The sequence below is a fragment of the Pseudoalteromonas umbrosa genome (assembly GCF_030125375.1).
In the GTDB taxonomy this organism is placed as follows: Bacteria; Pseudomonadota; Gammaproteobacteria; order Enterobacterales; family Alteromonadaceae; genus Pseudoalteromonas; species Pseudoalteromonas umbrosa.
Genome location: NZ_JASJUU010000024.1, coordinates 1 through 57671, shown reverse-complemented (window position 1 = coordinate 57671; position 57671 = coordinate 1). Strand labels below are relative to the sequence as shown.

General features: G+C 43.3%; 54 protein-coding genes and 3 tRNA genes (1 of these 57 running past the window's edge). 16 read left to right on the top strand and 41 right to left on the bottom strand.

The features are described from left to right. Positions 1–2672, bottom strand: partial view of an efflux RND transporter permease subunit gene (locus QNM16_RS26120; RefSeq protein WP_284023127.1) — the 5' portion only. Its footprint begins 622 nt before the window's first position; only the first 2672 of its 3294 coding nucleotides appear in the window; it begins with the start codon at positions 2670–2672; the stop codon falls past the left edge of the window. Beyond that, entirely contained in the window at positions 2672–3001 is a 330-nt protein-coding gene (locus tag QNM16_RS26115) for an ArsR/SmtB family transcription factor (protein WP_284023126.1), read from the bottom strand. The genes QNM16_RS26120 and QNM16_RS26115 overlap by 1 nt, the downstream gene beginning before the upstream one ends. Positions 3002–3084: 83 nt before the next feature. On the opposite strand from QNM16_RS26115, the gene QNM16_RS26110 reads away from it, so the two are divergent. Beyond that, a complete protein-coding gene (locus QNM16_RS26110; protein WP_284023125.1) occupies positions 3085–3435 on the top strand; it encodes a rhodanese-like domain-containing protein in 351 nt (116 codons plus the stop codon). Here the strand turns inward: QNM16_RS26110 and QNM16_RS26105 are convergent. Then, a complete protein-coding gene (locus QNM16_RS26105) occupies positions 3428–3919 on the bottom strand; it encodes a DUF6653 family protein (RefSeq protein WP_284023124.1) in 492 nt (163 codons plus the stop codon). The two genes, QNM16_RS26110 and QNM16_RS26105, sit on opposite strands and share 8 nt — an antisense overlap. Positions 3920–4107: 188 nt before the next feature. On the opposite strand from QNM16_RS26105, the gene QNM16_RS26100 reads away from it, so the two are divergent. Then, positions 4108–6477 carry a S41 family peptidase gene (locus QNM16_RS26100; RefSeq protein ID WP_284023123.1) on the top strand — a complete coding sequence of 790 codons (2370 nt, stop codon included), beginning with the start codon at positions 4108–4110 and terminating at the stop codon, positions 6475–6477. A gap of 5 nt (positions 6478–6482) precedes the next feature. Here QNM16_RS26100 and QNM16_RS26095 read toward each other — a convergent pair whose 3' ends face one another. From QNM16_RS26095 to speA, 5 genes are all read right to left on the bottom strand, one after another. Further along, positions 6483–7295, bottom strand: a complete 813-nt coding sequence (locus QNM16_RS26095; protein WP_284023122.1) for a substrate-binding periplasmic protein — start codon at positions 7293–7295, stop codon at positions 6483–6485. Positions 7296–7512: 217 nt separating this feature from the next. Beyond that, entirely contained in the window at positions 7513–8673 is a 1161-nt protein-coding gene (locus QNM16_RS26090; protein WP_284023121.1) for a mechanosensitive ion channel family protein, read from the bottom strand. Further along, positions 8670–9587: an acetyltransferase gene (locus QNM16_RS26085; protein WP_063361935.1), complete on the bottom strand. Its 918-nt coding sequence runs from the start codon at positions 9585–9587 to the stop codon at positions 8670–8672. The genes QNM16_RS26090 and QNM16_RS26085 overlap by 4 nt, the downstream gene beginning before the upstream one ends. 46 nt (positions 9588–9633) lie before the next feature. After that, positions 9634–10512, bottom strand: coding sequence for an acyltransferase (locus QNM16_RS26080; protein ID WP_284023120.1), 879 nt, complete (start codon positions 10510–10512; stop codon positions 9634–9636). Positions 10513–10625: 113 nt separating this feature from the next. Then, entirely contained in the window at positions 10626–12506 is a 1881-nt protein-coding gene (speA, locus tag QNM16_RS26075; RefSeq protein ID WP_284023119.1) for a biosynthetic arginine decarboxylase, read from the bottom strand. A gap of 207 nt (positions 12507–12713) precedes the next feature. Here speA and speE point away from each other — a divergent pair, with 207 nt between their 5' ends. After that, positions 12714–13574: a polyamine aminopropyltransferase gene (speE, locus tag QNM16_RS26070; protein ID WP_284023118.1), complete on the top strand. Its 861-nt coding sequence runs from the start codon at positions 12714–12716 to the stop codon at positions 13572–13574. Between the two features lie 61 nt (positions 13575–13635). On the opposite strand, the gene hemE is transcribed toward speE, so the two are convergent. Further along, positions 13636–14703, bottom strand: coding sequence for a uroporphyrinogen decarboxylase (hemE, locus tag QNM16_RS26065; RefSeq protein ID WP_284023117.1), 1068 nt, complete (start codon positions 14701–14703; stop codon positions 13636–13638). Between the two features lie 655 nt (positions 14704–15358). Between hemE and rsd the strand changes: the two genes are divergently transcribed. Further along, a complete protein-coding gene (gene rsd, locus QNM16_RS26060; protein ID WP_284023116.1) occupies positions 15359–15829 on the top strand; it encodes a sigma D regulator in 471 nt (156 codons plus the stop codon). A gap of 62 nt (positions 15830–15891) precedes the next feature. On the opposite strand, the gene fkpA is transcribed toward rsd, so the two are convergent. Then, positions 15892–16647, bottom strand: a complete 756-nt coding sequence (fkpA, locus tag QNM16_RS26055; RefSeq protein ID WP_063361941.1) for an FKBP-type peptidyl-prolyl cis-trans isomerase — start codon at positions 16645–16647, stop codon at positions 15892–15894. Between the two features lie 274 nt (positions 16648–16921). Between fkpA and QNM16_RS26050 the strand changes: the two genes are divergently transcribed. Together QNM16_RS26050 and QNM16_RS26045 are read left to right on the top strand one after the other, a co-directional pair. Continuing rightward, positions 16922–17920, top strand: a complete 999-nt coding sequence (locus QNM16_RS26050) for a WD40 repeat domain-containing protein (protein WP_417710722.1) — start codon at positions 16922–16924, stop codon at positions 17918–17920. Then, positions 17920–18132, top strand: a complete 213-nt coding sequence (locus QNM16_RS26045) for a SlyX family protein (protein ID WP_063361943.1) — start codon at positions 17920–17922, stop codon at positions 18130–18132. The genes QNM16_RS26050 and QNM16_RS26045 overlap by 1 nt, the downstream gene beginning before the upstream one ends. Positions 18133–18165: 33 nt before the next feature. Here the strand turns inward: QNM16_RS26045 and QNM16_RS26040 are convergent, their stop codons facing one another. After that, positions 18166–18366, bottom strand: coding sequence for a YheV family putative zinc ribbon protein (locus tag QNM16_RS26040; RefSeq protein ID WP_023401300.1), 201 nt, complete (start codon positions 18364–18366; stop codon positions 18166–18168). Positions 18367–18488: 122 nt separating this feature from the next. Between QNM16_RS26040 and QNM16_RS26035 the strand changes: the two genes are divergently transcribed. The 6 genes from QNM16_RS26035 (at position 18489) to QNM16_RS26010 (ending at position 23818) form a co-directional block, all read left to right on the top strand. Then, positions 18489–20411 (top strand): ATP-binding cassette domain-containing protein, encoded by a 1923-nt coding sequence (locus tag QNM16_RS26035; protein ID WP_284023115.1) that lies wholly within the window; start codon positions 18489–18491, stop codon positions 20409–20411. Continuing rightward, a complete protein-coding gene (locus QNM16_RS26030; protein WP_284023114.1) occupies positions 20405–20854 on the top strand; it encodes a TIGR02444 family protein in 450 nt (149 codons plus the stop codon). Before QNM16_RS26035 ends, QNM16_RS26030 begins: the two co-directional genes overlap by 7 nt. A 119-nt stretch (positions 20855–20973) precedes the next feature. Then, a complete protein-coding gene (locus QNM16_RS26025; protein WP_196760586.1) occupies positions 20974–21114 on the top strand; it encodes a hypothetical protein in 141 nt (46 codons plus the stop codon). Positions 21115–21299: 185 nt separating this feature from the next. Continuing rightward, positions 21300–22280 carry a hydrolase gene (locus tag QNM16_RS26020; protein WP_284023113.1) on the top strand — a complete coding sequence of 327 codons (981 nt, stop codon included), beginning with the start codon at positions 21300–21302 and terminating at the stop codon, positions 22278–22280. Between the two features lie 10 nt (positions 22281–22290). After that, on the top strand, positions 22291–22545 hold the full coding sequence (locus QNM16_RS26015; RefSeq protein WP_063361947.1) for a YheU family protein: 255 nt from the start codon (positions 22291–22293) through the stop codon (positions 22543–22545). 88 nt (positions 22546–22633) lie between these two features. Beyond that, positions 22634–23818, top strand: a complete 1185-nt coding sequence (locus tag QNM16_RS26010; protein WP_284023112.1) for a dipeptidase — start codon at positions 22634–22636, stop codon at positions 23816–23818. 256 nt (positions 23819–24074) lie between these two features. Here QNM16_RS26010 and QNM16_RS26005 read toward each other — a convergent pair whose 3' ends face one another. The 6 genes from QNM16_RS26005 to nudE form a co-directional block, all read right to left on the bottom strand. Next, positions 24075–24299, bottom strand: coding sequence for a hypothetical protein (locus QNM16_RS26005; RefSeq protein ID WP_284023111.1), 225 nt, complete (start codon positions 24297–24299; stop codon positions 24075–24077). 500 nt (positions 24300–24799) lie between these two features. Further along, positions 24800–24876 (bottom strand) — tRNA-Met (locus QNM16_RS26000). Between the two features lie 45 nt (positions 24877–24921). Then, positions 24922–24998 (bottom strand) — tRNA-Met (locus QNM16_RS25995). Positions 24999–25042: 44 nt separating this feature from the next. Beyond that, positions 25043–25119, bottom strand: a tRNA-Met gene (locus QNM16_RS25990). A gap of 251 nt (positions 25120–25370) precedes the next feature. After that, positions 25371–26162 (bottom strand): 3'(2'),5'-bisphosphate nucleotidase CysQ, encoded by a 792-nt coding sequence (gene cysQ / locus QNM16_RS25985; RefSeq protein ID WP_284023110.1) that lies wholly within the window; start codon positions 26160–26162, stop codon positions 25371–25373. Between the two features lies 1 nt (position 26163). Next, positions 26164–26727 (bottom strand): ADP compounds hydrolase NudE, encoded by a 564-nt coding sequence (nudE, locus tag QNM16_RS25980; protein WP_063361951.1) that lies wholly within the window; start codon positions 26725–26727, stop codon positions 26164–26166. Between the two features lie 60 nt (positions 26728–26787). Here nudE and yrfG point away from each other — a divergent pair, with 60 nt between their 5' ends. Then, positions 26788–27459, top strand: coding sequence for a GMP/IMP nucleotidase (yrfG, locus tag QNM16_RS25975; RefSeq protein WP_284023109.1), 672 nt, complete (start codon positions 26788–26790; stop codon positions 27457–27459). 138 nt (positions 27460–27597) lie between these two features. Here the strand turns inward: yrfG and QNM16_RS25970 are convergent, their stop codons facing one another. The 15 genes from QNM16_RS25970 to QNM16_RS25900 are packed head-to-tail and all read right to left on the bottom strand — an operon-like array spanning position 27598 to position 43693. Further along, positions 27598–28812 carry an MFS transporter gene (locus QNM16_RS25970; RefSeq protein WP_284023108.1) on the bottom strand — a complete coding sequence of 405 codons (1215 nt, stop codon included), beginning with the start codon at positions 28810–28812 and terminating at the stop codon, positions 27598–27600. Next, positions 28809–29525 (bottom strand): alpha/beta fold hydrolase, encoded by a 717-nt coding sequence (locus tag QNM16_RS25965; RefSeq protein ID WP_284023107.1) that lies wholly within the window; start codon positions 29523–29525, stop codon positions 28809–28811. The genes QNM16_RS25970 and QNM16_RS25965 overlap by 4 nt, the downstream gene beginning before the upstream one ends. Then, positions 29525–30421 (bottom strand): PhzF family phenazine biosynthesis protein, encoded by an 897-nt coding sequence (locus tag QNM16_RS25960; RefSeq protein ID WP_284023106.1) that lies wholly within the window; start codon positions 30419–30421, stop codon positions 29525–29527. Before QNM16_RS25960 ends, QNM16_RS25965 begins: the two co-directional genes overlap by 1 nt. 19 nt (positions 30422–30440) lie before the next feature. Next, on the bottom strand, positions 30441–31460 hold the full coding sequence (locus tag QNM16_RS25955) for an efflux RND transporter periplasmic adaptor subunit (RefSeq protein ID WP_284023105.1): 1020 nt from the start codon (positions 31458–31460) through the stop codon (positions 30441–30443). Beyond that, a complete protein-coding gene (locus tag QNM16_RS25950; protein WP_284023104.1) occupies positions 31453–34524 on the bottom strand; it encodes an efflux RND transporter permease subunit in 3072 nt (1023 codons plus the stop codon). The genes QNM16_RS25955 and QNM16_RS25950 overlap by 8 nt, the downstream gene beginning before the upstream one ends. Before the next feature lie 8 nt (positions 34525–34532). Next, positions 34533–34814, bottom strand: a complete 282-nt coding sequence (locus tag QNM16_RS25945; protein ID WP_284023103.1) for a 2Fe-2S iron-sulfur cluster-binding protein — start codon at positions 34812–34814, stop codon at positions 34533–34535. Between the two features lie 53 nt (positions 34815–34867). Next, the gene (locus QNM16_RS25940; protein WP_284023102.1) at positions 34868–35611 is read right to left on the bottom strand and encodes an iron-containing redox enzyme family protein; all 744 of its coding nucleotides are present in this window, start codon (positions 35609–35611) and stop codon (positions 34868–34870) included. A gap of 42 nt (positions 35612–35653) precedes the next feature. Next, a complete protein-coding gene (locus QNM16_RS25935; protein ID WP_284023101.1) occupies positions 35654–36967 on the bottom strand; it encodes an ATP-grasp domain-containing protein in 1314 nt (437 codons plus the stop codon). Next, positions 36964–38226 carry an ATP-grasp domain-containing protein gene (locus tag QNM16_RS25930; protein WP_284023100.1) on the bottom strand — a complete coding sequence of 421 codons (1263 nt, stop codon included), beginning with the start codon at positions 38224–38226 and terminating at the stop codon, positions 36964–36966. Before QNM16_RS25930 ends, QNM16_RS25935 begins: the two co-directional genes overlap by 4 nt. Continuing rightward, positions 38223–39332 (bottom strand): histidinol-phosphate transaminase, encoded by a 1110-nt coding sequence (gene hisC / locus QNM16_RS25925; protein ID WP_284023099.1) that lies wholly within the window; start codon positions 39330–39332, stop codon positions 38223–38225. Before hisC ends, QNM16_RS25930 begins: the two co-directional genes overlap by 4 nt. 12 nt (positions 39333–39344) lie before the next feature. Further along, a complete protein-coding gene (locus QNM16_RS25920; RefSeq protein ID WP_284023098.1) occupies positions 39345–40205 on the bottom strand; it encodes a phytanoyl-CoA dioxygenase family protein in 861 nt (286 codons plus the stop codon). A 15-nt stretch (positions 40206–40220) separates the two neighbouring features. After that, positions 40221–41012: an SDR family oxidoreductase gene (locus tag QNM16_RS25915; protein WP_284023097.1), complete on the bottom strand. Its 792-nt coding sequence runs from the start codon at positions 41010–41012 to the stop codon at positions 40221–40223. 10 nt (positions 41013–41022) lie between these two features. Further along, positions 41023–42369: a 3-phosphoshikimate 1-carboxyvinyltransferase gene (gene aroA / locus QNM16_RS25910; protein ID WP_284023096.1), complete on the bottom strand. Its 1347-nt coding sequence runs from the start codon at positions 42367–42369 to the stop codon at positions 41023–41025. A gap of 45 nt (positions 42370–42414) precedes the next feature. After that, positions 42415–43467, bottom strand: a complete 1053-nt coding sequence (locus tag QNM16_RS25905) for a DUF1611 domain-containing protein (RefSeq protein ID WP_284023149.1) — start codon at positions 43465–43467, stop codon at positions 42415–42417. Between the two features lie 16 nt (positions 43468–43483). Next, entirely contained in the window at positions 43484–43693 is a 210-nt protein-coding gene (locus QNM16_RS25900; protein ID WP_284023095.1) for a hypothetical protein, read from the bottom strand. Between the two features lie 515 nt (positions 43694–44208). On the opposite strand from QNM16_RS25900, the gene QNM16_RS25895 reads away from it, so the two are divergent. Further along, the gene (locus QNM16_RS25895) at positions 44209–46125 is read left to right on the top strand and encodes a winged helix-turn-helix domain-containing protein (RefSeq protein ID WP_284023094.1); all 1917 of its coding nucleotides are present in this window, start codon (positions 44209–44211) and stop codon (positions 46123–46125) included. A 276-nt stretch (positions 46126–46401) separates the two neighbouring features. Here QNM16_RS25895 and QNM16_RS25890 read toward each other — a convergent pair whose 3' ends face one another. Beyond that, the gene (locus tag QNM16_RS25890; RefSeq protein ID WP_284023093.1) at positions 46402–47022 is read right to left on the bottom strand and encodes a dUTP diphosphatase; all 621 of its coding nucleotides are present in this window, start codon (positions 47020–47022) and stop codon (positions 46402–46404) included. A 119-nt stretch (positions 47023–47141) separates the two neighbouring features. Between QNM16_RS25890 and QNM16_RS25885 the strand changes: the two genes are divergently transcribed. Beyond that, entirely contained in the window at positions 47142–47768 is a 627-nt protein-coding gene (locus QNM16_RS25885; RefSeq protein ID WP_284023092.1) for a peroxiredoxin-like family protein, read from the top strand. Between the two features lie 48 nt (positions 47769–47816). On the opposite strand, the gene QNM16_RS25880 is transcribed toward QNM16_RS25885, so the two are convergent. From QNM16_RS25880 to QNM16_RS25870, 3 genes are all read right to left on the bottom strand, one after another. Then, positions 47817–50153 carry a fatty acid cis/trans isomerase gene (locus QNM16_RS25880; RefSeq protein ID WP_284023091.1) on the bottom strand — a complete coding sequence of 779 codons (2337 nt, stop codon included), beginning with the start codon at positions 50151–50153 and terminating at the stop codon, positions 47817–47819. Between the two features lie 16 nt (positions 50154–50169). After that, positions 50170–50568, bottom strand: a complete 399-nt coding sequence (locus QNM16_RS25875) for a hypothetical protein (RefSeq protein ID WP_284023090.1) — start codon at positions 50566–50568, stop codon at positions 50170–50172. A 104-nt stretch (positions 50569–50672) separates the two neighbouring features. Then, entirely contained in the window at positions 50673–51338 is a 666-nt protein-coding gene (locus tag QNM16_RS25870; RefSeq protein WP_284023089.1) for an SDR family oxidoreductase, read from the bottom strand. Between the two features lie 142 nt (positions 51339–51480). Here QNM16_RS25870 and QNM16_RS25865 point away from each other — a divergent pair, with 142 nt between their 5' ends. Then, positions 51481–52227, top strand: a complete 747-nt coding sequence (locus tag QNM16_RS25865; RefSeq protein WP_284023088.1) for a hypothetical protein — start codon at positions 51481–51483, stop codon at positions 52225–52227. Here QNM16_RS25865 and QNM16_RS25860 read toward each other — a convergent pair. The 5 genes from QNM16_RS25860 to QNM16_RS25840 form a co-directional block, all read right to left on the bottom strand. Continuing rightward, positions 52217–53014 carry a VOC family protein gene (locus QNM16_RS25860; protein ID WP_284023087.1) on the bottom strand — a complete coding sequence of 266 codons (798 nt, stop codon included), beginning with the start codon at positions 53012–53014 and terminating at the stop codon, positions 52217–52219. The two genes, QNM16_RS25865 and QNM16_RS25860, sit on opposite strands and share 11 nt — an antisense overlap. 174 nt (positions 53015–53188) lie before the next feature. Next, on the bottom strand, positions 53189–54394 hold the full coding sequence (locus tag QNM16_RS25855) for a beta-ketoacyl-ACP synthase (RefSeq protein WP_284023086.1): 1206 nt from the start codon (positions 54392–54394) through the stop codon (positions 53189–53191). 168 nt (positions 54395–54562) lie between these two features. Beyond that, entirely contained in the window at positions 54563–55003 is a 441-nt protein-coding gene (locus tag QNM16_RS25850) for an acyl-CoA thioesterase (protein ID WP_284023085.1), read from the bottom strand. 744 nt (positions 55004–55747) lie between these two features. Then, the gene (locus tag QNM16_RS25845) at positions 55748–56026 is read right to left on the bottom strand and encodes a phosphopantetheine-binding protein (protein ID WP_284023084.1); all 279 of its coding nucleotides are present in this window, start codon (positions 56024–56026) and stop codon (positions 55748–55750) included. Between the two features lie 218 nt (positions 56027–56244). Continuing rightward, positions 56245–56958: a beta-ketoacyl synthase chain length factor gene (locus tag QNM16_RS25840; protein ID WP_284023083.1), complete on the bottom strand. Its 714-nt coding sequence runs from the start codon at positions 56956–56958 to the stop codon at positions 56245–56247. Positions 56959–57671: the final 713 nt, after the last annotated feature.

The following is a 57671-nucleotide window of genomic DNA, read 5'->3' as shown; positions in this document are numbered from 1 at the left end:
AGCCCTGCACCACTGGATAAAAATGTTCGTGACTGCCAAGGCCACTGAATGTGCTGTGTTGTTTTACCCTCATCGCTGACAATATCTGCAATGACCGCTGCTGGCGTTCTTCCATTAAGCTCAGCCGTCACATAAATCACCTCTTTGAGATCTTTGCGATAGATAGGCTGCTCCACTAAACTTTGCTGCCACTGTCCAAGCTCCCCCAAAGGCACCAGAGGTGAAGTGGCACTTTCAAGTGCGTTCCCCGCCGTAATTTTTGCCAATGTATGCGTACCTCTTAACTGCAGTGCATTAATCACAGGCCATTGGTTACGCTCTGCAAAGGGCAACTGTAATTCAATATCAAGCGGGGTGACTTCATGGGGTACTTGCAACACACCTGCAACGAAACCACCACTAGCAATCTGCAATGTCTGGTTCACATCCTGAGTGACAATGCCTGATAAGGCGGCTTTGCGTTTATCCAAAATGAAACGTTGGCGCACCGCTTGAGGGACCAATGACATATCAACTTCTGTTACATGTGCTTCTTGCTCAAGTCGTGCTTTAAGCACATAGGCGGCTGCCACATGCGTGGCTTTCGCTGTAAATAAATCACTGGCATACACTTCAGCGACTAATGTCGACATCACAGGGGGTCCAGGCGGCACCTCAACCACTTTGATACGAACTCCATTTTTTATCAGCGGCGCCAATGCTTCACGCATTCTCAGCACCACAGCATGGGACTGATGAACGCGGTGCTGCTTATCAACTAATAAGACTCTTAATTCTGAGAAGTGACTGCTATGGCGTTGATAATACCCGCGTACCATGCCATTAAAATCAACACTGGATGGCCGACCAACATAGGCAGCCATTGCCGTCACTTCCTGTAATTGCCAAACAACCTCTTGTACTCGCTGCGTCATTGCTGCCGTGGCCTCTAAACTCGTACCTCGTGGCATATCAATCAGCACTTGCACTTCATTTTTATTATCAAATGGTAGGAGTTTGAGTGGCACTGCTCGCAGTAATGGCAAGCTTGCACTGACAATAAATAAACCAAGTACAGACCAAAGCAGCCATTTTGCTCTGATTGGGTTAGCGAGCAACGAACTCAGCCACCCTCTGTACCATTGATTATGTTGCGCAGTCTTTGTGGCTGTCGTGCTGCCCAGTAGTTTACTGCCCAACCAAGGTGTGACAAACAAAGCAACTAAGGTTGATACAATCACCGCCACTGGAATATTAAACGCCATGGGTGCCATATAAGGGCCCATCATGCCAGTAATAAATGCCAATGGAATGAATGCCACGATGATAGTCAATGTGGATGTTAATAACGGCACTTTTACTTCAAGCATCGCATCCACAATGGTATTAGCACGTTTTGATGGGCTCAACCTATCTGTGTAACGACGTAAAAAACGCGTCATGTTGTCGACCCCTGTAATGGGGTCATCCACCAATAACCCCAAGGCAAGGATCAATGCAAACAAGGTTACCCGGTTAATGGTGTAACCAAATAGATAGCCCAAACTGAGTGTGATCCCATAACACACAGGAATAGCCAAGCCAATGATCAGTGCCTGCCGCCAACCTAAAAAGAGACCAATAAAAACCACAACTGTCACAATAGCAAAAGCCAGACTCGCAGTGAGATTGTTTACCTTCTCATTCGCTGTTTGCCCATAATTTCGCAATACCTGATATCGTACACCGGCTGGCAATAATTCAGACTCCAGCTTATCCATCATGGCCAGACTTTGCTCAGCGACCTGAACGGCATTGCTGCCGCGCTGCTTAGCAACGCTCAAGGTCACCATAGGTAAATTGCGTCGCTGATCATCCAGTGTGATCCACTGATAGTGATGTGGCTCACTGGGTCCATCATGCAAGGTGGCAATATCCGAGAGATAAATCTGTCTGCCATTAACGACATTCACAACCAATTGGTTTAATTGTTCGGTCGTACGCAGCACATCTCCAGCTTGCAACTGCCAGTGCTTATCGCCAACAACAAAGTCCCCCACCGTATCTAGTTGGTTGGCATATTCAATTGCCTTTAATACATCCAGTGGCGTGGTGTGATACGCAGCCAATGCACTGGCGTTGAGTGCGACCTGAATTTGCCGTGTACGCCCCGATAGCACCGACACTTCACTGGTGTCATTAATGGTTTGCAATTGTGCCGAGACTTCTTGCGCAATGCGCGTTAACTCAAAGTCGCTATAGCGTTCAGGGTCTTCACTGTATAAGCCCAGCATTAGTATCGCTACATCATCTACTTCAACCGGTTTTATTTGCCAGTGTTTTACCACGCTCGGCATCGTATCTTCATTGGCATATAACTTGGTATAAGTATTGAGGATAGCGCGCTCTCGGTCCTGTCCGACCTCAAAGCGCAGTGTCACCGACACACTGCCAGATGCACTGGTTGAATAGACATGCTCGACACCCGGAATTTGTCTGAGTATTTTTTCAAGGGGTTCAGTCACCAAACGCGCCACTTCAGAGGCCGAAATATTTGGCACCTCAACATAGATATCCAAAATTGGCACCACAATTTGCGGCTCTTCTTCACGTGCAGTCTGATGCAGCGCCAGTATCCCAAATAGGATACTGATCAGTAAGATAAAGAGAGGAATGCGACTATGCAGTAGTTGCCTCATCACGCTTGTGAACATTAACTGTCGCCCTCGTCGGTAGTTGGCTGACAAAATAGTTGATACAACTGAGCCAAAATCGCCGTGACCTTATCGTCAATGATCCGATAGTAAATTGTCTGTCCATCACGACGCGTTGCCACCACATTGGCTTTACGCAGCCCAGCCAGATGCTGCGACAATGCAGACTGTGCCAATGGTATCTGCGCATTTAACTCACTGACACTCATTTCTTGCTGTAGCAAACTACATAAAATCATTAAGCGGTTTTTATTTGCCATCAGTTTAAGTAGCGCCTCTGCGTGCCCTGCACTTTGCGCCATATCTTGTGCTTTCAATATTATGTCCATGTCACCTGTCTTTGACAGCATTATAGACAAGTACATTAGAAAGATCTAATATTAGAAAATACTAATATAATGAATTCACGATTATGCTCAAATCTGTGCAAACGCGACTTACCATCCTCAAAGACCAACAAAGATGTATTGATGGTATGCAAGCAAAACGAGAAATACAGTCCGATCACGGTTTATTGATTGACGTGCGGGAAGTGTCGGAGCACCAAACCGGTGCTCCCATGGGCGCAGTCAATATCCCAAGAGGTTTACTCGAGTTTAAACTGCCTACATTAGAGCCGGATCAAAATCGCGCCATCTATCTGCATTGTGCGGCGGGCAGTCGCGCTTTATTTGCCGCCGAGCAACTTAAACGTATAGGCTATCAGCGGGTGACTGTCGTGACGTGTCACGCAGACAAGTTGTGTACGATTTTCTCTAATTAATGACCTCATCACGACCATGAACCTCATGATAGAGCCACACCATGCGATCAAGAAACCATGTTTTTGCGAGGATTAGGCCAACTGTACCTGTGCACGTACTGATCGGCTCATGAAAAAACAGCCCCGCGACAGACATCGCGGTAAATACACATAATAACGCTGAAATCACATCGAGTGTTTTGAAGTGGTGCGAGGGTACTTGCGCACGTTGGTAAATTAAGATGCGTTCTCCAAGCACACTTTGTGACGCCCAGTTGTCTGTATGGGCAGGCTTTTTAAAGCACCTAGGGTTTACCCAAATCCACACACTCAGTGCAGCTAATATTGGCCAAAACCATACTCCAAATAGGTCTCGCCACCAAATACACGCAATCAACAGTGGTAAACAGCTATAACGTGTCCAAACACTCCAAGGGTTTGTGTGTCTTTGCCACACTTCCTCACTCATAGAAAAGTACTTTGCTGCCAAGTCTTCAAACCGCATCTATTTATCCTTAAACACACTTTGTTCAACAGACTAACCGCAAACACAGCAGTGAACTGTTTAAAAATGTAGCACTGATTACACATTTACTGACGTTTTTAGTCAACTAGCTTACAGCACATCCACTTACTGACTTGTAGACTCGATGTCACTTTATTTAGACACCAACATACAAAGGATTGCTGATTATGACACTGGCTTTGAAATACACTTCCTGTTTAATGGCCACTTGTTTAATGCTCACTGGTTGTCAGGATAATCAAGATCATCGCACTGATTTACAGCGCTCAGCGGGAAATTGGCAAAAGACAGGCTACGGACAGGTCCTTCATATCACCATGAATCGCATACTCAGCTATCAGTACAACAGCTATGGCTGCATTCAAGTGTCAGCGCAACCTCACCATGCAGCAAACGCATCGTTGTCATCCGTTGACATACTCGGCTCAAATCGATTGCGAATACAACGTCAAGGGGATGTGTACCCAAGCCAATATACACACAGTGATGCATTGCCAAGCCAGTGTATAACCCCCATAAAAATATCAAAGAGCGCCTCATCTCATGCCGTCTTTGACTACTTCTGGCATACTTTTAACGACTACTATGCGTTTTTTTCAGTCAAAGAGCTTGATTGGCAGGCACAATATCAGCAGTACCGTGCCCAAGTGACTGATACAATGACTGATGAAGCTCTTTTTACACTGCTTTCAGACATGGTTGCCCCCCTACAAGATATGCATGTCACCATCTCCTCAGCACAACAGGAGTATTTTTCTCATAAACCAACGCCTATCCTAAGCGCCATACAGCAAGATGCAGCCTTACAGCGCTTACAAGGCAAGCCCGGTGATGTAAATGCACTCTTCGAAGATTATCAAATTCAATCACAGCAAGTGAGTAAACAATACCTCTTAACAGAAAGCATCAAGACACACCCACAAAATAGTGACAATGCCACTGCACTTTGGGGTAAGACAGCAAGTAATGTTGGGGTACTGGTTCTAAACAACCTAGACAGCTACGCCACACACGATGATGCAGATGAAGTTCAAAACCTAAAGGCCGCGCGCACTATGATGGACAATGTTATGGCCGACCTCCAAGATACTGACGCCATCATCATTGACATCCGCCATAACACCGGCGGGGATGATGCCATCGCTTTGGCCGTTGCCAATTACTTTTCTGACCAAGATGTGTTGGCATTTAACAAGCGAGCCATCAACACCGCAGGGCGCGGTATTCCGGTGCGTCAGCAATTGAAAGCCAAGCAAGCTGCTTACACACGACCTGTATACCTACTCACTAGCCAGTTAACCGTCAGTGCAGCAGAAGTATTCACTATGGCCATGGATCAACTCCCCCATGTATCCTTAGTCGGTGAGGAAACCGCAGGTTCACTGTCTGATGCCTTGCGCTTTACCCTACCAAACGGCTGGCAAATCAGTTTATCCAATGAAGTATATCGCAATGCCCAAGGCGACATGTTTGAACACACAGGCTTCACACCAGATCACCATGTCCCTGCATTCAGTAAATATGACCTAAAAATGCGCAGATTTGAAACCTATGACTTTGTGCTGAATAAACTCGATAAAACGCCCTTTCCCACAATGGATATCGACGACTTTGAGCGTCAAGTCACGGCGCTTCAAGCACAAGGTAATATCCCAAGTATCGCCATTGCGGTTATGGCACAGGGTAAATCCATATACAGCCAAGGGTTTTCAATAGAACCCAAACGTACCGTCAATACCAACAGTCCGTTTGATGTCACGGGTTTAGACAGCGTGTTAATTGGGGATGCGATGCACAATGCGAGCATTGACGGCATGTTACAGCTCGACCAGCCTCTAGCGCATATATTACCCTTTGAGCTCGACAGTCCCATTGAGCATATCACTGCAGCGCAGCTATTAACGGGCAAAAGCGGTATTGTTGATGATCAATCCCTCTTACCCTGTATCTCAGACCCGGCGCAAAGCCTCTGCCCTGACATGTTTACTAGCCCTGACGCTTTGCTAGAAGCATATTTACATAAAGAAGGGGCGCTATATCACAAAGGCAACTTTTCGAGCCATTATGGGATTGATAAAAGCAATGCTGAGATTTACTCTCGCTTAGGTCTCACACTTGCCAGCTCGCTTTTTTCACAAACTCATCAAGCGCCCTTGTCTCAGTTAACCCAACACTATGTTTTTGAACCACTCAATATGCACAGTACACACTGGTATAACACATCAGATCAAGCGCATCACAGGCTCATATCTACCGCAGATGATATCAGCAACTTATTGAGCAAACTGTCACCTGATTTATCGAGCGAGAATGCACCCCACCCTCATTATTTTTGGCATCGTGATAATCGCAAGTTTTACCACCTTAGCCATGGTACAGGCCCCACCTCACTGCTCTTTAATGATACCTTTAATCAAACTGGCTATGTTTTACTGACAGATACTTACGCGCAAACAGACGAGGTTAAAGCCGTGTACAATCAACTTGAAACCTTGCTATTTAGACTTACTCTTCAACTGCCAAAACAGCAGCCCTAACATGACTAGTGTGGTGAAAATGAGACCAAGGGTTCAATAAGCTGGGTAGGGATTTTAGGTAAATGATAAGGCGCGACTAATTTGTCCAACGTCTTATTTTTTGCCATAGTGTGCATTTGCTGAGAGATGTGACTACCCAACCCAGAATTGGCAAACGACTCACTCATCGCCATATAGCCATAAATTGGTTGGGTATGGCGATACTGCATTTTCTTTAATTTGTGTATGGGCTGGTCAAGCACATCCATCGCAATATCAGCCGTGTCTTCAACCGCAATCACCAAATCAACGCGCCCCTTTAATACAAGGTCTACCGCAACACGCTCAGACGGCACCGCGACTTTATTTAAACTATTGTCTTTATCAAACTGTGGAAAAAAAGCGCCACCGCGCATCACAGCAATCCGCTTACCTTGCAAGTCTTCATAGCGATTGACTTCAATATCGCTATTTTGTTGGCCATAAAAGACAAATGATGAAGACAGCACCATATAAGGCGGCTCGACAAAGGACATGATTTTTTCACGTTCAGGGGTGCGAATTAAGCCCCCCATGACATCCACTTTGCCTTTGCTAAGCAAACGTACACAACGTGAAAAAGGACAGGGCACGGCTTTGATTTTATATTTTTTCCCGCTGGTTAATTCAGCATATTTAAGGATATCTAAGATAAGGCCTTGAGGATGGTTATTCTCGCTCAAGCGACTATAAGGCGGGGCATGATCAACAGCAACATGGACAATTTGGTCTACCGCAAGGCTATACGCACTAAATGTCAAAGCGAACATACTCTGTAATAGCACGTTTATTAACTTCATTCGATCACCTACCTAATAACACGCGTTTTGACACCAGGGCACTCAGCGTACTTGCCACTACCTTTACCAGCTTTCCCTCTTTATAACATATCTGATTGTCACAAAAATACCACAATAAAATCGTGACTATGTCACCACCTTAACATACTAGGTGCACTCAGCTCAGTGATTTTTGTACGCGTAGTACATATTGCTTTATCTCGCCGTGATAATACGATTACAACACTTGATATGGACGAAGCTCAAACTCATTGAGTAACAACAACATTTGGTCGAGAATATTCGCCTGAATATGCTCATAGTTCACCCAGCTTTTATCTTTACTGAAGCAGTAAAATTCCACTGGAATACCGTGGTATGAAGGTGATAGCTCACGCACCATGCAAGTACACTCAGTATTTATCTCGGGTCTTTGCTTCAATAAGTACTCAGCATACATCCGAAATGCAGTGAGGTTGCTACACATCTCAGGTAGCTTGAGCGCATTCAGTGCAGGAAACTTCGCTTTTAACTCGTCGATTTGTGCTCCAGTTAGCAAGCAGACACTATTCATATCAATGGGGATATTGCGTTTGATTCGTCTGCCAGCAGATTCTTGCATCGCACGCCAATTTTTAAAAGAATCCGATATCAAAGCGTATGTTGGAATAGTCGTCACCGTATTATCCCAATTGCGCACTCGGACCGTGTTGAGTCCTAAATCAATCACTTCGCCATCGGCACCAAATGTATCGACTTGGATCCAATCACCTGTGGCAACGAGCTTATTGGCTGCAATTTGAATACTGGCAACCAAACCCAAAATGGTGTCTTTAAAAACCAATAAAGTAACCGCTGCAATGGCGCCAAAACCTGAGAGTATATATGTCGGCGATTTATCGACAATGGTGCTTACAACCAACACAGTCGTGACAATAAACACCATCAGCTTTACTAGCTGTACGATGCCCTTGATAGGCACGTCTTTAGCAAATTTTTGTTGCTGATAAATCGTATGGGCAATGTTCAATAATGAACTCACCAAGAAGCCAAACGCCACTATCAAAATCACTTGGGCCAGCAGTTGCAGCTGGCTCATGACCCACGCCGGTGCAACAAACATGTACTTGTTGATCATCACAAACAAAATACTGCTGATCAGCAATGCGACACGGCCACTGAGTTTACTTAACTGAGGGGCAAGATATGCAATCTTAGCTCGTAAAAATTGAGACAACATGTTTTTGACTTTGGGCACGAGCGCAAGCTTTATCAAGGCAAAAATAACCACTAACCCGATCAGTGATACACTGTTTGTTAGCGACGCCAAGATAAATGGGTGCATGCTCTGACCGCCAACAAAAGGCGAAATCACATCTTGCAAATGGACCATACTCATAGAGAGTTCACCTCTGATGGCACATTATCCGCTTCCCCTTCAGGGCGCTGCTCTAATCTTGCTATCTGTGCAGATTTTTGCTGCCAAAGTGTATTCATATAAGCCTGAAATTGTACTCGATATGCTTTATCACCTTGATAATCTCCTAAAGGCAATTCACTCATAGGAATATAGTCAACTTGCAAAGAAACCGCATCAAGGCGTCCAAGTACAAAGGCGCGACAAATATGTAAATCTTCGCTGTGATATACCAAAGCGGTATTTAATAAGCCATCGACCTGCTCGCTTAATACATCCAGTGCAAAGGCAGTTCCCCCCGCTTTTGGTTTCAGGAGGTTATCAAAAGGACTAGCTTGGCGGCGCTGTTTTTGCGCTGTGAAGCGCGTCCCTTCAGCAAAGTTAATCACCGTCGTTGGGTGATGCTTAAAGTTTTTACAGCTTTGCTTTGTGCGCTCGACATCCATGCGCTTTAACTTCGGATTTTTAGCAATTTGCGCTTTACTGGCACGTTTCATAAACGGCATATCCAAAGCCCATGCCCCGGTGCCAATCAATGGTACATATTTCAATTCATCTTTAAGAAAAAACTTCGGGGCAGGCAGCTGGGATTGCGCACTCAGTACCACTATATCCAACCAACTTATGTGGTTTGATACCAGTAAATACCAACCATTTACTGAGATAGCTTGTGGCATTTTAACATGCATAGACACCCCACCGAGCTTTAAGCCAATGCGATTACCCACACACCATTTATGATAAGCCCAGTGTAAAAGCACCGAGAGTAAGCGAACGCGTAGGCACCACTTTACGATGCCCAAGCCCAGTATGATCAGCCCCCAAAATGCCGTATTGAGTAACAAAAATAAAGCGCCAATCGCACCGTGAAACCACTTCGGTAATATACTCTTCATAGTTTGTTTCCCTTACTAACTTATTATTGTGGGCCGCACTAAACAACTACTCGCTTGGAGTAGCTAATTGCTCAATGCATTTGTCTTTTTCAGACCAAAGACGGTTGAGTTCCCCTTGAAATTGAACGCGAAACTCATTATCGCCCGTGTAGTCTCCCACCAACTTGTCACTCACTGGCATTAATTCAACTTCAACGTTAATTTGCCCGGCTTTACCAGCCACGAAATCCATAAATGTCGGTACGCCGTTAGGGTAATGAATGGTCACATTCACCACTTGATTTATTTGCTCACCCATCGCCTGCATCACAAACGCAATACCACCCGCTTTAGGTTTAAGTAAATGTTTGAATGGGCTGTTTTGTCTTTGGTGCTTTTCATCCGTAAAGCGCGTTCCTTCAACAAAATTCACAATACTCACTGGCATCGTTTTGAATTTTTCACAGGCTTTGCGTGTCGTCTCGATATCTTTGCCTTTTAATTTAGGATTTTTCCTAATTTGGCTTTTACTCGTGCGGGTCATAAAAGGAAAATCTAATGCCCACCAAGCCAATCCCAAAAACGGCACATACAATAACTCTTTTTTCAAAAAGAAGTTTAAAAATGGAATTTTGCGATGCAATACCCGCTGTAGCACTAAAATATCTACCCAGCTTTGATGGTTTGCAATCACTAGGTACCAGTCTTTTCTGTTGAGCTTATCGACGCCATTAATTTGCAGCTGATACGGTGAGACGCAGCGCTGATTTACGTTATTACCAGCAACCCACATACTTGCACATGATTTAGCAAGTTTGCTTAGTAAACGCTGTAACGGAGGAATGGGGATCAGTTTGAGCACACCGCATATAAATATCGGCACAAACCAAATTAATGTATTTAGGACGTATAAAATCAGCCCCACAATTTGACGGACTAGCGACATGCAAAGTTCCTTTACTACTTTTATTTTACTCGACTATACCTCATCACAACTTAGTATTGTGATGAGGGCATCATACGCAATTTCAAGGGAATAAAAAATCTGAGCAGTTAGGGTTAATCTACAAAATAGGTATAACCAGTCAACCCCATCTTTAATTCCTTTAAAAAGGTTTCTTTTGTTTTTGGCGCCACGGCCACTGCATTGACCTGACGAGTGAAGTTATCGATAAGTTGTTGCTTATCGTAATGCACAAAACGTAACACGTCTTCCACACAGTCACCTTTGAGCGCATTTGTCAGCTGATAGCCTGTCTCATTCAATTCGACATGCACTGAGTCTGTATCACCAAATAGATTATGTAAATCCCCCAAAATCTCTTGATAAGCGCCAACCATAAACATCGCTAAATGGTACTGCTCAGATGGGTGATATTGCGGCATAGGCAAGCTAGACTCAATCCCAGCGCCTTCTACATACTCACGAATTTGCCCATCAGAATCACATGTAATATCTTGAATAATCGACCTTTGCGTCAACGGCTGGTCGAGATTTGAAATCGGCATCACAGGGAACAACTGCTGAATACCCCATACATCCGGTAAGGATTGAAACAATGAGAAATTAACAAACAGCTTATCTGCCAGCTTTTCGTTTAAGTCATCCAGTACTTCACGATGTGCCCTTGATTGCGCACTTAAACTGTCACGCACTTGTCTCAATATCGTAAAATACAGACGTTCAATTTGCGACCACTGTGCCATAGATATGAGACCATGAACATATTGATCATGTGCGTCACCAAATAAGTGGATTGCATCATGATACGTTTCCAGCGCAAGCCTTGGCGTAAGGCGAGATAACGCCTGTCGCAACTCTTGTATTAAATGGTGTTCATCACCACTGATCTGCTCTGGCACATCTTCACTCGGTGCGGTTTCAATATCTATCACATCAGTGATCAACACGGCATGATGTGCTGTTAAGGCGCGACCAGACTCCGTAATAATATCAGGATGCGGTAAATCATGTTGTTCAGCGACTTCGGCAAAGGCGTTAACCACGTTGCGCGCATACTCGCCCACCGTGTAATTCATAGAACAAGCACTACGAGAACCCGAACCTTCATAGTCCACGCCTAAACCACCGCCTACATCCACGGTTTTTAATGGCACGCCCAACTGTGATAACTCCGCATAATGCCTCGCACACTCTCTTAGTGCGCGTTGGATATCGCGAATATTCGCAATCTGTGAGCCAATATGGAAGTGCACTAACTGCATCAAATGCAGCTTGTTATGTCGACGTAACGTGTCAACTGCAGTAAGTACCTGACCTGCTGTGAGACCAAATTTACCCTTTTCCCCTCCGGTATTTTGCCATTTACCTTTACCGATAGAGTTAAGGCGGATGCGAATACCAATGGCTGGCTCAATTTTCATGTCATCAACTTCTTTGATTAATGCATCGAGCTCTGACAGTTTTTCTACCACAATTTGAACTTGATGGCCCATCGCTTGGCCAATCAACGCCAAACGTAAAAACTCTCTGTCTTTATAGCCATTGCAAACAATCGTGATCGGCGAAGTGGCCAAACCTAAAATAGCCATCAACTCAGGTTTAGAGCCGGCTTCTAAACCAACCAAGCCGCTTGGGTGACTCAACAGTTTGCTCACCACCGAGCGTTGCTGGTTTACTTTAATAGGGTAAACACAGGTATATGCACCTTGATACTCTCTTTGCGCTTTTGCCTGTGCAAACGCATCTGTTAACGTATCAACACGATTCTGAAGAATATCAGTGAACCTCACCAATACAGGTAAGGTTAATCCCTGCTCTTTAAATCGCTCAGTGAGATCTGCCAATACGATTGGCGCTTTACTATGGTCACCATCAGGGTAAGCAATAAGCTCACCACTGTCGTTGATATCAAAGTAGCCATCACTCCAATGTTGTACATTGTATGTGTTACGTGCGGTATCGACTCCCCACTCCATTATTTACCCTACTAAAAAATTCTCATACTGTGCTCATTTTAATACGCCTTATCGTGATTAGCGACAGTTAAATACGCCTTGAGATACACAGACTGCGACCTGCTGATGACGAACAGACAAACTGCATGCTATCGACTAAAATAGATTGAGCAAATTCCTCGGCGCTGGTAAATTTGCGCCAAATTTAAATTCAATGTGAAAGCAAACATGTCTAATTTAGAAGCAAACCGCTGGTTTACAGAGATAAGTGACCGAGATGGCAGCGCTTTTTCTCTGCGTATCAATAAAAAGCTGGATGAGGTTCAGTCGCCGTTTCAAAAAGTTGAAATGTACGAAACAACCGACTTTGGCAATCTGATGATCATTGATGGCTGTACTATGGTCAGTACACGTGAGAACTTTTTCTATCATGAAATGATGAGCCATCCAGCGCTTTTTGCACACCCTGCACCAAAAAACGTGGTGATCATCGGTGGTGGTGACTGCGGTACATTACGTGAAGTGCTTAAGCACCCAGATGTTGAATCTGTAACGCAAATCGACATTGACGAAGTGGTGACACAGATGTCACTAAAATATTTCCCAGAACTTTGCGCATCCAATGACGACCCGCGTGCAACCGTGATGTTTGATGATGGCATCAAATACATGCGTGAAGCAGCGGCAAACTCTATCGACGTGATCATTGTTGACGGTACTGATCCTGTTGGTCCTGGTGAAGGCCTATTCAACCATGCGTTTTACACCAGTTGTTTAGCAGCACTGAGTGATGGCGGGATTTTAATCCAGCAAAGTGAGTCACCGCTGATGCACATGCCGCTACTAAAAGAGATGCGCCAAGCAATGAAAGATGTCGGCTTTGCGGATTTACAAACTTTACCGTTCCCACAACCAATTTACCCAAGCGGTTTATGGTCTGCTACCTTGGCGCGTAAAGGTGAGCAATTTAATGGCTTCAGAGAGCAAGATGTGGATGCTGCCCAGTTTGATACTGAGTATTACAATACGGGTATTCACAAAGGGGCACTCGCAACGCCAAACTTTATGCGCCGCGCATTTGACAAATAAAGAGCGCCCTACAAAAACAAAAAACCCAAGCTTTGCTTGGGTTTTTTGTTTTTGTCCAGTATTACTTTTGATGATACTGGCGGCTAAACTCATGGACAGAGTTGATGAATATACCCGCGTTTTCAGGGTCAACATCTGGTGTGATCCCATGGCCTAAGTTGAATACATGGCCGCTGCCTTCACCAAAACCAGCTAAAATAGACTGTACTTCTTCACGGATACGCTCAGGCGTACCATGCAACATCGCGGGGTCCATATTGCCTTGTAGTGCAACCTTATCACCAACGCGTAGTTTCGCATCTGCAATATCAATAGTCCAATCTAAACCAATCGCGTCACATCCTGTCGCAGCAATAGACTCAATCCACTGACCGCCATTTTTAGTAAATAGCGTTACTGGCACCTTACGTCCATCGTTTTCACGAATAAGGCCATCAACAATTTTATGCATGTATTGCAACGAAAACTCTTTGTAGTCACGTGGGCTCAGTACACCGCCCCAAGAGTCAAAAATCATCAGCGACTGAGCACCCGCTTTTACTTGCGCATTTAAATAGTCAATCACTGAATCCGCTACTTTATCGAGCAGCAAGTGCAGCGTCTGTGGCTCTGCAAAAGCCATCTTTTTAATCTTGCCAAAAGTTTTGCTGCTTCCGCCTTCAATCATGTAGGTCGCCAACGTCCATGGTGAACCAGAAAAACCAATTAACGGCACTTCACCTTTGAGCTCCCGACGAATCGTGCTCACGGCATTCATGACATAGCCTAACTCATCGGTTGGGTCTAATTTAGGCAGTTTTTGTACATCTGCCAAAGAAGAAATTGGACGCTCAAATTTAGGGCCTTCACCAGTTTCGAAGTACAGACCTAGGCCCATTGCATCTGGGATAGTTAAAATATCACTGAAGAGAATCGCAGCATCCAGTGGATAACGACGTAACGGCTGCAATGTCACTTCACATGCAAGCTCCGCATTTTTGCACAAACTCATAAAGTCGCCAGCTTGCGCTCGCGTCGCTCTGTATTCAGGTAGATATCGCCCCGCTTGGCGCATCATCCATACAGGTGTCACATCAACCGGCTGCTTCTGCAACGCGCGTAAATAACGATCATTTTTCAACTCGCTCATAGCGTGATTCAATTCCAGTGCTGTAAAAATTGTTCGAATTGTATCACTTTATCCCTACACGCCCTAGCTATTCAAACGTTTAAATCACTTCTCTATGATCCAGATTAATGAGCTGTACTGTAAGGTATGCCTAATATGATGAATCGAAATGCTAAACCAAAGCGCCCTGTATCAGTGTTTCATAAACTTGAGATATTAAATTCACAAAAAAGTAGCGCAGAATATTTGCACCACAAAAAAAACCTTGCTATAAAAATGCTGCGCAAAAGAACAATAACAAAACACCTTCTAACAAGAATAAACTCAAATCGCTAAACTGATTTCAACCACCTTCGGGTGGTTTTTTGTTTTTCATTCATACCATCCATGTGCCAGCTAACTGAATACGGAATAAAAATGATTAACACCAAGAGTAAAAAACCCAGCTAGGGTACAAATCAAAGAAATTATGTGCTTTTTGCAAAAAGTGGTTGATCTTTTCATCAGTTTTCATTTTTATAGGAAGCAAGATTAAGTATTCAGTATTACCAAATTGCTGTCTATATTTTGGGTCCAAGCCATCCTAATTTTGATGTACCCATGAAAATAACACCTGTTACTTACACACAATTTGGTCAGTGCAGGGCCTAAATAACGACCCGCTAAGGAGATAACTATGCTTTCACGGTTAGAACAAGCCCAACAAAAATGGGGAGGGAGTCATAGTGTTATCGATAACTGGCTCATGGAACGTCAAGAGCTACTGCTGTTATATTATAAAGTTGCTGGATTATCGCCTTTTGAGAGCAGTGACAAAGCATTGCCAGAGCAAGTGCAAATTCAATCATTTTGCCAGATCCTAATGGATTACTTGTCAGCTGGCCATTTTGAGGTGTACGACAACATCGTTGCCGCCTGCAAAGAAAAAGGACCGGAAAGCTTAAAACTGGCACAATCGATTTATCCAAAAATTACCGCATCGACAGATTTGGCTTTGGATTTTAACGACAAATATGCTGAGGCGAGCAGTGACAACCCGCTGGCGGATTTTGACAAAGATTTATCTACGCTGGGAGAAGCATTAGAACAGCGCTTCGGATTAGAAGATGAGTTAATCGATAACCTCTTCGCAAATCATACTGACTAAAATGACAGAAAGTAAAAAAGGGCTACTTCACAGTGGCCCTTTTTTTATTCGCGCTGTGCAAATTATGCAGCTGGCTTTTCTTGATCTTCTTGGATCTCAAGTAGCTCAACTTCAAATACAAGAGTTGAGTTCGCTGGGATCTTACCTAGGTTACGCTCACCGTAGCCAAGCTCAGCAGGAATAGTGAACTTATACTTTGAGCCAACTGGCATTAATTGTAGACCTTCAGTCCAACCCGCAATTACTTGGTTTAGTGGGAAAGTCGCAGGTTGGTTGCGAGAGTATGAGCTATCAAACTCAGAGCCGTCCAGTAGAGTACCTTTGTAGTGTACTTTAACTACGTCAGTCGCAACTGGCTTCTTACCTTCGCCTGTTGAAATAACTTCGTACTGAAGACCAGACTCAGTCACTGTTACGCCGTCTTTCTTCGCGTTTTCAGCTAAGTACTTTGCGCCTTTTTCTTTGTTTTCTTTTGCGTCAGCTTCCGCTTTAGCTGTTTGCTTTTCACGTACAGACGTATCAAGTGCCGTTAGCACTTCACGAATTTTTTCGTCATCTAATTTAGAGTTACCAGCAAGTGCATCTTTAAAGCCTCTCATCAGAAGCTCTTGATCAAGCTCAATGCCTAGGCCTTGCTTGTCAGCTAGGTCTTTTTGTAGGAAGTTACCAACTGATGCACCGATGCCGTATGCTTGCTGTTGTACTTCAGTTTCTAGTTTTACTTCTTCTACTTTCGCAGTTTCTTGTGCTTTTTGGTTACACGCAGTTAGTGCAAGTACTGAGGCTGCAATTAAAGACAGCTTAATAGTTTGTTTCATTTTATTTTCTCCGACATCCGAGCAGCCAGCAACATCACGTTGCCCTCTAACTTCATTGTCATGTTAAATAATTATTAATTTAAAAAGGTGATGTCACATTATCACTCATTGCCACCAAAGCCAAGATTCACACCCAGAGAACCTTGCCAAGGGAAATATCTGTACGACTGGCGACATACTTTAGCGAATACGCTAATATCTGTTTGTGGCCCAATCAATTTTACCACTAGTCTACTCGGTGCAAATCATAGAGTTAAGAGGAAATACCGAATTTATGGCCAAATTTTTTAAATTGCACACTTCACTCTGTGTTTGCCTGCTCATACTGATGTTGCCCGGCTGCTCCCCTGATAGCTCCAAAGCGCAACTTACCGTTGAACATGCATCACGAGGGGCATTCGCAGCCGCTATTTCACACGATGGCCGTTACAGTTTAGTGTCATCTGTCGAACATGGTGCAGTTTTATGGGATAACACCACACACGGCCTTAAATATCAGTGGTCTCACTCAGACCAACCTGATGACCTGATCCACTCCCTTGCCATCGCACACGATAACTCAACAGCTATCACAGCCGCCAACGACCGCTTTGCCATATGGCAAATTGCAGATGGAAAAAACATCGGCTACTACCAAATAGACACAGGTACCATTCGCGACATCGCCATCAGTAATAATGGTCGATATGTTTTATACGGTCGCAGCGATAATGTCGTTGTGCATCTCGACTTAGATAGCGGAAGGCGCATAGAGTTCCTTGGCCACCAAGAAAAAATTAATAGTATTGCGCTTTCACCCAATGGCCACTTCGCTTTAACCGGTGCAAACGACTACAGTGCTTACTTTTGGGATACCCGAACAGGCCAAGTTATACACCGCTTCAACCACCCAAGTCGCGTAACCAAAGTAGCCTTAGACCCACAAGGACGATACGCGTTTACTGCTGACAGCATGAAAAAAGCCAGCATTTGGCAACTGACTTCAGGTGATCTTGTGGCACAATTACAGTATATTGCGAGGCAGAAAATATTCAGTGCTGTACGCTTCAACCAACAAGGCAACCTGCTCGCAACAGGCTCCCCTAACCGCCAGCTTACCCTGTGGCGGATAAGCGATGGTACAAAGCTAAAAACTTGGCGAGTTAAACCACGAGAAGGTAGCAGACCAAAATCAGCCGTTGTCTTTGATGTTGCATTTGCAAAACGAGACGGCATCTTAGTCACCGAGAGTTCAAGTGGTTTGATGGAGCAGTTCGAAAGAGTAATAGAGTAATGACAGAGTTAGAAAGTCGCGTAAATGAACTTGAAGCAAAGATTGCTTTTCAAGAAGATACCATCGAGACATTAAATGATGAGCTGAAAATCCATCAAGCAAGGTTATCTACCATGCAACACCAGATCAGGTTGCTGGCGGAAAAGATAAAAGAAGGAAAAGACGATGGCATGATGCCGATTGAGCAAGAGCCACCTCCGCCACACTACTAGGCATGACCCAAATGATGCGCTAAGGCGCATCATTTACTGCGGTTTAAATACGCCAATGACTTGCTCAAACTGACGCGTTGACGCTTGTACCGCTTCTTCTGGTTGCGTCATTGAATGGCCACATGCCACGCACTCGACCTTTTCCACATCATGCTCTTTATATAGCATCATCACATCCATTTTGTTACAAGCTGGACAGGACGCGCCGGCTATAAACCGTTTTTTTGTTCTCACAATACAACCCCACTGACTCTGTGAAAGGCTATTTTAACTTAAGTTTGGATGCTTTTATACGCTTGTTCTCTAGTTATAGATCCATGTTATCATTCAGACAGTGATTTTGAATTGAGCTTATTATGATCCAACTTTCTGATATTGAACTGTTACGTGGCGGAAAAACGCTTTTAAAAAATGCCAGCGCGACTTTGTTTGCACAACATAAAGTCGGTTTAGTCGGAGCCAATGGCTGCGGTAAATCGTCTCTATTTGCCTTACTCAAGTCCCAGCTGCATGCCGATGCCGGTAACTTTCAAATACCAAAAGACTGGTCAATTGCCTCAGTAAAACAAGAAACACCTGCGCTTTCTATTTCAGCGATGGAATATGTGCTGCAAGGTCATCAGCAATATTATGAGCTACGCACGGCATTGCAACAGGCAGAGGCGCAAGGCGATGGTGAGAAGCAAGCCCAAGTGCATCAGCAAATGGAGCTGGTTGGTGGGTATAGCATCGAAGCCAAAGCTGGAGAGTTATTGCATGGCTTAGGATTCAGTAATGAACAGCTCGACTTCGCTGTGAGTGAGTTCTCAGGTGGTTGGCGAATGCGCTTAAATCTAGCACAAGCTTTGATCCGCGACGCCGATTTACTGTTACTAGATGAGCCAACCAACCACCTTGATCTAGACGCTGTTTATTGGCTAGAGCGCTTTTTAAAAGCCTACCAAGGCACATTGGTATTAATTTCTCACGACAGAGAGTTCTTAGATGCAGTTATCGACCAAATCTGGCACATAGATCAACAGTGTATCAATGTCTACAAAGGTCACTACTCCCAGTTTGAGCGCCAAAAGGCGGAGCGCATGGCGCAGCAACAAGCCATGTACGAAAAGCAACAAGAAACCATTGCGCACCTTGAACAGTTTATTACTCGATTCAAAGCCAAAGCCAGTAAAGCAAAGCAAGCACAAAGTCGTGTCAAAGCCCTAGAACGTATGGAAAAGCTAGCACCAGCGCATGCCGACTCTCCATTTAGCTTTGAGTTCTCTAATCCAGATAATATTCCTAACCCACTGATGACGTTAGACCAAGCGCAAGCGGGCTATGGAGATATCACCATACTGCACCAAATTAAGCTCAATCTTGTACCTGGTAGCCGCATCGCATTGTTGGGTAGAAACGGTGCGGGTAAATCAACCTTAATCAAATTACTGGCTGGCGATATTAATCCTCAAGCGGGCGAAGTATTCCAACACCAGGGCTTAAAAGTAGGTTACTTTGCTCAGCACCAACTAGAGTCGCTGGACTTAAATGCCAGTGCCGTCACTCATTTGCAGCGCTTAGACCCACAGGCCACTGAGCAATCACTACGAGATTTCCTCGGTGGTTTTGCGTTTCATGGAGACAAGGCACTCGACCCTGTCGCACCGTTTTCAGGTGGAGAAAAGGCCAGACTGGTATTGGCCATGTTAGTGTATCAATCACCTAACCTATTGCTACTCGATGAACCTACCAACCACTTAGACTTAGAAATGCGTCACGCCTTAGTCATGGCATTACAAGGCTTTGAAGGGGCAATGGTCACCGTTTCTCACGATCGTCATATGCTGAAAAACACCGCGGATGAATATTATCTTGTTGATAATGGCACCGTCTCTGCGTTTGGCTACGACCTAGATGAATATTATCAATGGTTACTCAATGCCAATAAAGAAGCGAAGCAAAAGCCACAAGTAGAAGAAAAAACGCACTCAAGTGTAAATCGCAAAGAGCAAAAACGTCTTGAAGCCGAATTTAGAAAATCCGTGCAACCGCTGAAAAAATCCATTGATAAACTGGAAAAACAGCTGGATAAGCTCACCAGTGCGCTCGCAGAGGTTGAATCACAATTAGCTGATAACAGCCTTTACGAGGCAGAAAACAAAGCCAAACTAAGCGACTTATTAGCCAAACAAGCAGACATGACCCCTAAGCTCAACGATACGGAAGAGTCGCTTCTTTTAGCCCTTGAGGAGTTAGAGGAAAAAGAAGCCCACTTCGCGAGCACCGGCGAAATATGCTAAGCCCCGACAGTTTTTGGCGTTACGCCTGCGATGTTTATCGCAACGAGCAGGTCCAACAAGTACTCTTAGAGTGCCAGGACCTGCATGGTAAAAACGTCAATCTTTGCCTCTTGCTAGATTATCTGACTACGCACTCTATCCAACTTACCAAGCAGCAAGTTCAGGCTTTAGTAGCCTGTGCTGCGGATACAGACAAAACATTACTACACCCATATCGCACCACTCGACAGCAAGTGAAAAAGCACTTTGATGATTACCCTGAGTACGCAACTTTAAGAAAAAGCTTATTGAGTACAGAGCTTGAACTTGAAAAGCTACAGCAGCACCGTCTCATTGAGTTGGCCTCTGGATTTGATTTAAAACCCTGTGATCAACAAATCAGCAACCTAGAGCTGTACTTGCCAAAGCAACTCGTCACACGCTTTGAGCATGCGAAAACATGATCAAGATCAAGCGCTATCCCGAGTAAATATCGGCTAAATAATAAACTTGATCTCGATCATAACCCTATCAGCAAGGCTCCTCTACTATTTACTCATCGACAAATTGAGGAGTCACAGCCATGAACGTATTCTTTAGAGATTTCTTTTCCGACCCAGTATTGTACTTATCATTCGGTCTACTTGGCGTCGTCATTGCGCTGTGTATCTACTATGTCTATTACTTTGTGAAAAAGGTCAACGAGGCTGAAGTACCAGAGTAAAAGCAAGTCACAAGACTATCGTTAAGTAAATTTAGTTCCCGTTTCAGAATTAAGCACGACGCACAAAGCACCTTATCAGCTTCGCTGGTCGGGTGCTTTTTATATCTCACCAACACACATACTCATTTGGTCGCAGCTTTGGTACACTATTTAAGTTAACCGTCACAAGAGAATGTCACCGTCCTATGTCAAAGCAGCTTGATCTGAATTTTCGGCCCGCTTGGTGGATGCGCAACCGACATGTTCAAACTATACTTCCTCGCGCATTTCGACCAAACTTAAAAGCCAATGTCAATTTTGAACACCTCTCTACGCCAGATGACGATTTTTTGGAATTAGCTTGGGCTAAACATGGCAACCCAAGTGCCCCTTTAGTTGTTGTTCTGCATGGCTTAGAAGGCAATATCAACAGCTTTTATGCTAAGGGTATGTTGCGGGCGCTCACACGCTCTGGCTTAGATGCCGTTCTGATGCACTTTCGCAATTGTTCTCGAGAAGTAAATAAACAACCTCGCGCCTACCACAGTGGTGAAACGCAGGATTTAGGCTTTTTACTTCAGACACTGAGCAAACGCTTTCCGGGTCGAGCACTGTTCGCAGTCGGTTTTTCCTTAGGTGGCAATGTCCTTGCCAAATATCTCGGTGAAAAAGGCCAAGCAAGCCGCTTAGCGGGTGCAGCAGTCGTTTCTGCCCCCTATCACCTCTCTTCATCATGTCAGGTGATCAGGAAAAGCTGCTATAAGCTCTATCAAAAATATTTATTAGATAGGATGAAGCACTCTTTTTCACGCAAGCTCAACCAAATACAAAGCTCGATTAATTTGACTGCTAATGAGTTAACTAACATAAACGACTTATGGCAATTTGACGATCGCGTCACAGCACCACTGCATGGCTTTAAGGGGGCTGAAGATTATTACGCTCAGGCCAGTTCACAGCCATACCTTGGCCTAATAGAAACCCCAACCTTACTGATCCATGCAGAAGATGACCCCATGCTTTCAAAGCAAGCGATCCCCTTAGCAGAGCAGGTCAGTAAACAAGTTAAGTTGGCGGTCTCTTCAAAAGGCGGACATGTAGGCTTTATTGCGGGTAACAACCCATTCAAACCTGTTTACTGGCTCGAAAAAGTCGTGCCTGACTACATTCATTCACTTATTAAATAGCGGTATCTGTATGCTTATTCCTTATCAACAAATTGCCCCCGAAACACTCGCTAGTTTGATTGAGCATTATGTTTTGCGTGAAGGCACAGACTATGGCGACAGCGAAATCACCACAGAGCAAAAAGTGGCGCAAGTAAAAGCGCAACTACAAAGTGGAGAAGCATTAATTGTCTTCTCGGAGCTCCATGAGTCCGTGAATATTGTCAGTAAAGCTGAGTTTCATGCGATGCAAAGCCAAGATTATACTTCTGAGCCCGTTTATTAATAATTCAGCGATTAAAATAACACCGCATATTGAGCCTTTATAATTAGTTGTTACAATCAAACTTCACAATCATAATAAAGGCGCAAACATGAAGTTAAGCTCAGCTCTTTGTGTTCTTGCATTGGCAACCTCTGCTGTCCATGCAAAAGAATACACCGCATCCGAACGTGCCATTCGCTTGGCACAAGAAAACCTGCTCATCGACACCCATATTGATGTCCCCTATAGAATTAATATGAAATGGGACGATGTATCAAAAGCCACCGAAGGTGGGGATTTTGATTACCCACGCGCTATGCAGGGCGGACTCAATGCGCCTTTTATGTCAATTTACATTCCTGCCAGTCTTGAGTTTGAGGGGAAAGGGAAAAGCTATCAGCTAGCCAACCAGCTCATTGATGGGATGGAAGCGCTGGTTCATCGTGCACCACATAAGTTTGCCATTGCCCACAGTACTAAAGATATTGAGTCACAGTTTGACAAAGGCTTGATGTCAATTGCGATGGGTATGGAAAACGGCTCGCCTATTGAGGGAGAGATGAAGAACTTACAACACTTCTTCGATAGAGGCGTACGCTACATCACACTGGCACACTCTCAAAGTAACCATATCTCTGACTCGTCTTATGATTTACGTCGAAAATGGAAAGGCCTCAGTCCATTTGGTAAAGATCTCGTTGTCGAAATGAACAAAGTGGGCATGTTGATAGATGTCTCACACATTTCTGATAAGGCGTTTTATCAGGTCATGGAGATCTCAAAAGTACCCGTGATTGCATCACATTCATCGCTGCGCAAATATACACCGGGATTTGAGCGCAACATGGATGACGACATGTTATTGGCGTTGAAAAAAAATGGTGGTGTTATTCAGATCAACTTTGGCTCTAGCTTTGTCACCTCAGCATCACGAAAATGGTATGACAAGCGTAGCGAGGCAGAGCAAGAAGCGACAAGTCGCGGTGCCACAAAAACGGATTTTCGAGCAGCTTATTTAGCACGTAACCCGTTTCCATTCGCCTCTTTAGAGCAGGTACTAGACCATATTGATCATGTAGTTAAACTGATTGGCATCGAGCATGTCGGTATTGGATCTGATTACGATGGCGTAGGCGACTCACTGCCAATCGGGCTTAAGGATGTTTCTACCTACCCGAATCTTGTGCAAGGCCTGCTTGATCGCGGCTACAGCGATAAAGATATTAAACTGATTTTAGGTGGGAATACCCTTAGAGTCTGGAAACAAGCTGAAGCGTTTTCTACTCAATTTTAATTTAGATCAGGTGGGCTATTCAGCCTGCCTGCGCTTTATATCCGCAACTAAATAAAACACGGCTTTTTGCAATATTAAAACCCCAATTTAGATACTTCTAAATAGTGACTTCCAATTTATTAATGAGTGTTGGCATACCCTTGATACTGCCTCACTATAATGACAGCCAATCCGATCTGGGGCATATGTTTGAGGAAATGATATTGATTTAAAAAAGCAGCGAAAGCTCACACCCCCACTGCATCATATTATCTTATTAGCACAAACAACTGTGACCGATTAAGCAGCTGATTTCTCTTGAAATAGGTTTACAAGTATCTGGTCTATCTCTAGATGGGCAAGCTGTTGTATTTTGACATGTAGAACTCGGTCTTGTGGTATTAAATGCAGCACCACCAGCAACGTTTGGTGTTTGCTCTGTCATGATACTTTGGCTTTTAGACAAGGTTTTTAGTTTTTTCTTTTGAAGAGATAATTTCATTTTAATTTCCTTTTTTATTTTAAGTTAGAAGCAGCGCCGCTTTCCATTATTAACCTAATTCATAAGCCAAAATCTTCAAAGTAATCCCACGTAAAGTTTTGTAAACTTGTAATTTATATTTATTTTTCACATGACATGTATTAAGTTATTTTCTGAGGAGAGCTCTGAACTGTCACTTTTATTTTGAAGCAGTTAAAAAGGAAAATTTAATGAAATTAAAAATAGAGAAAAGAAGCTTAAATCACTCACACACGAAAAAGTAATAGACTCTGCACAAACACAAAATATCGCAGGGTGAAAGCCGTAAATACAACATGCTGCCAAGCTTCAATTACACATAGCTGCATTGGAAGTCGCTCGTCTTACCGTTGTTAAACGAAAAAATAACCAACGTACTGAATTGTGTGCACATTAAGAAAAAAGCTATTTGAATTAATAAGAGTGATATAAATTTAAGGGGAAATAAATCAAAGATATAACTTTTGATTAATACAGGGAATTGGTTGCGGGAGCCGGATTTGAACCGACGACCTTCGGGTTATGAGCCCGACGAGCTACCAGGCTGCTCCATCCCGCGCCTGTATTGTTAAGTTTGTTTTACTTCTTTCTTAACTTAAGAAGTTGGTTGCGGGAGCCGGATTTGAACCGACGACCTTCGGGTTATGAGCCCGACGAGCTACCAGGCTGCTCCATCCCGCGCCTGTAATGTTAAGTTTATTTTGCTTCTTTCTTAACTAAGAAGTTGGTTGCGGGAGCCGGATTTGAACCGACGACCTTCGGGTTATGAGCCCGACGAGCTACCAGGCTGCTCCATCCCGCGCCTGTATGCATCAATAAATCGATGCCTCTTTAAATCAGTGCTTTGCAGCTCTTCCTTAAAGAGGTCGCTATAATATCTAAATTTATTTTTATTGCAAGGATTTGACAAAAAATAATTGCTCAAACGCGCAAAAATACGGCAAAACTGTGTTTTTCTTTATAAAAGCGCATGTTTAAGTAAAAAGCTTACCGTGCCAACCACGTATTTTACCCACATAACATGACAAAAATACGCAGCCAGAACAGTATTCATTACCTTTGGTGAGGGCTGATCAACTTCTGAAACTGCCAATCAGGGTGACCCATAACAATAAAGTCAGGGTTTTCAGTGGTCTCACGCTGGTTATAAGTCAATGGATTGAATTGCGCATCCGTGATGCATCCACCCGCCTCTTCTACAATCACTTGAGAGGCCCCCGTATCCCACTCTCCTGTTGGACCGACACGTAAAAAGCAATCCGCTTTGCCTTCGGCGATAATACACGCTTTTAGTGAGCAAGAGCCCAGGGCAATTGTATCAAACTGACTATTTAGATACTGACTCACCGCTTCAATTTTTTGTCGTCGGCTCACAGCAAGCGTTAGCGTATCAGGTGGCGCGACGAATATTTGCTTATCCGCCGTACCTGAGCGCTTATACGCACCCGCCCCTTTAGTCGCAAAATAAGTCACATTTTTTGCTGGCCAATGAATCACTCCCAGCACGGGTTTATTTCCCTCAATCAAAGCAATGTTGACGGCAAAGTCGCCACTTTGCAAAATAAACTCGCCAGTACCATCCATCGGGTCTAAAAGCCAATAACGTTGCCAATCTTGTCGCTGTTCAAGCGGGGGAATAGGCGTTTCTTCAGACATCACTGGAATATCTGGTGCGAGTGCTTTTAAGCCATTGAGCAATACCTCATTGGCAGCCAAATCAGCGGCAGTGACAGGGGTATGATCAGACTTTTCCTGCTGACCAATATCATCTTGCTGATAAATGGCCATAATGGCCTTACCTGCCAATTGCGCAAGTTCAATACATGGCTCTAAGTAGGTTTGCAATTTAAACCTCCTTTAATAAATGCTGCTGTAATAACAACAGTGCAGCCACACTTCGCGCTTCAGTAAAGTCACTTTGATCCAGTAGAGATTGCCAGTCATCAAGGGGCCATTTCACCACCACCAGCGGTTCAGGCTCATCCCCTTCTAAACGTTCAGGATACAAATCTTTTGCAAATAAAATATGCATATGTGCTTTGAAATAGCTGGGCGCGAGAGAAACCGTTTTTAAGTCAACAAATTCATTGGCGCCAAAACCGACTTCCTCTTTTAATTCTCGATTACCGGCTTCTATCGGTGTCTCACCTGGATCAATCAGCCCTTTAGGGAAGCCCAGTTGATAGTCATGTGTGCCTGCACAGTATTCTCTTACTAATAATAGTTCATTTTCAGCCGTTATTGGCACAATCATGACCGCCCCGCGACCACCGCCTTTAACCCGCTCATATTGCCTTCGCTCACCATTTGAAAACTCTAAGGATAAAGCTTCAACGGTAAACAACCGACTCGAGGCAACGACATCAGATGACAAAATTTCCGGCGGACAGGGATGCTTTTTCTGTGACATAAACTTTTATTTGCTATGATGTGGATAACCTAATCATAAAGCCTTTGCAGTTAAAAGCCTATGCTAAATTGGTCAAAAATCGATACCGTCTTACTCGATATGGACGGCACACTTTTAGATCTCCATTTTGATAACCACTTTTGGTTGGAGATCATCCCCAAAGCCCATGCACTCAGACAGGGCCTTACGCTCGAACAAGCTCGTGCAGATATTCTTGCCAGATATGAAGCAGTAACAGGACAGATTGAATGGTATTGCCTTGATTACTGGCAAGCAGAACTTCAGCTACCGATTATGGAACTCAAGCGCGAAGTGGAACATCTCATTTCGCTCAGAGAGGATGTGCCAGACTTTTTACAGGCGCTCAAAGATGCAGGTAAAGAATTAGTCCTACTTACCAATGCCCATCCAGATAGCTTAAGCCTTAAAATAGAGCGCACCCAGCTCATTGGCACGCAATTCGATGGCTACTTGGACAAAATCATTTCAACCCATGAATACGGTGTTAGTAAAGAAAGTCAGTCTCTTTGGCAGCAAGTGCAAGCAGACCTTAGCTTTGATAAATCGCGGACTTTATTTGTGGACGATAGCTTAAGTGTTTTAGCTGCTGCGAAAGAATATGGTATTGGCCACCTGCTTGCTATCAACAACCCAGACAGTCGACAACCTCCAAAAGAGATCACCGACTATATGGCAATCAGTGACTACCGTACACTGTTACCCATCACATAACGTGCGATCAATAGCACGCAAATAAGCCACTATACAGTGGCTTCGCAAAACCTAAATTTTCAAAATAATCTCAGACATACTCGACACGGACTCATGTGCTAGAGGGCTAACCAACATACACATTGCATGCATGCTTACTCACACTTTCTTCAAGACAGCATGTCTTCGGCCTTTCAGGATACAAGCCAATAAACATATAAAGTTCACCAAGAGCAATAGCAACATTGCAAACCAAGCTGCCTGGGCTCCCAAAGTATCAATAATGAAACCGATACTTGCGGTGAAGAAAATAACTAGCGATAAACCAATGAGCTCAAAACTTCCGCTAATTCGACCAATGATATCTTTAGGTGTGTATTCCATCATAAATGCCATTCGCTCAACCCGTATCAATGAATGGCTAGCAGAAAATAAAACTAGGCTTATATACGTTGCCCAAATATGCGGGATCAACACAATGGTCATATTAGCGGCGATGTATATGCCAAACCCAAAGCTAATGATAAATTCTTTATTCACTGCATACTTGTGAAAAGCGGATGAAATGGCTGGCCCCAACAATGCCCCCAAACCAAATACAGCGCCAATAATGGCATAGGTCTCCCCACCTTCTTGCAAAATTTGTTCTACATGAGCTGGGTGCAATGCATTTTGGGCTAGGATCATCACATAGATTGCAATGGAGAATATCATTAAAAAGAAAAAGTATTGATGTTGACTAAAAAATGCCACGCTCTCTTTAAACGCCTCGACACGAGACTGCTTTACTGCATCTACTCGCGCTGGAGAATCTTCACGAGTTGGAGCCAGTTGCAGCAATAGAAGCAACCCCATAAAATACGTGAGTGCATCAACAATCAACATTGTCTGCATGGATAACTCGTTAATAAACCAAGCTGTGATTGCACCAGATACTAAAGTAATACCTTGACGCACCACCTCTAAATGACGACTTACTTGGCGTATTTCACCCTCAGGTGCAATTGACTGCGCAATTGCCAAACGTGCCATTTGGTCGCTCATTCTTACTAACACCGACATGATGGTGCTAGCCATAATGACATATAATAATTCAACGCCAACAAACAACAGGGCGGCAAACAGCAACTGCATCAAACCGGCCACAACATATATACTGCCCAATAGTTTGCGCTTAATGAACTTATCTAACCACAGCGAGACTTGTGGTAGCGCAATGAAACACACAAAATAAGAGGCGGCAGTCAGCCCACCTATGAGCGTTGAACTGCCATATGTTTTCAAAATGATCCAATTCACAAGCACCAAGAGCATGCCCGTTCCCAGACCGCTGAAAAAGGTTGCTCCATACAGATAGGCTAAATTCTTTTTCATTGCCCCTTTCCCGAAAAAAATTGGTTAAGTCGCTCAGCCAGTGCTTCTGGTTGCTCCAACGGCACCATATGACCACAATCATTGAACACCGTTAGCTGGGCATTAGGTAGCATGTCGGCCATACGCTGTAAGTCTTGACTAGATACTTTCTGATCGTCTTGTGCCGCAATAACCAATACCCGGCACGTTAAGCTGCCTAATCTCGCACTTAAATCTTCCCTATCAGATGTTTCTTGCACTTGATTAAGTAATGTTGCGCCTCCCAGTGTTTTATCCATCTCTTTAACCACATTAACAAGCGCCTTATCTTGCCATCGTTTTGAGCTAATAAATTGTCGTATACGGCCAGTTGACATGCCTGAGTAGGTGTTTGTTTTTAAGAAGGTGCTCATTGCATCTCGCGCTTGCTTTTCCTCTCTATTTAAACCAAACGCACTACTGGCAATTAATACCAAGGAATCGACTCTATCTGGGTTAGCTAATGCGTACTCTAGTGCTAAGTAACCGCCCATCGAAAATCCCAGCAAGTGACCTGATGGATTAAGTTCATCACCAATTTTATCCAACATATGTGTTCGAGTAGTACACTGCTCTATGGCGACATGACAAGGGTTTACATGGTCACCAAGCAAAGGCATAACACGTTCCCATAACCTATCATTGCACTGTGTTCCCGGTACCATAGCTAGACGCTGCACTTTTAAGTCAATCATTAAATATCCATCGTGAAATGATATAGTAGAAGAACCTGACCAGCTAAACGTACCTGATCAGGTTGCTCATTATTGGATGGCAATGTCACACGCACAACACCTTGCCTATCAAAAGCAAAACCCTGATGTGCATAGATGTCTTTAGGTAGCGGCAGCCCTACACATTGACATAAATGGTTTAACACACTGCTGAACGCAATCACAGAGTTGCCATTGACAGGATCTTCATTAATCCCCATTAATGGAGAAAACATTCTCCCTTTTAGATAGTTTGGTTGTTCAGGCTGCCAAGAGAATGCAAATACCGCCGTTGTATTTAACCGTTGTTGAGCCTGATATAACCTTTCCCAGTTTGGTGAAAGAGACATAAGCTGCGCTTCATCAAGGTGAAGTAATAGTCTTGGGGCCGACTGGGAAAAATAGGTCAAATAGGCCCTATGTTCCCCTTCCGAATTCAGTCCCAAGCTATCTGCTAACGCAGAGTCACACTTAGCCAACACTTCATACTGAGGTTGCGATGCTGAAAACGCATAATGCGTGCCTTGCCCATCAATAATTTGATGACAACGGATCTTGCCATTGTTGGTTTGTAATTCGACCCAGTTTGATGCCTGATTGTAACCACATGCAAACGCCACAGAAGCTACTGCCAATGTGCCATGTGCACAGCTATTCACCTCTTTTTTCGGGGTGAAATAACGTACCGAAATCCCCAAGCTGGAGGGGGAAACAAACATCGTTTCGGGGGTATTAAACTCCCGAGCTAACAATTGCATAGTGTCTTCGCTCACCGACGTCTGGCAACAAACAACCGTCGCTTGATTCCCACTGTAGGGCTGATCACAAAACACGTTACAATGAAAAACCTGTAAATTTGAATGATAACTAGCTGGCACTGATAATTCCTTTGATTGGCTAAAGTTTAACAACTGGCTTATCCATCACCACTTGCTCTGCGCCGCGCACGATCACTTCCCTGTCTGCGTGCAATGGTCCCGTCACTAAAAGGCTGTGACTGCCAGTATCACTTTGCACCTGAACAACCACTTTATTCGCGAGCTTGTTCTCATCCACCTGATAAACAAAGTACTGATTATTCTTGGATATCAATGCATCTTTGGGGACCTGCCATACAGTCTCATCATATTGTGTCGTGAAAGTCACGTTCAAAGGCATCGCAATTGGCGGCAATGGCTGCTCAGCAGTAATACGAACTTCTGCGAGTCTAGAATGCTCATCACCAGCCTGCACCACAGATTTTAGTTGGCCTGTAATATTGCCTGTTGGCGTATCAATTATGACCTGAGTATTACCCGTAAATAGCCCAGCAGATTTCGCCACAGGCACTTTGGCACTTATTTCCTTATTGTAGATGTCTACCAATGTCAGTAACGCATCTCCTGCCTCAACAAATGCCCCTTTGACTTTTTTTCGCGTGACCACTTGGCCATCAAATGGTGCCAATACTTGGCTACGTTGCACATTTAATTGATAGAGCTGTTTATCAACCTCAGCTTTTTTAACTTGCTGTGTTAATAGGGCTAATTTTTGTTTTACATCATCTAACTCTTGCTCCGATAGACCTTTTTCTCGATGCAAGCGCGTTTTTCGCTCGACTTCACGCTGCGCAAATGTACGCTGCAAAGCCAGCTCTTCCATATATTCTAAATGACTGGCATATTGTAATTCATACAAACGTCCATCTAAGCGCGCAACAAGCTCTCCCTGTTTCACCACAGCTCCAACTTGGGCAACCCACTCCAGCTTGCCTTCAACTTCCATCGCAATATCGACTTCTTGCAATGTCACCACTTCAGCAATAGAGGTAAAAGAGCGCGCCATTTTTTGCGAAACAACAGCACTGGTTTTAACACTTTGCTGCGCATGAGCAATAGATGTGCACATTAAAGTAATAATAAATAATAACTTAAGCATATTGAACAGCCTCTGTAGCTACAGTGCCTTTCTCCCCTGCATAGGGTTTAAACAGCAACAATAAACATGGAATTAAAATAAATGAAAACAATAAACTAAAGCTCATCCCACCTACCACGACCGCGCTCAGACCACGATAAATCTCAGAGCCTATTCCTGGGTTTAATAGTAATGGCAACATGCCAAATATACTGGTCAAAGTACTGATTAAAATAGGTCGCTTTCTTTGCGCTACCGCTTGATAAACCGCCTCTTTAACTTGCATACCCTCTGCCACAATGTGATCGCGATATGCACATAGCAATAAAATGGCATTATTTACCACCAGCCCGCCAAGAATAATAAAACCGATAATCGTCAGTAGGTCCAAAGTTTGCTTCGTAAATACATTCAGTAGATTCAGCAAAAGCACCCCTCCAATAGCGCCCAAAGGTAAAGTGAGCGTGACCATGAAACTGGCTTGTAGAGAACGAAGAATAACCGCCACAATCATAAACAGCATCACAATGGCCAGCCCCATCAATAATACTAAGTTACTCACTGAGTGATTTAATTTATTGGCCGTTTGACCCATTAAAATTGCGGCATCCTCTGGTAACGCTGCCAACATGTTTGCCCGTAATCGCTCAACCTGCGTAACCGCTTCACCCAAAGTCAGATCATCAGGTGGGATCACGGTTAAGGACACTGCTCTTCGACGATCTACTCGCTGTACCTTAAGAAGGGAATTTGACTCAGTGATACGCGCAATGTCTGAAAAGTAATGCTGGGTGCCGCCATAACCGAGTAATGGTGTCTGCGCCAGTTTAAGGGGACTGTCGGTGTCACTTGTTTTGAGTAATTTATTAATGCGCGTCTGGCCATCAAAATGTTCCCCAATGTAATAACCGTCACCCAACATCTGCACTACGTTCTGAAACTCAGTATACTGCCAACCCAGCTCGCTAAGTCGTTCATTGTTAACTGAAATGGTCAACTCTGGTTTAAATGCACTCAACGAAGGGGAAATACGAATAACAGCACCAGGCATAGCTTCTTTAAGCATCGCCTTAACTTTACTGACACCGGCGGCTGATTGCTCTATACGCTCACTTTGGAGGTGAAATGTAAAACTGCGATTACCACCAAATTTACCCGTGATCGAGCCTTGTGTGGTAAACGCCCTCGTATCCGGAAACCCTGAAGTAATTTCACTGCTGATCAACGACTTCAGAGCATTAATTTCAGTTTGGTCTTGCGCCCGAGTACCCATAGACATAATGCCAGGCGATACGGCAATGTAGTAATTTTTCACATTGGGCTCAGCCTTGCCATCAAGGTACGGTTCTAAACGCTCTGCCATTGGCAGCACAATCTCTTGCTCAATCAAATCTAAATGTGCACTGGCAGGAAAACGAATAAACGAGTCTATCGAGTCTTTCTTTAGTGGGGGCAAATAATCCAAAGGGGGCAGCATAGTCAAGAAGACTACGACCGGACTGACTAGTAAAACTGCGACCCAACTGAGTTGCTGCTTACGGCTGTCAGTGACTTTTCTCAACCAGTTCAAGTTGTTTGATGCACCTTGCTGCTGAGTATTTTCTTGCTGTGGCTTTGCGACTGTTTTGCACAGTAGCGGCACAATGAATATTGCCACAAACAACGAAGTTATCACGGCCGTTGCTACAGCAATAGCTAAATCTGAAAACAGTTCTGTCTCGGCGCTCCCAGACAAAGCAATAGGCATAAATATTACTACTGTGGTAACGGTTGAAGCCAATAGCGCAGTCCAAACTTTACGCACGCCTTCAATACAGGCTGATACTAAGCTATGTCCTCGCTCTTTTAGTGTTGAAATACTTTCCAATACAACAATTGCATTATCCATCACCAAGCCACTAGCAAATGCAATCCCCGCTAAAGTAATCACATTTAATGTGCGGCCAAATAACTGCAAAGCAATAAAGCTCACAATTAGAGAAATCGGTACAGTCACACCTATGATTAAAGTGGGTTGCCAGCGCTTAAAAAAGAGCAGCAACAGCGCCATAGCCATAATGATGCCCAATATGATGTTGGATGAAACCATTAAGATAGCGCGATTAATAAACACCGAAGGATCAAATGACTTTTCAATTTTCAGCTGGTTATCAGCCAAAATACCTCCGTTGAGCTCATCAATGGTGGAAAATACCTGAGTTAAAGTGGCTAATACGTTGGCTTCTGGTGCTCTGGTTAACCTTAAACCAATGGCTGGCTCGCCATTAAATATGGCAAAGCTGCCTCGCTTGCCTCGCGTGATCTGCACATCACCGATGTCTGATAAACGCACTGGGTTACCATCACGCCATTCTAAGACTAATTGCTTTAATTGCTCAGGCTCATTACTTGCCTGTAAACGCAGTAAATACTGCTTTCTGCCCACATCCATGGTGCCGCTAGTAATATCATGGTAATTAGTCAAGCGACTGGCAATAGCGGGCAGAGAAATACCTAACGCTGCGGCTTTCAATGGGTCTACTATAATTTGGTATTCACGTTGAGCGCCAATAAAGGTTTCGACGCCAGCCACGCCTGCTATCGATTCCAGCTTGCTGCGTACATTTAATTCAACTAATTTTTGATAATCATCTATGGCTGTATCATTGCCCTCAAGCCTTCTAAGAAACATAAAAATCAATGATTCAGCAGCTGAAAATGATTTTACCTTTGGCGGATCGGCATCAATGGGAAATTTTTTAACATTATTGAGTTTACTCAACACATTCACGAGCATTTCAGTGCGGTCAACATCATTGCCCACCGTCAGAGATATCACACCTCGGCCTTGGTACGCTGTACTTACCATTTCTTGAATACCAGGAATATCGCGCAGCAATCTTTCTTGTTTTTCTAATATATTTGACTCAATTTCATAGGGCGATGCAGAGCGCCAATGAGTTTCTATTTTTAAGGCTGCGGACGTCGTATCGGGTAGCAACTTAACAGGCAAACTGGTCAATGCAACAAAGCCTAAAAAAACAGCAATGAAGCAAATCACAATACTCACCCCGGGGTTTTCAATGTTTTTCGATAATATGGACATAAGCGCTACTAAACAGGAGTAATTTCAATATCGCCAAGTAATTGGCATTTGCAAGCGAGGCGCACACGAGATGGGCAGTGCCCTAAACGTTTTAAAAACGCATCTTCCTTTTTGTCAACTGAGCTTAAATTCGTCATCCCTTTTACAATTTCGATCACGCATATGCCACATGCGCCTTTACGGCAACCAAATTTCAAGCCATTGACCTGTAACTCTTCTGCATCTGTCAGGTAAGCTTTGTCCGGCAAATTAAATTGTTCGTTGGTAGAATTAATGACCACTCTATGCATAGGTAACTCCTTTTTTACATAACTGGGCCACGCAGGCCCAGCCAAGACAAACATTAAGCTGCTTTTGAATCTGCAACGGTCAATTCGTAAAGTTCTTTGAAGTACATCGCAAGAATGGTTTGAATATCATCAAAATAACGGAGTACTTTTTCAACATCTGCTTCAGAATTAATGAGGTAACGCAAAATACGCCACATTTCACCCGCGTGATCTTCACCTAAATCAGTGTTGATGTGAGCAAGTTGACCCTGGATCTTTTCTTCACCAATAGATTCCTTCATTGATGTGATCTGCTTAGGTGTCAATTTTGCCGTTGTGTACTCGACCAAGTAACTTGAAGCTACTACACCAAGTGGATCTTCATGTTCAGAAATGAAGTAGAAAAATCCCTGTAGTAAGCGAGTTGCCAATAGTGGCTCCGTGCTTAAGAGCTCTTCTTTAGTTACACCTAGTGCCTCACAGTCTTGGAAGAATAATGTGTCATGGTTCATTTCTTCAGCCTGATACTCTGCATAAAGCTGAGCGGCTTCTGGTGACACTTTGGTAATCGCATGTAGCGCTTTACAGTGCGCAGAACGGCTTAAACGAATTCGCCATACATGCTCGATTGTATGTCTTCTGTACCACGCGCTATCCACTTTATTTCCTTCCAAGTGACTTGCATAAGGTACATCACGTTTCCATTCTTCCATTTTTTTATCTAAATAGCTGTCCAAGCGGTTTCTAACTTCCTGACCTTGTTCTAGGCTATAAAACGGTTGAGGACGCTCTATCCCGCAGTTTTTAATTCGATTCATTTTAGAATTCCTTCTATTTTTTTAATGGTAATTGAGTAATGATTAATCGGCGTATGCAACCTCGATATGCTCATCGAATTGCGTAGGTAAATACGTCAAGGCATTGGCTAAATCGTCAATTGCAACTTTCCATAACGCATTGCATAAGAAAATGCCTCGGTCTGACTTAGGTAATTGCGTGCCAAGTGGGATCGGCATATCAATAATGTCCGGCTGAGTAGGAATGGACTCTGCGCTAAAATGCAGCAAAGTTTTACCGGGCTCACCATAGCGACTAATGAACACACTGCCTGTTTTCACTAACGCTTTCGCGCGTCTGTGGCTTTCCGTCAATGCAGACAACTTATCAGCTAATCGCTGCTGAGACTGTGTGGTACATAAAAGTTCAACCCACAGCTTTAGAATGGACTCACCCTCAGTGAACGTTTCCACTGACTGATTGATAAGTGCCCCACCCATTCGGGCGTTGATTTCAATGATCTCCCACTCATCACTTTGAGCATTAAAACGCGTCTCGATGTGGTAAGCCCCCTGTGAGAGCCCTAATCCACGTATACATTGACGAATAAACTGCTCTCCCGAACGCTGTTGTTCATCGGATAATGTTGTAGCAGGTAATGAATTACTGACTTCTAAGGTGGTTCCTTTGCTCTCTTCAAGATACTTTGCATGCACGCCAATAACATAAGCGTCATCATTCAGGACAATGGTTTCAAAACTATACTCATCGCCATGGATATAACTCTCAGCCATAAAGTCAAACATGCCGTTAAAAATCGCACTAAATTGTTTATCATGGCGCATTTGCTGTTCAAGTTCTTGTAGCTTTTTTATGTTCAACTCAGGCGTTAACTTAAAACATGCAAATGAGCCTGCTCCACGGCGTGGTTTAATAAAATAAGCACTCTGTGATTTATGCAGTGCATCTAAGTCAGCTTCATTGGCGATCAGGCGTGAGTCTACTTTGCTTAAGTTCAATGCAAATAACTTTTGTCGACATGCCAATTTATCCATACACAATGCCAATGCTTGTGGGTCGGCATCCGTGTGACCTAACGTGGCATTGGCCTTAGCCATCAGCAATCGATAAGCTTCGAAGGTAGCCAATACACTGAGTATCTCGTAGTCTTTTTGTGCCAGTGCCAAAACACTAAATAAATCGTCTTCAGTAATAGCATGCTGATCTGTCACCCACACCTGTTCACTGTGCTGCTGTAAAAGCTTCAAATCGGCATCAGATCTGGGTATTGAGCTGACAACCAAGCAGGTAACATTCAGTTCATCAAGGTGTTTTTGCAACAATTTGATATATGAACGACCCTGATGAGCCATGATTAATAACGCTGGTTTTTTCATTGAGACTCCTCCACAGGTTGTAATTCAATTTGGAACTGCTCGACGACATAATTCACATCAGCCTGCAAACTCAAAGCGCATTGATTTGAGAATAAAAAGCGTCCAGATTGCAAAGAGCAATATCCACCTTCTTTAAATAACAAGCTTTGTGATTCAGGTAAAAATTGGCGATACACAGAGCTGACTCGACCCATGAATTGCGAAACACCGAGTACTTTTTGCGGTAATTGCTCTGGCAAGCCAAACATAAGCCATGCCCCCAAGCCACGATAAGTTGGCTGAATTTCGGTATGTTGATTAACGATCAAATCGACCCAGTGTGAGAACAGGTTTATCCCTGTATTATGTGCAATCACGTAGGGCACGTCGGCACCGGCTACACGTGCGCCTACTTCAAGGAAAATGATTTCGTTGTCCGCTGTAACAAACACCTCTAAATGAAACGCACTATTGATGAGTGTAAGTGCATCCAGACTGGCTTGTGAAAATTGTTCTAAATGCTGATGTAGTTCACTGTTTGGGTCTACCATGGTCGAGCCAAGCGGTGATACAAAACTAAACTCTAAACACGTATTTATGTATCGACTTGAAACACTGAATAAAATCTGTCCCTGTGCATCTACTAAACCATCGACGTGATACACCTCACCTTCGATAAACTCCTCAAGTTGCCACTGTCCTTGTGTGCAACCTTCTAATGCCAAATCTAGCTGTTGCTGGCTGTCAATACGCTTTACACCGATGCTGGAAGCACCATCAACCGGCTTTAAGATCAGTGGAAAACCTACCTCAGCGATAAACCGCGCTAATGGCGATGCGATACCAGACACATCCTGTGCCAAACCAATGAACTTAGGCACTCGTAAACCCGCGCGAGCCACCAGTTCTTTCATCACCACTTTATTTCTAAAGCGCTCAGTTTCTTGTTGTTTAGGACCAAAAATGGCAAATTTTTCACGCAACATTGCCGCCGGTGTGAGCAAATTCTCTGAAAACGCAATCACTCTATCCACAGGGCCATGACACGCGATAACCTCCGCCATGATAGCTTCAAGCTGGGCAGCATCTTTAAAGTCCGTTACTTCATATATACTGCACAAGCTTTCTGGTGCAGTTACACACGAACGTCCACGTTCATTCACAATATAGGTAATATGGTAACTTTGATGACAAAACCACTTGTCATACTCAACGAGCTCAAAGTCCCACCGGTCGCTATTTTCGTATTGCCAAAAGTTATTGAGAATTACAATGTTCATGATGTGACTTCCAAAGACTGAAAAAAAGCTTGTAAATGCGTCACTAAGCGTAAGTTATCCACTGCATTTGCAGGAGATATACGTAACAGATCAGGGCGGCCATAGCTGTTCATTGGGCGAATAATTAGCCCCTTAGATAACAAATATTCATTCAGTGCTAAGGCTTGCTCACCCGCATTAATAAGTAAAAAGTTCCCCTCACCATCGATAACCTTTAGCCCCATATTAGCTAGCGCTTCCTTTAAGTACTGCTTACCTTCTTCAACAGCTTGGACAATTTGCGCTAGATGCTCACGTTCAAGTAAAGCTTGTTGGGCTGCTTTGACAGCAATACCAGCCAGTGGGAAAGGTCGCTGCAAACGCTGTAGCCACTCAATCAACTCTGGATTTGCCAGTCCATAACCAATCCGCAATCCAGCCAAGCCAAAGCCTTTAGAAAAGGTGCGAGTAATCAAAAGATTCGGATACTTTTTGAGTAATTTAACGGTCTCTATGGCGCTGTCTTGTGAACAAAACTCAATATACGCTTGATCCAACACCACAATGGTTTCTTTACGCACTTGAGAGAGGAATAAATCTAATTGTGCTACCGCCACTGTTGCACCGGCCATATTACTCGGGCTATCAATGGCAACAATGGCCGTATCTTGATCGAGATGAGCTGCAAGACTTGGAAGGTCAAAACCAAAATTAGGTAAAGAGGAAACACTGTTCACCTCAAGACCACAGGCTTTTGCCAATAAGGGGTAAGCTGAATAGCCATATTGCGCACACAGTAAATGTGCCCCCTTTCTACTCACCAATCTAAACGCCAGTTCAATCACATCAATAGAGCCATTGCCCAGTAACACTTGATCACAGCCAACATTGACATACTCTGCTATCTGAGAGATCAACGCTTGATAGTCGGGGTAAGCATGAGCATCATCCAATTCACACAAGATCGCTTCGCGGATCCCTTTACTCAATACAATTGGGCTCTCATTGCTGGCAAACTTACTGACCGTCTGGGCACCAGTTTCCCGCATCAATTGCTGCTTAGTTAGCCCAGCTTTATATGGCTTCAAACTATGAATTGTTTGATCAATTAAATCTGCGTAGCTCATCCTTGCTCCTTATTAATCTACTGCGTAACCACTTACTTTCATTTGCTCAATACTTTTATTGAGGTGCGCGCCCTCTTGAACTTCATAAATTGACCCAAACTCTTTTTCAGCAAGTGGAAGTTGGTGCACACCAGACTCTACACGCGCAAACTTCGGGTAATGGCCTCTAAGCAAGGTTGCCCCAGGCTCGTTATGTGCCGCATGTGGTCCAAAATAAATAGGAAATGCATCCGCAGCGCGATATGCTGGCAAAAATGTACGTCTTGGCTGTGATGAAGTGTTCTTTTCAGAGCTGTGTTTAGTCAAACAATGTAAGAAAATGGCACCGCCAGCTTTAACTTCCAGGTTCACCGCTTTTGACTCATCGACCTCACTGATCTTGCCGCTAAAAAATCCATCACGGAAGTGGTCATAAAGCCCTTGCTTGTGAGAACCTGGTACTACTTTCAAGCAGCCATTTTCGATTTTCATATCATCGAGTGCTATTAGCACAGTCAGTAAGTCGCTGTTGGTATGAGGGTAAAATGCAAAGTCCTGGTGCCACTCAACAATGCTGCCTACTTTTGGACCTTTCATATTCATTTTTGAATAGTGAAATTCAATATTGTCACCTATCAAACAAGACAGTTTGTCCAACAGTTCTGGGGCTTTAGCAATGTCCCAAAAAGCTGTATGTTTTTTTGTTGGTGACCAGATGCGACGTATCACAGTGCCATCTTTTGGCTCCAGCTCGAAATTACCCTCGGTCCCTTCGCCTTCGGTCAATTCTGATACGGCCTCTAAAGCCGATGACAATGAGTCGGGTGATATTAAATTGTCTACAACCAAATACCCATTTTCGTTGTAAAAGTTCACTTGCTCTTGCGTTAACATTGCTAACTCCTTTAATCAGTCATATCGGTTTACTAAGCCACCGTCAACACGCACACTGCTCGCCGTGATATAACCTGCAGGTTCACTCACAAGAAATGCTACAGTAGCTGCAAACTCGCGCTCAGTGCCATATCTTTTCATTGGGATACTGGCTTGACTTCGCTCAGCCTGTTGCGCAATTGTGATCCCCTGTTTAGTGGCACGCATGGCATCTATTTCATTGACACGTTCAGTGTGAATTCTGCCAGGAACGATACAGTTAACCGTCACACCTGAAGCCGCTAACTCCTGTGCGAACGTATTCATCCAATTGGTTAATGCACTACGCAGCGTATTAGAAATCACTAATTCAGGAATCGGTTTGATCACACCAGACGAGGTGACAGTGACGATCCGCCCCCATTGCGCGTTCACCATGCGCTGTCCCAAAATGCGACTGAGCTCTATGAAAAACCCCACCATAGCGTCAAACGCCATCGTAAATTCTGTGCTAGGTGTATTTAATGCCGAGCCTATGCTCGGACCACCGGAAATGTTTACTAAAATATCAATATGGAGTTCGGCATCGTCGAGGTAGTCGAGTAAGTGATGCAAAGCATGCTTATCCGTTGTATCTAATGCCAGCCACTGACAGCAAATACCATAAGTTTCACTCAGTGAATCTGCCAGCTGCTTTAATGATGCCTGCGTTCGAGCAACCAACACCAAATCGCACCCCTCTTGTGCAAGCTGTAATGCGGTTGCGCGGCCTAGCCCCCTACTGGCACCAAATACTAAGGCGCGCTTATTACGAATACCGAAATCCATATCAATGTCACTATGCTTCTTTTTTCACTTCGCCTTGCCCATTGGTTTCCGTGAATTTTGCACCTAAGCGCTCAAATTCAGTGAAGAAATCAGGGAATGAGCAAATAACATCCGCATAACCTTCTAGCTGGTTCGCAGTCTTACAGCGTAGTGACGCGATGAATAATGACATGAAGATACGATGATCGCCCCAGCTTGAAAGCTCTAAACCACCTTCATACTGAGCTTTACCATGGATTTCAAAGCCGTCATAGACACCATCTTTGAACAATGGCTGGATATCAACCCCCATTTTTTGCAGTTCAGAAACCATCGCTTTAATACGCGGTGATTTATGTAAACGAGTGATTGAACCACCGATAACTCGGAATGTACCTTCAACATACGCTCCAATCGCGGCAAGTGTTGGTACAATGTTTGGATAGTCGCTAGCGTCAAACTCAAACTCGCCAGACAAAGTCCCTTGATTATTGATAAGCGTTAATTCTTGAAGTTGCTCATCAAATGAAATTTCAATACCCAACTTCTCAACAACATCCAAAATGGCTTTTTCACCTTGAAGGCTCACCAAACTCATATTTTGCAATATTGTTTTACCAGGGTAGAGTGCTGCAGCACCAATCACATAAGATGATGAAGTGTAATCACCACTAATTGCATACTCAGCTGGCTGATATTCACCAGGATATACTGTAATTACAGAGAAATTATCACTGCACTCAACTTGAATACCTGCAATTTCTAATGCTTGAATAGTTTGCTTGATGTATGAAATTGATAAAATCTCACCCACTATCTCAATTTCTGTTGGCTTTGCAGCCAACGGCGCAGCAAACATAATGGCCGTAATAAACTGTGAGCTTACATTACCAGGAATCACACATCGCCCGCCTTCAAAGCCGCCACCCCAATTAACCACTGGCGCTTGACCTTGTTCAGCAATGTGGCTCACTTTTGCACCCAGCTGGTCTAATGCGTCAAACAGAGGAGCCATAACACGGCCACGTAAAATTTTATCACCGGTAATAATTTCAGGTGTATTACTAAATGACGTAATGGCAGAAAACACCCTAAAAACAAGACCAGAACCCAGCGCATCTATAACACGCTTATTCGATCTTAAGTTTCTGCCCACACCTTCAATTTCTAAATAGCCGTCTTGCTCAGTAATCACAGCACCAATAGCACGGCAAGCTTCTTTCATTGTTGTCGTTTCTAAACATCGCAAATCGTTTCTCACCACCGACTTACCCTGCGCCAAAGTTGCAGCTAAAATTGCACGTTGAGTTTCAGGTTTTGATGATGGTATATATGCTTTTTCTAATAAATTGTTTAACGGATTAACATTAAGTAACATCTGTGGTTCCTCGACCTTTTTCCTTGTAAAATCTTTTTCTTCTAATTAACCTTCGGCAAAACGGATCAGCGCATCAACGAGCTTACTTGCACCAAATTTAATGACATCCGTTGCTGGCAGCCCTGTTTCTCTTTCAATGCTTTGCAGGTATGCACCCGCTTCGTCTTTGCTCAACCCTTCACAATTCACACTAATCGCAACTACTTTGCATGGGCGCATAAACGAGCCCATTTTTTCGTATAGATCAATTAATTTAGGTAATGGTTGAACAGGCACTTGCGGCCAATTTTTATGATGTTCTAAATTTGCCTGATGACATAAAACCAATGCTTCAGGCATCGCCCCATGAAGTAATCCGAGAGTGACACCACTGTATGCGGGATGAGTCAACGAACCTTGCCCTTCAACAACAACCCATTGATTCCCAGGCGCCGTATCCAATACTAATTGCTCACTTACCCCAGCAATAAAGTCCGCTGGCACGGCATCAACAGCAACGCCTTGCCCAGCAATACACAGCCCACTTTGCCCCGTTGCTGCAACTGCAGCCTGAATGCCCAATTCAGCCGCTTCTTTTACAATCTCAAATGAAGTGGTTTTCTTACCTACGCGGCAATCACTCCCCACCGTGTGGATCACAAAACTGTCGCACTGCGCAACTCGATTAGCACTCGTGCGCAAATTTTGGGGCGGTTTTTTTGTATCCCAAATTTGACAATTATGTTGTTTTGCCAGTGCAGCAAACTCTGCATCATCACCAAGCAAATAGTGCAGCCCAGATACAACATCTAACCCAGCTTCCAACGCCGTATTCACAGTGCCACGAAAATGACTAGGTAATTCGTTAGAGAAAAGTCCAATACCGACCATAAATAAATCTGGTGAAGCTATCTCTATCGCGCTCTTGATATCTTTGACAATTGGTATTCCAGCCCCATAGCCAAGTACATCACTCACATCCTGACCAGCTTTTGTACTATCTATGACCGCTACACAGTCATTTTCACAATAACGAATGAAAGAAGTAGCAACCTTGCTAGTTGTCGGTGAAAATAGCCCTTCACAAAACAGTACAACACGCCTTCCTTTAATCTTCATCACTTTCACACTTCCTTTAGACTGACTTATGTTCTTGATTTAGGTCTCTCGATTGGTCTTTACATTGTGGGAAAGGCGCACAAAGTATGACGGAGTTGTTGATTACTTCCACATAACGGCCTTCTTGACTCGATGGTTCAGACAGCGCAAGCGAACCAATGAATACGAGTGAAGCTTGTAATAAGAGGGAATTTAACTTGAGCAATTTATATTTGTTTCTTTTCATGTTTACTTCGCTACTTTCTTCTTATTGATGATATGCCTGTGAGAGCAAATCTCAGACGGTTTAAAATTTTGTTAGCGGAAAGTGACATTGAGATAAAAAAAACACAAATCAAAAAGCATCAAAAAAACAACTGATAATTATCAAAAAGCATCAAATTGTTGAAAAAATTACTTTTATAGGTTACTTCATGTTCAAATTTCAAGTACCATTATTATGTTCATATGTTGGGGGCGACATTGTCAGAACCTTTCCTTTTTAAGGGAAAGCCTGTGTTCGAAGTTTTGAAATGACAAAGATGATTTCTGTCTACACGCAGTTGTCTAGCACTCTAGTAGCCGAGATTAGACCTTCACAAGTGATATTTTTATTTATGACGTTATGAGATTTTATTACTTCTTAGCCATGAATATAAAGGGCTGAGAGTTCTAATTGTGACTTCTAGAAAAGAAGCTATTGATTAAATGAGGTGTAAATTGCTGTATTATTTCAATGGATGGAAACTAGATTGTTCAACTATGAACTTACAAAGCACAAATGGACAAAGTACTTTTCTTAGAAAGCAAACTTATGAGCTTTTAAAATACCTGCTTGATAATAATAACGAGCTATGCTCATTTGATGATTTATTAAAAAATTTATGGCCTAATAAATTCGTTAAGAAAGAGAGTATTAATAACGAAATTTATGAAATCAGAAAAGCCTTAGGTGACGAGAAATCATTAATCAAAACCCACAGAGGTAAAGGCTTTTCCATCAACTGTGAACTAAAAAAAGTCAATCCTAAAAAAGATAATCTCATTCCCTTGCCTGTAAAAAACAATCGGCTCAAAATTTCGATATTTATCATTACAGTCATGGCATTACTTTATTTCTCTTTTATTAACTTAGAAAATAAAAGTATCCATTCACCTTTGTACGAAAAAATTACAAATGAATCCGGTAGTGAAACTTACTTCACTTATAATTATTCAAAAAATTTATTTAGCTATGTGAGCAATCATGATAGTAAATATAAAGTGATTATACGGGATTTGAATGGCTCACGAATTATGAAGTTACCGGATAACACAACATCACCATACTGGGTAGAGTTAAGTAGCACGCTATACTTTCAGCAATATAAAGAAGAAAATTGTGGTATCTACAAAGTAATTATTGATGAAAGCTTCAATTTATCCGCTCCTGAATACATCACATCTTGTGGCTCAGTATTCAGTACCAGCCCTATCGCTGTGGATAAAGAAAACAAGTGGCTTTATTATTCTTATAAAGAAAACCACCACACCCCAATGAAGATTAAAAAGCTATTTATTCCCACTGGTGAAAGCCGTGATATTCTTCCACCTTTTGAAAATACCTATGGAGACTATAGCCTGAGCTTGAGCCCCGACGAGAGCCAGCTGGCCATTATTAGCAGCGATCAAAATACGGGATCAACTTTAAGAGTATTTGATTTAAAATCAAGAAATATAAAAACAATACTAAGCTCATCTACATTTCTGTATAACACTGCTTGGAACGCAAGTGGAAACAGCCTGTACTTTATTGAGAATGGAAACACCATCAGTGAAATCGAAATAGAACAGATGAAGACCACGCAGCTAGTTAAGTTTAATGAGAAAATCAACACATTATATTATGATAAGCGCTTGGGCTTTGTAACATCTAAAGGCAATCTTAAACAGCTCAACCTAGCCTTACTTAATATCGAAAAACCCTCATTTGAAAGCACTATTGAGTTAAGCAACAGCCTTGAATATTATTATATATTGTATGACTCTCATATACCCCAAATTTGGAAGCACACAGAAGAAATATCAAGAAAAGTTACCAACTTTAATGAAAGGTATAATATAGAATACTTAACCGCCTTGCATGATAAAACTCTAGCTTTCACATTAGACAATCAAATAAATCTATTGATTGGAAACGAAATAAAACCAATAACAACAGAAAAAAACGGGAGTAAATTTAAAAATATAAAAGAAAGATGCAATATAAAAAATGAAGTTATTTCAACACAGCTCGTTGATACAATATGGAATTTAACTAGTGTTAACTTGCAAAGTTTTGAAACAGAAATCTTGATGCAAGGTGTAAGCAGCTTTCAACTAGACTGCAAATCCAATAGCATTTATTTCACTAGGCTCAATAGTGATGGGATTTACAAGTCATCATTGAACAATCTGACTGAATCTGAAGTAATCTTGAGCAACAAGTTTTTTGAGGAAAATGACCAGTGGTCTATCTACAATAATAACCTCTATTATATTGAAAAAGACAAGATATACTTTTTAGATTTAGATACCAACGAAACGAGGGATATTACGCCTTCAGAGGGCAACATTAAAAAGATTTACGATACTCATTCGGAAGGTGTTGTGATTGGGTTTACTAGAGAAGGGAACAAAGATCTTATCAAAATAAAGTAGATTTAGCTTCCGCAGCCTCGATATTACTACTATACGTCAGCTCCATAACGGCAAGGCTGTACCTACACATTTAAGACCTCATGCACCTAAAAACCGCAGCATCACTGCGCAGATTATCTGCGTCGTTTTTCACTACAACCCTCTGCACCATACTATAACAAGCTGTCAAAGGGATAAAATGTATTGCATTCAAGTCTATTACCATCAGCAACCTCTAAAAGAGATCGCTGAAGGTAACCCGCGAGTGACTAGCACGCGCTGTTTATCGTTGATATTTTATGCAGGGTAACGTGCCTGTAAGCCACTATATACTTGCTTAGCAAAGTCTGGATGCTCAGTGTCTAGACTTTTGACTATCTCCACCAAGTGCTCATTATCCTCTTTGCCATCCCACTCTTTGATGTAGGTACCCTCTTTATAACCGTGATCTTGACGGAAGAAGTTCAACGTATTTTTACCCACATACCCTCGGTATAAATCATCGATACTCATACCAATTTGCGCCATGCATCCTGCAAATGCTGCCGCATTGAATGCTTTGTCGGCCACAGCACTGGCAGCCAACAACTCAAGCGTTTGTTTGAAATCATCAGCTTGGTTCGGAGCAGCAAGCTCTTGATCTAACTGCTGTGCCAACTCTTCAAATGAGGTTTCGCCATCAATACGCAGTGATAAACCAAAGTGAAAAATATCTACCAGCTCTAAAATCACCTGCTCTGTGTCTGGAGTTTGTTTTTTCCACCACTTCCAACCGTAGTGGTCTAGCATTTCTGCACACTCGACCCAAATAGCTCGATACCATTCAAAACCCTGACTAAACCATTGTTCATGCACCTTGGTATTCATCGCATTTTGCATTTCCAGCATTACCACCAGCTTTGTGATATTTGCAGACATATTCGCTCTCTTTGACCTGATAAATTATAAAAGTTACACACAATATCATACCCGAGCGAAAGCCTTTCGTCACTTTGCCTGTCTTATATCACTGACCAATCATTTTTATCGAGGAACTTATGCAAGTATTACTCTTTGCTTTACTATTAGCTGTACTACCAAGCGCATCTGCGGCAACTGTCACTAACATCAGTAACTCACAAGAAACGGTGGCGCCGCTGCTACCGGGGTTAGACGCGCCAGCGATGACATTAAAAAATAGTCAGGGTAAAGCGGTCGATTTAGCCAAGCTATATCAAAACAAAACGACCCTCGTGGTCGTTTATCGTGGCGGATGGTGCCCGTACTGTGTGCGCCAACTGAACGGGATCCAAAAAATTGAGCCGCAACTGAAAGAATTAGGTGTACAGATAGTGGCTATTTCACCAGACTCATCACAATCTCTTGCTAAAAGTACCATAGAGTCACCCAATTATATGCTGCTGTCTGATGCTGAGTTGGCTTATTCTCAAGCACTCGGGTTAGCTTATTACTTGGATGACAAAACCGCCAAAGCATATCGTAACAAGCTAGGAGTAAACTTTGTTGATCTCGATGGGAAGGACCGTGTTGCACTGCCTGTGCCTGCAGTCTTTGTTATCGATAAAAAGGGCTTAATTCAGTTCCAATACGCTAATCCAAATTACAAAGTGCGTTTGGATGAAAACGTGTTACTGGCTGCAGCGACAGCGGCCAGTAAACTTTAAGCGAGGCGATAAGTGGTGCCAGCTGAGCAGCTGTCACCACTTTTTTATTTATCGATTCTCTAGTCGGTTGTAATCAAATAGACCAAACTCTACACCTCGCGCGTGCTGCGCAATCTGATGCAATAAGTCACTATATTGCCAAAACTGAGGATGAGTGCGCCTGATCCCAAACTGCGCTTTTAACGCCTGATAACTTGCTTCATCCGAGACGCGCTTTAAGCCATCGCTAAACGCGGTTATGTGCGCCTGATTTGGCAAGTACCATATAGCTTCAGGGTAATCTCCAACAAAGCCCGGTAACAGGGTCACATAGTCCTCTTTATAAGCTCGCTGACCTGCTTCATTCAGTAAAGATGAGATATTAAAGTGGGCATTATGGCGCAGCAAAGTATAGCCCTTAAGTTCGCCCAACTCGTCGTTTGCCAAAATAAAAGTAACTTGTGGCAATGTATTGATGGCTTCGATGGGTAAATGATTCAGTGTTTTTAGCGTATCAGGGACTGACATATAATCATATTCTGTATGCAATACAGGTGTTAAATAGGCTGTCAATTTGTCATAGAGCTCGCGTTGTGGGTCGTGACTGTGATACTGAATATGGCTCGGTGCGCCCAACAAGCTCTTGCGATTAATAAATTCGCTTAAACTCAAATGAGAGTTGCGGTACCAGTGCTGTTTAATGGCTTGGCGGTGGCTTTGCGGCAGTAAGTTCAAAAAGTTCTGCTCGCCTTCAAGGCGCAAAAAGTCCATATATAATCGCGTTATTAATTGATGACCTATGTTGCCATATACGTCAAACCCAGCCACCAGCAAATAATGAATGCGTTCAAACAGCGCATAGTCTAATACCCAAGCAGTTTTTGGCTGCTGCCCCACAAGCCCTTTAACAACGGTTGCACTGTTAAAATGACGGAAAATAGTTAAGGCTGCATTGGGGTTATGACCATCTCCTTGCCAAATCAAGTTTAAATCTAACTTACCACCTCGGTTAAATATCTCTTCCGACAAGCGCGTTTTTGCTTCTAGGTAATCGCTTTGATGTTTGGCGTATTTTGCCCAGCTTGATAACGGCAAGGCATTGCTTTGCTCAGCTGCAGGCAACAACAAATCATCATCATGGGCTATTAACAGTGCTTCTACCGCAGGGGACGCATTTTTTTCAGGGTCAACAAAGGTTACCCAGAAATGATCATTAATCACATTCAGGGCGATTTGCCCGCGACATACAGGGCCTTTAATAAAGCCTTTTACGATCAGCTCAGCTTCGTCCAACATAAATTGATAGCGAGATTTAACCGGTATGGCTGCAAATGTCTTAAATGGGTTTGCTGCCAATTTGGGCGCATAACCGGGCAGCTCAGATACTTGATAATCACTGTCAATAAATTGCGCATACAAGCGCGCCATTTTTTTATCACTGAGTGCCAGCGGCAGATGTGTTTTAGACAAAATGGTGCTGCGTTCATGCATCAGACGATAATAAACTCGTGAGACTTTCGGGTCGTCAAATGGCCGAACAGTCGCGATCAACTCAATCGGCTCTCCAGGTGGGGTTTTTGATCTCACTAATTTAAAAAAGTCTGAATGGCTATGGTCACTAAAGTAGATGTTGGCCAAATACCAATGCTCATAAATATAGCGTGCAGCCAACTGATGTTTATTGCCTGATTGATTTAAAAACGCTTCCCATTTGTTGACCTGTGAAATCACAGAAGTCTTTGGCGCGGGGACTTCCCCCATCAGTGCACCTTGCTCTAGCCAACTCTGCAGCTGAGCATATTCTTCAGAGGTCAGTGCTGGTAAACCATAGGGCATACCTGCATGTGGATTGGTCTTAGCATATTGCTCATATTCATCCATCGTTGGACAAGTCTGCTGTCTATCTAATGAAAAGTCGTACTCTTCACCTAAGACTGATTGCACAGGAAACGCCGTGCGCTGTTTAAGCCGTAGGCTGTGATACATCACACTTCCCTGCAAGTTAGCATAAGAGGTTTGCACACGTTCATTTAATACCGGTGTAAACCCCTTATCTCGCCACTGAGCAGTCGTTGTTGCATCAAATAAGAGGCGAGTTGGTGGTGTCGCTAAGATACGCGTACCGTCATACACTAATTCTTTACTCAATCCGCGTTCAACGCCTTGTGGCGAACTCAGCTTCAACTGACAAGGTGCATCGTAACAGCCGTGACACACCACACAGCGATTATCCAAAATGGGCTTTACTTGCTGCAAATACTGCGCGCCACCTTGACGGTAATCAACCACACGTTGACGTGGTTGCTCTGGTCCAAATAAGTCATCATAGTGACTCACTCCCAGTATGGCACAGCCACTGAGTGCTAACAGAGCACTGGCCAACCACATCAAGCGCTTTTGCAACATGTACTACCCTCTTCGCTTAGCTATTTTTTGCCATTTCTTCGTCTTCTTCATCTTCGTCATCTAGACCAAGATCGAAGGTCGGCATCATATCGACAGGTGGAGAAACAAATAGCATCTCTTCGCCTAATGGGCTTAAAACCGCACTGAGCACAGGACCATGATTTAAAATAAGCTGTGCTTGATGTCCATCATTCAAAGCAGCTGTAAAGCTGGCTTCAATGTCAGTCACCGCATAGTCTTCTAGTGGAATGCTCATGCTTTGCTCTGGCGCTGGGTTTTGGCATAAGTTAGCGAGTAAGTCAGCGGTTAAGTTAACCGACAATTGCATATCGGGTGACTCAATGTCGCGATTTTCTAGTTGCTCATTTAATTGAAAAAGAGGAAGTGTTAATGGCGTATTTTCTTGCAGTTCCATACGGGTCTCTGAGGTGATTTTTTTGCAAGTGTAGCATAGTTCACCGACGCAGCCCCGAACAACAATGCGTGGGCCGCTATGCTCGACCCATCGCTGTCATTTAATTACCAAGGTAATAACTCACCGTTGGAGTGCCAAAATGACCCCGTGTTTGTCAGATTGAGCTCGTCTATACGTAATATCAATCGCTCTACTGACGCCTGTGCTGAAATATCACCGGCAAAATTAACCATTTGCGTTTGTACAAATCCAGGATGCAGTAGTGCAACAGCAACGCCTCTAGGTTTAAGCTCATGGGCCAAACTAACTCCTGCTGCATTGAGCGCTGCTTTTGACATACGATAGCCAATATAAGCACCAGAACCATTGTCTTCAATTGAGCCCATACGACTGGTGATCATCGCCACTTTAGCGCCGCTTGTAAGCTGAGCTTGCAGTGCATGTGTCACACGCACTGGAGCCACCGCATTGACGGCTAATTGAGCTTCTAGCTGGGAAAAATCCATATCAGCAAGACTTTCATTACTAAAAATGCCAGCATTATTTATCAATATATCAATGGTCTTCGACGCCATTAATTCAGCTAGACGCGCAACATCCTGCTCAAGACTTACATCAATATTATCAATCACGTCTACGTTTAATGCATCAAGCTCTGCAGAAGAGCGTCTCACCACAGCCGTCACTTGATAGCCCTGCGCCTCATATTGACGACAAAACTCCAGTCCAATGCCTCTATTTGCTCCTGTGATCACTACGTGTTTGGTCATGTTTCCCTCTTAGTTTAGGTCACGATTTATCTTAGTTGTTGGGGCAAGCACAGTGGGATTCAAGAGAATAATGACACGCAAACTGCCTGCAATTTAAGACTTCTGCTAGGCTTAAACCAAGCAGCAAAGATTAGGAAGAACTGTGTATCGCTTAATTGCATTGATGTTACTGTGGGTATGCAATCAGTCATTAGCCAAAGAGTTCAACATCAATATCAGTGAAGGTTTATCATTCCATTTAGCCAAAGAGCAAATCGAGGATATCTTCACACGCATTTATGGCCCGCTGGATATCCAACCGAGCTTTCACTACTTGCCAACACAGCGTGGATTGCAATGGGTCGACAGTGGCCGCTTTGATGCGGAGGCTGGACGTGCCGCAAAGGAAATGAGTGAATACACTCAACTTATTGCTATTCCGACCCCCTTAGCCACGGTTCGACTTGCGGTATTTTGCTTAAAACCAGAGCTGTGTCACATCAACAATGACAGTGACATCATCACCATTGAAGGAAGCTTGATCACCGCCAGCTTTTGTCGTCGTACCAAACTCACTTGCCATGGTGTTAAAAACAATGTTTCAGCGTTTCAAGCATTAACACGGCATCACAGTGACCAACTGCTTGCAACCGATCACTTTAGTATTGGCTCTTTATGCAACTCCGGATTAAATAAAATTTACATGCGCATTTTACCGGCTAAGGGCATTGTGATACGCCACTATATCCACAAAAAACATCAGGCATTGGTGCCAAAGCTAGATAGCATCATTCAAGGTATGATGAAAAGCGGCGAATTTGCCGCTTTTATTGATCGCATCAATAATGGGTTTGCCGATTGCGATGGTGAAATTATCAAGCTAACAAACCATGTTCCAGCTAGCTTGTGATTTCATCCATAGCAGAGGCCATAATGGAAAATACCGCTCCTTGAGGATCGGTTATAACAGCAAAACGCCCCACCTGCGGAATATCCGTTGGCGGGACACAGACCTCGCCGCCCAATGAGGTTGCTTTTTCAGCTAACTTGTCACAGTCCAGCACCGCAAAGTACAACATCCAATGTGGTGGCAGACCTTGCCATTCATCCGTCATTTCTAGCATACCAGCAACTGGTTTGCCCTGATGACTGAACACCACATAATCCATATTTTCCATGGCCTGATGATCAGCTTGCCAACCCAGTAAATTGCAGTAAAAGGCTTCACTTTTGGCACTGTTTTGACTGGCTAATTCATACCAATAAGGGACATTTGCTTCGAGCTCTCGCTGAGTCCCCGTGTGCGCACCAGCTTGCCACAGAGCAAAATGCGCACCACCGGGTTCATGTAGCATTACCATGCGTCCAGCTTCTGGCACATCATGGGGACCTGCAATGATCTCAGCCCCTAATGCAGTTGCCCGCTCGGCCAGCTCATCTACATTATCAACCGCGATATATCCAAGCCAATGACTTGGAATTTTTGCCGCCTGCTGCTCTGGCATCATTTCATACATGGCTGCAATATCAACGCCATGCTTTTGCAGCATGGTGTAATAGCAACCCTCACCAATGGGCTGATCAACACTTTGCCAATCAAACAACTGAGTATAAAAACTTTTGCCTGCTGCCCAATCTGCGCTGCAAAGCTCAGACCAACAAAACTCGCCTACCTGACTTCGTTCAATCAGTGCCATATGCTCAATTCCTATCTTGCTGTTTACTCTGTACAGTTAAGCAGGTTTTAGGTCATTCGCAATTCAGCAGATAAGTTCACGTGCAGTTATACCTATTAATACTTTATCAATGGCTTGCTTTATATCATCAGCAACAAATCAGCATTAGTAATGCCATCTATGGTCAGTGTGCTGTCAACAGGTCGATGTCATATCTATTTTTGCTGCATCCGCCAGCCCAATTAACACACTGATATTGTTACCACCAAAAGCAAACGAATTGCTCAAGCAAATACGAGAATTCTGCTTAGTTACTGATTGTACCAATTTAATTGGATGTAGAGACTCATCACGCGGTTTTGTCATTTTGTGCGGCGGCATTGGTGTATCCACATCAGTCAGATGCAGCCAACACAAACCCAACTCGAGTGCCCCTGCGGCACCGAGCGTATGGCCTGTTAAACGCTTAGTAGAACTACAAGGAGCCTTATCAGAGAACAAGGTATACACAGCCCTTGACTCCATTTCATCATTTTTAATTGTCCCTGTACCATGAAGGTTTATATAATCCACATCTTCTGGGGTACGATTGGCCATCTCTAAAGCAATATTAATAGCACGGATAGCACCATCCCCGCTGGGATCAGGCGCTGAAATATGATACGCATCTGATGTCTCTCCAACGCCCAATAATGCCACTGGACCGGGCTGTTTAGACATCACAAAAAATGCAGCGGCTTCACCGAGATTGATCCCGTCACGACTTTCACTGAAAGGCTCGCACAAACTTTGTGATGTTGAGTCCAGTGCTTCAAAGCCATTCACTGTTAATTGGCACAGCGAGTCAACACCACCACATAACACCACATCTGCCATATCTGTATCTAGCAGCATATGCGCAGTCATAATAACTTTGGTACTCGAACTACAAGCTGTTGAAATAGTATAAGTAGGGCCATCTGCACCCAAATATTCAGCGAGGAACTGTGCCGGAGCAATCAGTTCCTGACATTGGTGCCCATACTCTGCAGGAAAAGCATCTGTAGCCATGTAATGCGCAACCGCTTCCTCAGCCGTACGCACCCCAGCCGTCGTCGTGCCAATGATCACCGCAATGCGTTGACTATCAAACTTAGCTAGCAAAGGGGATAATGTTGGCTCAAGCTGTTGTACGGCCATTAATGCCAGCGCATTGTTACGAGTCTGCTGATACGAAGGAAAAGCAGACATATCGGGTAACTCCCCAATTACTTTACCAACATAAACAGGTTCACCTTCAAGGTGCAATTCATGATCTAAACTCTGATACTCCCGCTCAGGGTGGTTGAGCGCTTGTTTGACTTCGCTTTTATTATTTCCAAGCGCACAAACAACCCCAAAATCATTTAAAAATGTCGTCATAATTTAACTCAATCCTACTCTTCTTTGAGTGTGCTTTGATAGCCCATATAATTGCCAACACTGCATGTACTATCAGTTTCAAAATATCCTTTCTTTTACACCTGAGCTCATCAGTATTCACTGAGATATTACTCGCGGCTTTTAGTTTCATGCCACAATGAAACCCGATTACACAGCTGATGCGGAAATGGCCTCTCGCAACCTTTGAGCAAGCGGTTGTGGGGTTGTAAATTGCATGGCTTTACTGGCCATCTCCACAGCCACTTGCGTGGTCACACCCGTTGTAAGCTTTTTACCGGTCTCAACATCCGTGATCAAATATGCGATTTTTAGCCGGTCTTCATACTCCAGCAATTGGGCAGACACATTAATTTTTTGCCCGAAGACACACGAGCCCACAAACCGCGTTTGCATATCGATAATTGGCCACACATAGCCAATTTTCTCCATATTGTCATAGCCGCATTCATAGGCGCTCAATAACTTGCAACGTGCTACTTCAAAATAACGCGCATAGTTTCCATGCCAAACCACATTCATGGGATCGCAATCATGAAACGGAATTTCAATTTCTACACTGGCCTCAAGCAATGGCTTAAGCTTTTTCATATAATTTCCACCTCTGGGTTTGAATCACCACGACGCGCGCTCTTAATACTGACTCAATTAGTCTAGCTTCTACTAAAATCAGAAAAATGCATTAATATTATCAGCATAGCTCCAACACATAGAATCAGAACAGCACGGCTAAATTGATTTTAACTTCTACGTAAGCGTACTTACGGCAAGGCTGCCAATAAAATACTTACCAAAACTATTTAAATGTCCCTAAGGGCATTAGTGTCTATATTCATCTTAATTTTGATTTTGACAATCTGTTGAACTAACACTGACCTTGTTAGCTTGAACACCTCTAAGGCTTACACTGATATACCAATCGAAGGACTTTAAACTCATATTAAACGTATTTATGTGCTTCGCTACTAGCAGATAAATTAGAAGAGTGTCTATTGTTATAATGAGTTTCAACCAAAGACGCTAACTGGCGTTCTGCTAGAACAGTAAGGTTAACAACAGCCTTTTTCATTGAGTCCATTATTATTGCTATATGTCACTGTAAAAGTGCCAACTTTACAATGCGCACTTATTCCCCTAGATAATAGGGTCGTCATTGTCAGAGTTTAAACGTTTTATCCATAGTCAACTCGAAACACTGCACTCAACTTCTCAGTCACAGCTTAGAAAGCATTACTTGCTTTTTCGACACTTTACACGCGAAATATTTAACGTTTTCAAATAACAATCTATACGTTTATGTAATGGGAATATGCTCATCCTTCATACTATGTGATCTCACATACAATCTTGTGCAATCTCATGGTTCACTATAAAAGCACATAGACTGGAAACCGAGGCGAAATGCTGCTTTGTACCCTCACTGTTAGCATCGATTTTTACGCCATATTGCTTTTTAATTGCTAATCCCAGCTCAAGCGCATCAATGCTGTCTAAACCCAGTCCATCAATGAATAAAGGCTCATCATCAATGATCTCTTCCGGCGAAATATCCTCAAGATCGAGGCTTTCGATAATCAATTTTTTAACGGCTAAATTAAGTTCAGCGTGTGCCATTTTGTTCAACTCCTTTTTGCTACTCTCAGCCAATCATGCATAACCTAATGCTCTAGAGAGTTTGACCATATGTAGTGAGTAGAAGCCCGACCATACTTTAACAAAAAGTTAATCAAAGGTTCCTAATTAGGATACTATCACTGTTTTTTTGTTAAAACACTTTAATTTTATTAAATTTGAAATGGGCATAAATCTATTAGCTTATGCCTGTATCTGCGCTAATTTAGTCGCTTAATAGCCCAATTTTGCTTGCTACCTGATAAGTTTAGCTGCGCTTGATTTGCATCTAACCACTTTGCAAACTCACACACAGGCGGCTCAGCGGTATCATCAGCATGAGGTACATGTTGATCGCGAACAAAACGGAGATTATGAGGTCGCGAGCCTTGTCGCTCATCTACTTTGGATACAACCATTGCGAGTGCATAATCTTTCTGCTGCTCATCACTGTATTGTGCAAACTGCTCTGGCAAACTTTGGTCGACTAATACCACCACAACCTTGCTTATTTGCTTACTTTCCAAGCGTATATATGCGTCCGTTAACGCTGCAAACAAGCCATCTTTGCCCGCAGCAATAGCGGTGATAGGCACTTTCTTCTGCATAAATATTGAGTACATGCCTGCTACGGCGTTATGAACGGATAAACTAAACCCTGAAGGAGAAACACTTTCTTTTAGCGCTAAGCTGGTAAGTAATTCGCTGGTTTTATGAAAATCACCATGGCGGCTGGCAAACACCAACTCCCAATCTTCATCTTCTAACAGCTGCTCATCTAGGTTCAATAAAGCACCTATCGCAAGCTTTGAAAAGTTGCTTAGACGCCTTTTTTGCATTGGCTTTAATTTGCTGATCAGATCTTTTAATTCAATTTTCCCTATTTGGGTAGAACTAATAAAAAAACTGTCATCTATTGCGAGTTCAAATCTCATATGACGCTTCCCATATACATGTTCAGTAAGTTTAAATATTTCTAAACGAGGTATCCTTAACCAATTTATGTTACCTCAATCGATCTGTGCTCGCTATGGGTAATTGGATAAAAAGGTTAAAAAACGCACCAAAAAAGGAATTTATTAATCCAAAAAAATGAAAATAAACATATATTTTATCGATTCAACGATCATTTTTTTGTCATAAAAGTTCGTGCAAAGTATTAACGACAACGAGCGAAGCGAGCGCGTTTACTTTGCGCAAGGTGAAGTGAGCCGTTTTAACCAAAGGTAACCAATGCACCTCCAGAAAAACAGCAACTGAGATAAAACAAGCAAAACATGGATCCTGAAACGAGTTCAGGATGACGTAGTGCCAAAGGTTGATGACAACGAACACAGTAAGAGAGGTGTAAAAGGTTAGCGACAGTGAACGAAGTGAGCCCGCTCTTTTTACGCAAGGCGAATATCGTGCGAAAGGTTTGTGACACAGTGCGAAGCGCTGACACTCTTTTCGCGCAAGGTGAATATCGTGCGAAAGGTTTGTGACACAGTGCGAAGCGCTGACACTCTTTTCGCGCAAGGTGAAATGAGCCGTTTTAACCAGATCTAAAACAGAAGAATATTCTAAAAACATAAAAAAAGCCGCTCAATGAGCGGCTTTTTAATATTCGTATATCGAATTAGTTAACGTGTAACTATTACTCGATGAT

What these genes read in the sequence shown, in the direction of transcription:
- QNM16_RS26115 (WP_284023126.1), bottom strand. Translation starts at nt 3,001, where the DNA reads ATGGACATAATATTGAAAGCACAAGATATGGCGCAAAGTGCAGGGCAC.
- QNM16_RS26110 (WP_284023125.1), top strand. Translation starts at nt 3,085, where the DNA reads ATGCTCAAATCTGTGCAAACGCGACTTACCATCCTCAAAGACCAACAA.
- QNM16_RS26105 (WP_284023124.1), bottom strand. Translation starts at nt 3,919, where the DNA reads ATGCGGTTTGAAGACTTGGCAGCAAAGTACTTTTCTATGAGTGAGGAA.
- QNM16_RS26100 (WP_284023123.1), top strand. Translation starts at nt 4,108, where the DNA reads ATGACACTGGCTTTGAAATACACTTCCTGTTTAATGGCCACTTGTTTA.
- QNM16_RS26095 (WP_284023122.1), bottom strand. Translation starts at nt 7,295, where the DNA reads ATGAAGTTAATAAACGTGCTATTACAGAGTATGTTCGCTTTGACATTT.
- QNM16_RS26090 (WP_284023121.1), bottom strand. Translation starts at nt 8,673, where the DNA reads ATGAGTATGGTCCATTTGCAAGATGTGATTTCGCCTTTTGTTGGCGGT.
- QNM16_RS26085 (WP_063361935.1), bottom strand. Translation starts at nt 9,587, where the DNA reads ATGAAGAGTATATTACCGAAGTGGTTTCACGGTGCGATTGGCGCTTTA.
- QNM16_RS26080 (WP_284023120.1), bottom strand. Translation starts at nt 10,512, where the DNA reads ATGTCGCTAGTCCGTCAAATTGTGGGGCTGATTTTATACGTCCTAAAT.
- speA (WP_284023119.1), bottom strand. Translation starts at nt 12,506, where the DNA reads ATGGAGTGGGGAGTCGATACCGCACGTAACACATACAATGTACAACAT.
- speE (WP_284023118.1), top strand. Translation starts at nt 12,714, where the DNA reads ATGTCTAATTTAGAAGCAAACCGCTGGTTTACAGAGATAAGTGACCGA.
- hemE (WP_284023117.1), bottom strand. Translation starts at nt 14,703, where the DNA reads ATGAGCGAGTTGAAAAATGATCGTTATTTACGCGCGTTGCAGAAGCAG.
- rsd (WP_284023116.1), top strand. Translation starts at nt 15,359, where the DNA reads ATGCTTTCACGGTTAGAACAAGCCCAACAAAAATGGGGAGGGAGTCAT.
- fkpA (WP_063361941.1), bottom strand. Translation starts at nt 16,647, where the DNA reads ATGAAACAAACTATTAAGCTGTCTTTAATTGCAGCCTCAGTACTTGCA.
- QNM16_RS26050 (WP_417710722.1), top strand. Translation starts at nt 16,922, where the DNA reads ATGGCCAAATTTTTTAAATTGCACACTTCACTCTGTGTTTGCCTGCTC.
- QNM16_RS26045 (WP_063361943.1), top strand. Translation starts at nt 17,920, where the DNA reads ATGACAGAGTTAGAAAGTCGCGTAAATGAACTTGAAGCAAAGATTGCT.
- QNM16_RS26035 (WP_284023115.1), top strand. Translation starts at nt 18,489, where the DNA reads ATGATCCAACTTTCTGATATTGAACTGTTACGTGGCGGAAAAACGCTT.
- QNM16_RS26030 (WP_284023114.1), top strand. Translation starts at nt 20,405, where the DNA reads ATGCTAAGCCCCGACAGTTTTTGGCGTTACGCCTGCGATGTTTATCGC.
- QNM16_RS26025 (WP_196760586.1), top strand. Translation starts at nt 20,974, where the DNA reads ATGAACGTATTCTTTAGAGATTTCTTTTCCGACCCAGTATTGTACTTA.
- QNM16_RS26020 (WP_284023113.1), top strand. Translation starts at nt 21,300, where the DNA reads ATGTCAAAGCAGCTTGATCTGAATTTTCGGCCCGCTTGGTGGATGCGC.
- QNM16_RS26015 (WP_063361947.1), top strand. Translation starts at nt 22,291, where the DNA reads ATGCTTATTCCTTATCAACAAATTGCCCCCGAAACACTCGCTAGTTTG.
- QNM16_RS26010 (WP_284023112.1), top strand. Translation starts at nt 22,634, where the DNA reads ATGAAGTTAAGCTCAGCTCTTTGTGTTCTTGCATTGGCAACCTCTGCT.
- QNM16_RS26005 (WP_284023111.1), bottom strand. Translation starts at nt 24,299, where the DNA reads ATGAAATTATCTCTTCAAAAGAAAAAACTAAAAACCTTGTCTAAAAGC.
- nudE (WP_063361951.1), bottom strand. Translation starts at nt 26,727, where the DNA reads ATGTCACAGAAAAAGCATCCCTGTCCGCCGGAAATTTTGTCATCTGAT.
- yrfG (WP_284023109.1), top strand. Translation starts at nt 26,788, where the DNA reads ATGCTAAATTGGTCAAAAATCGATACCGTCTTACTCGATATGGACGGC.
- QNM16_RS25970 (WP_284023108.1), bottom strand. Translation starts at nt 28,812, where the DNA reads ATGAAAAAGAATTTAGCCTATCTGTATGGAGCAACCTTTTTCAGCGGT.
- QNM16_RS25965 (WP_284023107.1), bottom strand. Translation starts at nt 29,525, where the DNA reads ATGATTGACTTAAAAGTGCAGCGTCTAGCTATGGTACCGGGAACACAG.
- QNM16_RS25955 (WP_284023105.1), bottom strand. Translation starts at nt 31,460, where the DNA reads ATGCTTAAGTTATTATTTATTATTACTTTAATGTGCACATCTATTGCT.
- QNM16_RS25950 (WP_284023104.1), bottom strand. Translation starts at nt 34,524, where the DNA reads ATGTCCATATTATCGAAAAACATTGAAAACCCCGGGGTGAGTATTGTG.
- QNM16_RS25945 (WP_284023103.1), bottom strand. Translation starts at nt 34,814, where the DNA reads ATGCATAGAGTGGTCATTAATTCTACCAACGAACAATTTAATTTGCCG.
- QNM16_RS25940 (WP_284023102.1), bottom strand. Translation starts at nt 35,611, where the DNA reads ATGAATCGAATTAAAAACTGCGGGATAGAGCGTCCTCAACCGTTTTAT.
- QNM16_RS25935 (WP_284023101.1), bottom strand. Translation starts at nt 36,967, where the DNA reads ATGAAAAAACCAGCGTTATTAATCATGGCTCATCAGGGTCGTTCATAT.
- QNM16_RS25930 (WP_284023100.1), bottom strand. Translation starts at nt 38,226, where the DNA reads ATGAACATTGTAATTCTCAATAACTTTTGGCAATACGAAAATAGCGAC.
- hisC (WP_284023099.1), bottom strand. Translation starts at nt 39,332, where the DNA reads ATGAGCTACGCAGATTTAATTGATCAAACAATTCATAGTTTGAAGCCA.
- QNM16_RS25920 (WP_284023098.1), bottom strand. Translation starts at nt 40,205, where the DNA reads ATGTTAACGCAAGAGCAAGTGAACTTTTACAACGAAAATGGGTATTTG.
- QNM16_RS25915 (WP_284023097.1), bottom strand. Translation starts at nt 41,012, where the DNA reads ATGGATTTCGGTATTCGTAATAAGCGCGCCTTAGTATTTGGTGCCAGT.
- aroA (WP_284023096.1), bottom strand. Translation starts at nt 42,369, where the DNA reads ATGTTACTTAATGTTAATCCGTTAAACAATTTATTAGAAAAAGCATAT.
- QNM16_RS25905 (WP_284023149.1), bottom strand. Translation starts at nt 43,467, where the DNA reads ATGAAGATTAAAGGAAGGCGTGTTGTACTGTTTTGTGAAGGGCTATTT.
- QNM16_RS25900 (WP_284023095.1), bottom strand. Translation starts at nt 43,693, where the DNA reads ATGAAAAGAAACAAATATAAATTGCTCAAGTTAAATTCCCTCTTATTA.
- QNM16_RS25895 (WP_284023094.1), top strand. Translation starts at nt 44,209, where the DNA reads ATGAACTTACAAAGCACAAATGGACAAAGTACTTTTCTTAGAAAGCAA.
- QNM16_RS25890 (WP_284023093.1), bottom strand. Translation starts at nt 47,022, where the DNA reads ATGTCTGCAAATATCACAAAGCTGGTGGTAATGCTGGAAATGCAAAAT.
- QNM16_RS25885 (WP_284023092.1), top strand. Translation starts at nt 47,142, where the DNA reads ATGCAAGTATTACTCTTTGCTTTACTATTAGCTGTACTACCAAGCGCA.
- QNM16_RS25880 (WP_284023091.1), bottom strand. Translation starts at nt 50,153, where the DNA reads ATGTTGCAAAAGCGCTTGATGTGGTTGGCCAGTGCTCTGTTAGCACTC.
- QNM16_RS25875 (WP_284023090.1), bottom strand. Translation starts at nt 50,568, where the DNA reads ATGGAACTGCAAGAAAATACGCCATTAACACTTCCTCTTTTTCAATTA.
- QNM16_RS25870 (WP_284023089.1), bottom strand. Translation starts at nt 51,338, where the DNA reads ATGACCAAACACGTAGTGATCACAGGAGCAAATAGAGGCATTGGACTG.
- QNM16_RS25860 (WP_284023087.1), bottom strand. Translation starts at nt 53,014, where the DNA reads ATGGCACTGATTGAACGAAGTCAGGTAGGCGAGTTTTGTTGGTCTGAG.
- QNM16_RS25855 (WP_284023086.1), bottom strand. Translation starts at nt 54,394, where the DNA reads ATGACGACATTTTTAAATGATTTTGGGGTTGTTTGTGCGCTTGGAAAT.
- QNM16_RS25850 (WP_284023085.1), bottom strand. Translation starts at nt 55,003, where the DNA reads ATGAAAAAGCTTAAGCCATTGCTTGAGGCCAGTGTAGAAATTGAAATT.
- QNM16_RS25845 (WP_284023084.1), bottom strand. Translation starts at nt 56,026, where the DNA reads ATGGCACACGCTGAACTTAATTTAGCCGTTAAAAAATTGATTATCGAA.
- QNM16_RS25840 (WP_284023083.1), bottom strand. Translation starts at nt 56,958, where the DNA reads ATGAGATTTGAACTCGCAATAGATGACAGTTTTTTTATTAGTTCTACC.